General features: G+C 44.6%; 32 protein-coding genes and 1 riboswitch (1 of these 33 only partly in view). Of the genes, 26 read left to right on the top strand and 6 right to left on the bottom strand.

Features of this window, described 5'->3' with window-relative positions; translation table 11 throughout:
- Positions 1-858: 858 nt before the first annotated feature.
- Positions 859-2,190 (bottom strand): cation:proton antiporter, encoded by a 1,332-nt coding sequence (locus R7044_RS20740; protein ID WP_205391018.1) that lies wholly within the window; start codon positions 2,188-2,190, stop codon positions 859-861.
- 191 nt (positions 2,191-2,381) lie between these two features.
- Between R7044_RS20740 and metH the strand changes: the two genes are divergently transcribed.
- The gene (gene metH / locus R7044_RS20735) at positions 2,382-6,062 is read left to right on the top strand and encodes a methionine synthase (protein WP_005381253.1); all 3,681 of its coding nucleotides are present in this window, start codon (positions 2,382-2,384) and stop codon (positions 6,060-6,062) included.
- Between the two features lie 86 nt (positions 6,063-6,148).
- Here the strand turns inward: metH and lysC are convergent, their stop codons facing one another.
- Entirely contained in the window at positions 6,149-7,501 is a 1,353-nt protein-coding gene (gene lysC, locus R7044_RS20730; RefSeq protein WP_005381251.1) for a lysine-sensitive aspartokinase 3, read from the bottom strand.
- 101 nt (positions 7,502-7,602) lie between these two features.
- A riboswitch (Lysine riboswitch) is annotated at positions 7,603-7,781 on the bottom strand.
- A gap of 220 nt (positions 7,782-8,001) precedes the next feature.
- Here lysC and R7044_RS20725 point away from each other — a divergent pair.
- Positions 8,002-9,123: a pyridoxal-phosphate-dependent aminotransferase family protein gene (locus R7044_RS20725; protein WP_005381245.1), complete on the top strand. Its 1,122-nt coding sequence runs from the start codon at positions 8,002-8,004 to the stop codon at positions 9,121-9,123.
- Positions 9,124-9,182: 59 nt separating this feature from the next.
- Here R7044_RS20725 and R7044_RS20720 read toward each other — a convergent pair whose 3' ends face one another.
- The 4 genes from R7044_RS20720 to R7044_RS20705 form a co-directional block, all read right to left on the bottom strand.
- A complete protein-coding gene (locus R7044_RS20720; protein ID WP_031779063.1) occupies positions 9,183-10,964 on the bottom strand; it encodes a PglL family O-oligosaccharyltransferase in 1,782 nt (593 codons plus the stop codon).
- A gap of 67 nt (positions 10,965-11,031) precedes the next feature.
- On the bottom strand, positions 11,032-13,854 hold the full coding sequence (uvrA, locus tag R7044_RS20715; RefSeq protein WP_005381241.1) for an excinuclease ABC subunit UvrA: 2,823 nt from the start codon (positions 13,852-13,854) through the stop codon (positions 11,032-11,034).
- A 149-nt stretch (positions 13,855-14,003) separates the two neighbouring features.
- Positions 14,004-14,876 (bottom strand): UTP--glucose-1-phosphate uridylyltransferase GalU, encoded by an 873-nt coding sequence (gene galU, locus R7044_RS20710; protein ID WP_005381239.1) that lies wholly within the window; start codon positions 14,874-14,876, stop codon positions 14,004-14,006.
- Between the two features lie 159 nt (positions 14,877-15,035).
- A complete protein-coding gene (locus R7044_RS20705) occupies positions 15,036-15,680 on the bottom strand; it encodes a LuxR C-terminal-related transcriptional regulator (protein ID WP_033907423.1) in 645 nt (214 codons plus the stop codon).
- A 277-nt stretch (positions 15,681-15,957) separates the two neighbouring features.
- On the opposite strand from R7044_RS20705, the gene R7044_RS20700 reads away from it, so the two are divergent.
- The 24 genes from R7044_RS20700 to R7044_RS20585 all read left to right on the top strand — a co-directional run.
- Entirely contained in the window at positions 15,958-16,497 is a 540-nt protein-coding gene (locus R7044_RS20700; protein ID WP_005381235.1) for a single-stranded DNA-binding protein, read from the top strand.
- Between the two features lie 242 nt (positions 16,498-16,739).
- Entirely contained in the window at positions 16,740-18,749 is a 2,010-nt protein-coding gene (gene csrD, locus R7044_RS20695) for an RNase E specificity factor CsrD (RefSeq protein WP_171346111.1), read from the top strand.
- Between the two features lie 11 nt (positions 18,750-18,760).
- Entirely contained in the window at positions 18,761-20,206 is a 1,446-nt protein-coding gene (locus R7044_RS20690) for an MSHA biogenesis protein MshI (protein WP_225455791.1), read from the top strand.
- Entirely contained in the window at positions 20,203-20,853 is a 651-nt protein-coding gene (gspM, locus tag R7044_RS20685; protein WP_005381197.1) for a type II secretion system protein GspM, read from the top strand. Before R7044_RS20690 ends, gspM begins: the two co-directional genes overlap by 4 nt.
- Positions 20,846-21,178: a hypothetical protein gene (locus R7044_RS20680; RefSeq protein WP_033907421.1), complete on the top strand. Its 333-nt coding sequence runs from the start codon at positions 20,846-20,848 to the stop codon at positions 21,176-21,178. The genes gspM and R7044_RS20680 overlap by 8 nt, the downstream gene beginning before the upstream one ends.
- A gap of 20 nt (positions 21,179-21,198) precedes the next feature.
- Complete coding sequence (gene mshL / locus R7044_RS20675; RefSeq protein WP_033907420.1) at positions 21,199-22,839, top strand: pilus (MSHA type) biogenesis protein MshL; 1,641 nt, start codon at positions 21,199-21,201, stop codon at positions 22,837-22,839.
- A gap of 44 nt (positions 22,840-22,883) precedes the next feature.
- Positions 22,884-23,729, top strand: coding sequence for an ExeA family protein (locus R7044_RS20670; RefSeq protein ID WP_033907419.1), 846 nt, complete (start codon positions 22,884-22,886; stop codon positions 23,727-23,729).
- Positions 23,726-24,820, top strand: coding sequence for a tetratricopeptide repeat protein (locus R7044_RS20665; protein WP_225455790.1), 1,095 nt, complete (start codon positions 23,726-23,728; stop codon positions 24,818-24,820). Before R7044_RS20670 ends, R7044_RS20665 begins: the two co-directional genes overlap by 4 nt.
- On the top strand, positions 24,817-26,541 hold the full coding sequence (locus R7044_RS20660) for a GspE/PulE family protein (protein ID WP_005381188.1): 1,725 nt from the start codon (positions 24,817-24,819) through the stop codon (positions 26,539-26,541). Before R7044_RS20665 ends, R7044_RS20660 begins: the two co-directional genes overlap by 4 nt.
- 8 nt (positions 26,542-26,549) lie before the next feature.
- The gene (locus R7044_RS20655) at positions 26,550-27,773 is read left to right on the top strand and encodes a type II secretion system F family protein (RefSeq protein WP_005381186.1); all 1,224 of its coding nucleotides are present in this window, start codon (positions 26,550-26,552) and stop codon (positions 27,771-27,773) included.
- A 3-nt stretch (positions 27,774-27,776) separates the two neighbouring features.
- The gene (locus R7044_RS20650; protein ID WP_225455789.1) at positions 27,777-28,238 is read left to right on the top strand and encodes an MSHA biogenesis protein MshF; all 462 of its coding nucleotides are present in this window, start codon (positions 27,777-27,779) and stop codon (positions 28,236-28,238) included.
- 291 nt (positions 28,239-28,529) lie between these two features.
- Positions 28,530-29,024, top strand: coding sequence for a type II secretion system protein (locus R7044_RS20645; protein ID WP_104969843.1), 495 nt, complete (start codon positions 28,530-28,532; stop codon positions 29,022-29,024).
- Positions 29,025-29,097: 73 nt separating this feature from the next.
- On the top strand, positions 29,098-29,331 hold the full coding sequence (locus tag R7044_RS20640; RefSeq protein WP_171058470.1) for a Tfp pilus assembly protein FimT/FimU: 234 nt from the start codon (positions 29,098-29,100) through the stop codon (positions 29,329-29,331).
- Between the two features lie 115 nt (positions 29,332-29,446).
- Positions 29,447-29,986, top strand: a complete 540-nt coding sequence (locus tag R7044_RS20635; protein ID WP_213871924.1) for a type II secretion system protein — start codon at positions 29,447-29,449, stop codon at positions 29,984-29,986.
- Positions 29,983-30,558, top strand: a complete 576-nt coding sequence (locus R7044_RS20630; RefSeq protein ID WP_158156929.1) for a type II secretion system protein — start codon at positions 29,983-29,985, stop codon at positions 30,556-30,558. The genes R7044_RS20635 and R7044_RS20630 overlap by 4 nt, the downstream gene beginning before the upstream one ends.
- Positions 30,558-31,295, top strand: a complete 738-nt coding sequence (locus R7044_RS20625) for a PilW family protein (protein ID WP_213871925.1) — start codon at positions 30,558-30,560, stop codon at positions 31,293-31,295. Before R7044_RS20630 ends, R7044_RS20625 begins: the two co-directional genes overlap by 1 nt.
- Positions 31,285-31,719, top strand: a complete 435-nt coding sequence (locus tag R7044_RS20620; RefSeq protein WP_225455788.1) for an MSHA biogenesis protein MshP — start codon at positions 31,285-31,287, stop codon at positions 31,717-31,719. Before R7044_RS20625 ends, R7044_RS20620 begins: the two co-directional genes overlap by 11 nt.
- A 4-nt stretch (positions 31,720-31,723) precedes the next feature.
- Positions 31,724-35,872 (top strand): DUF6701 domain-containing protein, encoded by a 4,149-nt coding sequence (locus tag R7044_RS20615; RefSeq protein ID WP_225455787.1) that lies wholly within the window; start codon positions 31,724-31,726, stop codon positions 35,870-35,872.
- 151 nt (positions 35,873-36,023) lie between these two features.
- Positions 36,024-37,067 carry a rod shape-determining protein gene (locus tag R7044_RS20610; protein ID WP_005381144.1) on the top strand — a complete coding sequence of 348 codons (1,044 nt, stop codon included), beginning with the start codon at positions 36,024-36,026 and terminating at the stop codon, positions 37,065-37,067.
- 150 nt (positions 37,068-37,217) lie between these two features.
- Positions 37,218-38,114 carry a rod shape-determining protein MreC gene (gene mreC / locus R7044_RS20605; RefSeq protein WP_005381142.1) on the top strand — a complete coding sequence of 299 codons (897 nt, stop codon included), beginning with the start codon at positions 37,218-37,220 and terminating at the stop codon, positions 38,112-38,114.
- Positions 38,104-38,592, top strand: a complete 489-nt coding sequence (gene mreD / locus R7044_RS20600; RefSeq protein ID WP_005381141.1) for a rod shape-determining protein MreD — start codon at positions 38,104-38,106, stop codon at positions 38,590-38,592. The genes mreC and mreD overlap by 11 nt, the downstream gene beginning before the upstream one ends.
- 4 nt (positions 38,593-38,596) lie before the next feature.
- Entirely contained in the window at positions 38,597-39,166 is a 570-nt protein-coding gene (locus R7044_RS20595; protein ID WP_136977042.1) for a Maf family protein, read from the top strand.
- A gap of 18 nt (positions 39,167-39,184) precedes the next feature.
- Complete coding sequence (gene rng / locus R7044_RS20590) at positions 39,185-40,654, top strand: ribonuclease G (RefSeq protein ID WP_005381138.1); 1,470 nt, start codon at positions 39,185-39,187, stop codon at positions 40,652-40,654.
- Positions 40,655-40,666: 12 nt separating this feature from the next.
- Positions 40,667-42,254: the 5' portion of a YhdP family protein gene (locus tag R7044_RS20585; RefSeq protein ID WP_225455786.1), read on the top strand. 2,294 nt of this gene lie beyond the right edge of the window; the window shows 1,588 of its 3,882 coding nt (coding positions 1-1,588); its start codon is at positions 40,667-40,669; its stop codon lies beyond the right edge, outside the window.

Below are 42,254 nucleotides of genomic sequence, written 5' to 3'. Positions count from 1 at the left end.
GGTAGTTCAGTTGGTTAGAATACCGGCCTGTCACGCCGGGGGTCGCGGGTTCGAGTCCCGTCCACTCCGCCACTTATATTAAGCCTCAGTCGAAAGACTGAGGCTTTTTTCGTTTTGGTTCCCCGACTTACCTTAAACCCACTTTCATATTGAAACCTTGCATCGAGAGGCCGGCTTCCCTCTGGCGATGCTTTCTAAGCCCTGTATGAGTGAAGTGGAACGCAGTTTTGTGTGGTTTCTGCAGTCTCGAGCGCTAGTTTTGAGCCTCTTCATTCACCAAAGCTCCTTTTGTTCGATATTAGAAAATCTAGGTATGTGACAGAGTTTAATTGTTTGAGGTGTCACTTGTTCCAATTTTGAAAACAGGACGACTTTGAATACAAGTTTAGTCTCACTGAGATCAAGAGAGAGGGGGACTAAATTTCTGTTAAGGCTTTGATCTACCTGAATGCTAGCTCAGTTTTATCTTGGTGAGATTGCTAACCTGTTTGGGTTCTGAACGCAATCACCCTAAATGTATCTTTCTCATAAAAATACAAACTCGCTCATTGCTAAGTATTGTGGAAGTTTAGCTTTGATATTTGCGAGGAGCCTATATTGCCAAGAGAAGAGAAGAGAAGAGAAGAGAAGAGAAGAGAAGAGAAGAGAAGAGAAGTGATAAATGGGTAAATTAAAAGGCTCGTCTATGAATACTATCTATCGGCAATAGTTAGTATCTATGAAAATGTAGCGTAGCGATTCTTAGTATATTTGAAGGTATATCAAAGAATAAGGAGCATTCGTTCTTGAAGGGGAGTCTGAAAATTAGTTATGAAAAAAGCAGCTAGGTAGCTGCTTTTTTTATTAAGTTACGTGTCTTTAAGAGTCCACTGGCTCCGTATGTTCCGGAGTGGTTATTGCTTGGTTGTTCTCTTCCATCTTCTTCTCTTCTGCTTTTGCTTTTTCAATCATTGGAGTGATTGTTGAGCCTTGAATGAGGATAGAGAAAACAACGACGGAGTAGGTCATTACAAGAATAATCTCTTTTACATCGATTAACTTATCTTGAATCACCCAAATACCAGATGGAATGGAAAGTGCCATTGCCAATGCAAGGCCCCCGCGTAAGCCGCCCCACGTCAAAACACGCACTGACCATGGATTATATTTTCTGTAACGTTTAAAGCCAATGTAAGAAAGAAATACACTTAGATAGCGAGCTGCTAGTACAAGAGGGACTGAAATAGCCATCATGATCCAGTCTTCTTTGTGGAATTCAAATAGCAGCATCGACATGCCGATCAGTAGGAATAACACGCCATTCAAGAACTCATCAACAAGCTCCCAAAAATGGTCAAGGTGATCTTCACTCTCTTTTGAAAAGCCAATAAAGCGTGTCCAGTTGCCAATCATAATACCGGATACAACCATTGCGAGTGGGCCTGATACATGGATGTATTCAGCAAATGCGTAACCTGCCGTTGGGACACCAATGGTAAGTAACAATTCCATTGAGTGATCATCGGTGGCACTGATCAAGTAGTGGAATAGCAAACCGAGGACGAAACCATATGTGATACCACCGATAGCTTCTTGGATGAAGAGCAAGGTGACACTACCTACAGTTGGTGCCTCAGTGCCAAATGCAATCGTAAATAGAGTGACGAAGATAACCAAACCGAAGCCATCATTGAAGAGCGATTCTCCTTCAATCTGAGTGGAGATACGTTTAGGAGCATCTAGTTTTTTCACAATAGCCAATACAGCGATTGGGTCAGTTGGCGATATTAGAGCACCAAATAGTAAGCAGTAGACCAAATCAAATTGGATGCCAATTAACTGACAAAACCCATACAGCGCAAATCCAATAAAGAACGTAGAAAACAGTGTAGCTCCAAGGGCTAAAACAGTGATCTCCCACTTTTGATCTTTAAGGTTCGGGAGTTTGATGCCTAGTCCACCAGCAAATAGTAAGAAGCCAAGAATGCCTTTGAGCAAGAAATCTTCGAAGTTAATCCTTGTGACCGTCTCCGTCGCAATTTCGGTGAGATGGAACCAGTTGTTTTGACCCGCAATTAAGATTAGAAGTGAAAGCACCATTGAACCTGCGGTAATCGCAATGGTGGTTTGCATCTTTCCTATCTTGCTGTTTACAAAAGCAATTAGCATCGCAGCTGCGGATAGAAAACATAAAGTATGATAGACCGACATAGAGCTCTCTATTTGTAACATTTTATGAATGGAATTCTCGGCTGATGCTGCTTAAATAGCAAACATTTTTTCGTGATTATTTTGTAAGTTAAGAAGGAGATAAAATAATCATTAATTCCACGTTTAGACGTCTAGACTCCTGAAGTTTGTGTGATAGGATGGAAAGATAACTAAAGGAATGAGGCTGTACTGTGGGAAGTAACGTAAGACAACAGATTGAAGCTCAATTGAAGCAACGTATTCTTTTGATTGATGGTGGTATGGGAACCATGATTCAAGGGTACAAACTTGAAGAGCAAGACTATCGAGGAACGCGCTTTGCGGATTGGCATTGTGATCTAAAAGGTAACAACGACCTGTTGGTTCTAAGTCAGCCTCAACTTATCAAGGAAATTCACGCTGCATATTTAGAAGCGGGTGCAGATATTCTTGAGACCAACACTTTTAACGCAACAACCATTGCGATGGCTGACTACGAGATGGAAAGCCTAAGTGAAGAAATTAACTTTGCAGCTGCCAAGCTTGCACGTGAAGTTGCAGACGAATGGACCGCAAAAACACCCGATAAACCACGTTATGTCGCAGGGGTTTTAGGGCCGACAAACCGAACTTGTTCTATTTCTCCTGATGTAAATGACCCCGGATATCGAAATGTTTCTTTCGACGAGTTAGTTGAGGCTTACTCTGAATCGACTCGAGCGCTTATTAAAGGTGGTTCAGACCTTATTCTTATCGAGACCATCTTCGATACGCTTAACGCTAAGGCTTGTTCATTTGCTGTTGAAAGTGTGTTTGAAGAGATGAGTATTGAGTTACCTGTGATGATCTCGGGGACTATTACTGATGCTTCCGGTCGGACATTATCCGGTCAAACCACAGAAGCGTTTTACAACTCATTACGTCATGTTAAACCGATTTCGTTTGGTTTGAACTGTGCACTTGGTCCAGATGAGCTGCGTCCTTATGTTGAAGAGCTCTCTCGTATATCAGAATCTTTTGTTTCCGCTCACCCAAATGCTGGGCTTCCGAATGCATTCGGCGAATACGATTTGTCGCCAGAAGATATGGCTAAGCATGTTAAAGAGTGGGCTCAAAGTGGCTTTTTAAACTTGATTGGTGGGTGTTGTGGTACAACTCCTGAGCACATTCGCCAAATGGCACTCGCGGTTGAAAATATCGCCCCTCGTCAATTACCTGAACTTCCCGTTGCTTGTCGCTTGTCTGGCCTAGAGCCACTCGCTATTGATAAAGACTCTTTATTTATCAATGTCGGTGAGCGTACGAATGTAACCGGTTCTGCGCGTTTTAAGCGCTTAATTAAAGAAGAGCTGTACGATGAAGCGCTCGATGTGGCTCGTCAACAAGTTGAAAATGGCGCTCAAATTATCGATATCAACATGGATGAAGGCATGTTGGATGCACAAGCTTGTATGGTTCGCTTTTTAAACCTTTGTGCGTCAGAACCTGAAATCTCAAAAGTACCAATCATGGTTGACTCTTCCAAGTGGGAGGTTATTGAAGCCGGTCTTAAGTGCATCCAAGGCAAAGGCATTGTTAACTCGATCTCTCTCAAAGAAGGCAAAGAGAAATTCGTTGAACAAGCTAAGTTGATCCGCCGTTACGGTGCGGCTGTGATTGTGATGGCGTTTGATGAGATTGGGCAAGCAGATACACGTGAGCGCAAAGTAGAAATTTGTACCAACGCTTACCGAATTCTTGTTGATGAAGTGGGCTTTCCACCAGAAGACATCATTTTTGACCCAAACATTTTTGCCATTGCTACGGGGATCGAGGAGCATAATAACTACGCGGTGGATTTCATTGAAGCCGTTGGCGATATCAAACGTGATTTACCACATGCGATGATATCTGGTGGTGTTTCTAACGTCTCATTCTCTTTCCGTGGCAATAACTATGTACGTGAAGCGATTCACGCGGTGTTCCTCTACCACTGTTTTAAAAATGGTATGGATATGGGGATTGTGAATGCGGGTCAGTTAGAAATCTACGATAACGTGCCTGAAAAATTGCGTGAGGCTGTGGAAGATGTCGTTCTTAACCGTCGTGATGACGCCACTGAGAGATTGTTAGATATCGCGGCGGAATATGCAGGCAAAGGGGTAGGTAAAGAGGAGGATGCCTCTGCACTTGAGTGGAGAACTTGGCCTGTTGAAAAGCGTTTAGAGCACGCGTTAGTGAAAGGAATAACTGAGTTCATCGTTGATGATACCGAAGAGGCTCGTGTCAACGCTTCAAAGCCATTAGAGGTGATTGAAGGCCCACTAATGGATGGGATGAACGTCGTTGGAGACTTGTTTGGTGAAGGTAAAATGTTCCTTCCTCAGGTCGTAAAATCTGCACGAGTGATGAAGCAAGCAGTCGCGCATCTGGAGCCCTACATCAATGCAGAAAAGCAGGTGGGACAAACAAACGGTAAGATTTTGCTAGCGACGGTCAAAGGTGATGTACATGATATCGGGAAAAATATCGTTGGCGTTGTATTGCAGTGCAATAATTATGAAATTATCGATCTTGGTGTCATGGTTCCTTGCGAAAAGATCTTAAAAGTAGCGCAAGAAGAAAACGTCGATATTATTGGTTTATCAGGGTTGATCACGCCTTCATTAGACGAAATGGTGCATGTTGCAAAAGAGATGGAGCGTCTCGACTTTAACTTACCTCTTCTCATCGGTGGCGCAACAACGTCAAAAGCCCATACAGCAGTTAAGATTGAGCAAAATTACAAGCATCCAGTGGTTTACGTGAACAACGCCTCACGTGCAGTGGGCGTATGTACTTCTCTATTGTCAGATGAACGTCGCCCTGAATTTGTTGAAAAACTTGAAGCTGATTACGAACGAGTACGTGATCAACATAATCGAAAGAAACCGAGAACCAAACCAGTGACATTAGAAGCGGCTCGAGCGAATAAAGTTGCGATCGATTGGGAAGCTTATACTCCTCCAGTGCCTGTTAAGCCTGGCATTCATATCTTCGATGATTTTGATGTGGCTATGTTACGTCAATACATCGATTGGACACCATTCTTTATGACTTGGTCACTTGTAGGTAAGTATCCAACAATTTTCCAACATGAAGAAGTTGGTGAAGAAGCAAAACGTTTATTCGAAGATGCCAACGAGATACTTGATCGAGTTGAGCGAGAAGGCCTGTTAAAAGCGCGTGGAATGTGTGGCTTATTCCCTGCTGCGAGCGTGGGGGACGACATTGAAGTTTATGCTGATGAAACTCGTACCGACGTTTTGAAAGTATTACGTAACTTGCGACAACAGACCGAGAAACCAAAAGGATTCAACTATTGTTTATCCGACTACATCGCACCTAAAGAGTCGGGTAAACATGATTGGATAGGGGCATTTGCTGTCACTGGTGGTATTGGTGAACGAGAGCTTGCTGATGAATACAAAGCACAGGGAGATGATTACAACGCAATTATGATTCAAGCGGTGGCGGATCGCCTAGCCGAAGCGTTTGCTGAGTATTTGCATGAGCGTGTCCGTAAAGAAATTTGGGGTTATGCTGCGGATGAAGATTTATCTAACGATGATCTCATTCGTGAAAAATACCAAGGTATTCGCCCTGCACCAGGTTATCCAGCGTGCCCTGAGCATACTGAAAAAGGACCGCTTTGGGAGCTACTTAATGTGGAAGAGAATATTGGCATGACGCTAACCTCCAGCTATGCAATGTATCCGGGCGCGTCAGTCTCTGGTTGGTATTTCTCTCATCCTGACTCACGTTACTTTGCGATCGCACAGATCCAAGAAGATCAGTTAGAGAGTTACGCCGATCGTAAGGGGTGGGATAGGATCGAGGCTGAAAAATGGTTAGGGCCAAACATTAACGGTTAAATTGATGTTTACCTCGTCCAAATGTAACAACTAATGAAACGACAAAGGGCTGCAGATACGCAGCCCTTTGTTTTATTGAGTTGAACTTACTTCTCAAACAACTCAGTGTGGAGTTTTTGTATGGCTTGTTTCGATACCGATTCATGGAGCAAGAAGCATAAGTTGTGAGGGCTAGCGCCATAACAAATCATGCGTAGGTTAAAATCTTCTAGCGTGCCAAAAACCTGTTTCGCGTAGCCTTTACTCTCACTCATGTTGTTACCAATTAGGGCAACGAGGCATAGGTCATGTTCAACTTCTACCTTACATAACTCTTCTAACTCTTCTCGTACAGCTTGCGGCAGCTGCGGCGCGCCGCCGGATGTATCGGTTTGATCAAGTGTTAACGATACACTGATTTCAGATGTTGTGATCAAATCGACAGATATCTTATGCTTTGCAAGGATCTCAAAGACCTTTGCTAAGAAGCCGTATGCGTGGAACATATTGGCGCTGCGTAGCGTTACCATGGTTTGGTTACAACGCAAAGCTAGCGCACGGAATAACGGTGAGCTTTCGACTTGGTGGCGAATCCAAGTTCCCCCTTTTTCTGGCTCTTTCGATGACCCTACAAATACCGGAATGTCGTGGCGCAATGCGGGTACTAGCGTAGAAGGGTGAAGGATTTTAGCGCCAAAGTTAGCCATTTCTGAAGCTTCGCTAAAGCTGATCTCGGGAATTGGTGAGGCTTTTGGCGCAATTCGCGGGTCTGTTGTGTAGATGCCCGGAACATCAGTCCAGATTTCTAACCCTGCCGCTTTGACGCTCTCAGCAATTAAGGCGGCGCTGTAATCGCTGCCTCCTCGACCTAGTGTTGTTGTATTACCGGCTTCGTCAGATCCTATGAAGCCTTGAGTAACAACAACGGATTGTTGGCAAAGTGGTACGAGTTTATCTTGCGTAAGCGTCGAAATTGCTTCAATGTTTGGCTCCGCGCGACCAAAGTTGTCATCAGTACGCAGCACATCGCGGATATCAAAGCGCACTGCTTGAATGCCTCGCTCACACATTAACTGAGTTAGAATGTGCGTCGACATGAGTTCACCACATGCGACTAAATGATCGGTTAACTTCGCACTAGCTTGGATAGATGCAGCCTCGGCCAGGCTGGTTACGGTATCTAATATGCCATACACCTCGGCAGCAGTTTTCGTGCTGTCTTCGAGCTGAGTTAAAATGGCGTCATGAATGTTGGCCAGATTTTGCAGCAGCTCAGTACGGTGCGTTTGATCCTGAACACCGTTGGCGAGTTCTACCAATAGGTTGGTGACGCCAGAGCAAGCGCTGCTCACGACCAGGCGAGTATTTGGATTGTTTTCGATAATGGTGGCGCAACGACTCATTGCCTCAAAGTTGGCAACACTGGTTCCACCGAATTTAGCTACGTTAAATGCGCTCACTGCGTTCTCCCACGACTTCCTAAAAAATTGTACATCCAATGTTTAGTGAGAAAAGGAACAGAGCAAAAAGAGAGGTATTTAGAATGCTATTTGAAAAATTTACCCTCAGAAGCCCTTCATCAGACTGCGCTGATGACAGTTGATGGGATTCAGCCCAATTCAACCGACAAGTCAAATCCTGCAACTTTGACTTACCTCGGCACTACTCCCCCTCAATGATTGGTGTTGGAATTGCGGTTCCACAAATCATCTACCTGGGTAGCGCTCCTCTTCTACATAAAGCTCAAACATTGAACGGTTTTGAGGCCTTAATGTCAATCAATATTTCAACCTTTATGGTGTTTTTTATTAACGATTTTGTGACACTGGTTTGACCTCCATACTTACGGCTAATTGCTGATAGAGGAAAAATCTATTAGGGTGAAGAACCCTACACCTGAGCCATGTTATTGAATAGAACTTTTAGAATGCTCAGGATAAAAGATAATCAAGGAGCTGACATGTCGATCCAAAGCTTTATTCCGCCTCACCGTATTTTAATGGGACCTGGTCCTTCTGATATTTATCCTCAAGTGTTACAAGCACTAAGCCGTCCTACGGTAGGTCACCTTGATCCTCTGTTTATCGGTATGATGGATGAGCTCAAGCAGCTATTGAAGTATGCCTTTCAAACTGACAATGAGTTCACTATTGCGGTTTCAGCGCCTGGTAGCGCAGGGATGGAAACCTGCTTTGTAAACTTGATCGAGAAAGGCGACAAAGTGATCGTCTGCCGTAACGGTGTATTTGGTGAACGCATGCGCGAAAATGTCGTCCGTGCTGGTGGCGAAGTTGTTATCGTCGATGATGAATGGGGGACGCCTGTTTCCATTGATAAAGTCGAGCAAGCACTCGAACAGCACCCAGATACAAAAATTCTTGCTTTTGTGCATGCGGAAACCTCAACTGGTGCAGTCAGTGATGCTCAAGCATTGGGTAAGCTGGCGAAACAGCATAATGCATTATCTATTGTTGATGCGGTGACATCGCTTGGTGGTGTGCCGTTAAAAGTGGATGAATGGCAACTGGATGCGGTTTACTCTGGCAGTCAAAAATGTTTGTCATGTGTACCAGGGCTCTCACCAGTGACGTTTTCTACTGCCGCGATTGAAAAGATTCAAGCAAGAACAACACCAGTACAGAGTTGGTTCCTCGATCAGAGTTTAGTTTTGGGGTATTGGAGTGGAGAAGGCAAGCGTAGTTACCATCATACGGCGCCAGTTAATAGCTTGTATGCGCTTCATGAAGCTTTATTGATACTGAAAAATGAAGGATTAGAAAACGCTTGGGCTCGTCACCAACTGATGCATGAAAAACTCAAAAATGGCTTACAAAAGTTAGGCTTTGAATTTGTTGTGGACGAAGCCCATCGGTTGCCACAATTAAATGCGATTTACGTGCCTGAAGGAATTGATGAAGCAAAAGTTCGTGCTCACTTGCTAGAAACCTATAACCTAGAAATTGGTGCAGGCCTTGGGGCATTAGCTGGTAAAGCGTGGCGTATTGGCTTAATGGGTTACGGCGCTCGATCTGAAAACGTTGCGCTGTGCTTAAAAGCGTTAGAAGAGTCACTCACTGAATAAAATCATACAGTAATGAGATAAAGAAAAGCGAAGGTCATCCCTTCGCTTTTTGGTATTTATTACTCAGCTCCTGAAGTGGGGGCTGGTGAGGCAGAGATTGCTTGAGAAGGTGGTTGGTAATTGACGTCACTGAAATCAATCTTCGGGAACAAAAACTGCGCTTCAGCTCTAATTTGCTCCGCTTTACTTGAGTCATCTAAGCCTTGGTAGGCCAAAATCAAATTATTATAAAATGCAGGGCGAGGCTTATCTTTGATGATTTTTAGCGACCAATCGATATAAGGCTTGATCAAGGTTGCGTCTTGTTGGTACAGCCCAAGGTTTAAAAACGTGCTATAGACATCCCAATCAAATCTGTCTTTCCAAACTACAGGGTTACTGACTTGATTCAGAATATCAGGGTTAGTTGGTCTAGTGGTCTCAAACTTCGTCAATACATAGTTCGTATGTAATGCGCTTACCATGTAAAACGTAAACGCAACGGGAAGTACCAAACTAAAAACACGCAGCAAGCTTTTGGTTACATTACTAAAGCCGACTTGTCGATAACGAGAGACGCGCTGATCGACCCAGTACAGTAGGATAACGAAGATCAACCAATGCACGAGAGAGTGGTAGAAAGGGTATTCCAGTTGCGAGTGCAATACGATAGGTATAAACAAGGCCAGCAACGCAAGACGAGTTCCGCGTTTGGCTTGATAGATTCGATACAGTACCAGTGCCATCGCTAAGAAGATGCCGAGTATTGGCAGCAAGCCACCTTCTACTCCCCAGTAAAGTAGCTCATTATGCGGATGATCCATGGCTGGCAAACCAGCTGGGTAATTCTCATTTAGGGCATGTTGACGAGCCGTATACAGCATGTACTCAGATTCAAACTTGCCATATCCATAACCAGTAAAAGGCTTTTCAATCACCATGTCTAATGTTTGTGGAAAAGTATACGCTCGAGGAGACTCCATATTTACTTTTTCTGCGGCTAACCCACCTCCATCAGGAAAGGCAAGATGCATGACAACGACTGAGAGTAAGAGCCCACTTACAAGTGACACAACCCAGCGGATAAAGCGCCCTTTGGTTGCAAAGCGGTACATGTATGGAATGACCAACAACACGGCGATGACCGAGGCTAACCAACCAGTGCGTGAAGCCAACGCCACAATTAGTGGTAAAGTTAAAACTGGTACGGCATAGAGAAGGTAAACATCGCTTAACTTACGATCGTATTTGTAGGGCTGACGTGCAAGTAAATAGCTGGCAATCACCAACCCTGTCGCAAGAAAGCTGGCCATTACATTGGGCTGTTGGAAAATACCATAAGGACGATTGGCCACCGTGTCGTAACCAAACGGATTGCCTGGTTTGAGATACAGATATTGTGTCAAACCAAAAATGGCTTCGATAACAACCGCAAGGACAATGAACCATAATAGGCGTTGGCGATGTTTATTACTGAAATGAAATTGTTGTAAGACAATAAAGAACAGGACACCACACCACAGGCCAATGAGCTTATTGGCTGCCAAACTGCTATTCGCATTTGGGTACAGAATGGGCACCGTCATGATAAGAGTACTAATGAACAAGCCGATGGTTAGTTTTGAGTAACGTAGTACTCGATTATTCGCAAGTTGGTAACACCCAATGCCTAATGCAAAGCTAAAAGCAATCCAAGTTGTCGCATTGAACGAAAGCGAAAGCCCCGAACCGCCGGGGTTGGGCATGAAAAAGTGCATTGCCAACACAAATAGTGTTGCCAAGGCAATGAGAAACTTGCGATTGAGGGGAACCTGTACTTTTTCGGGAGAAAGCTTTGTTCCACTTACATGTATAGTAGCCATAGTTATTGCGTTGTTTTGAATGAAAAAAGACCAGCACTTGCTGGTCTCGATACTTTACCTGTTTTTTCTACTTCAACATAGGCTTGAGGAAGTGAGCTGTGTGCGAACCCTCGATTTGCGACACATCTTCCGGAGTGCCTTGAGCGATTATCTCGCCGCCACCCTGACCCCCTTCAGGACCAAGATCGATAATCCAGTCCGCAGTCTTAATGACGTCCAGGTTATGCTCGATCACCACGACAGTATTTCCGTGGTCGCGAAGTCTGTGCAGTACAGTGAGCAACTGCTGGATATCATGGAAGTGAAGGCCGGTTGTTGGTTCATCCAAAATGTACAAGGTTTTTCCTGTATCACGTTTGGATAGCTCTCGCGCCAGTTTCACACGCTGTGCTTCACCACCGGAGAGTGTTGTTGCCGCTTGACCCAATCGTATGTACGACAAACCCACATCCATCAGTGTTTGTAGTTTGCGAGCGATGGCAGGAACTGGATCGAAGAAGGTGCGTGCATCTTCGACCGTCATTTCTAGCACTTCATCAATAGTTTTACCTTTGTAACGTACTTCGAGCGTTTCACGGTTGTAGCGTTTACCTTTACACACATCACATGGCACATAAACATCTGGTAGGAAGTGCATTTCTACTTTGATAACACCGTCACCCTGACAGGCCTCACAACGACCACCGCGTACGTTAAAACTAAAACGGCCCGGTTTGTAACCGCGAGAACGCGACTCCTGTGTGCCTGCAAACAGTTCACGGATTGGTGTAAAGATCCCCGTATAGGTTGCAGGGTTAGAGCGAGGTGTACGGCCAATTGGGCTTTGATCGATATCGATGACTTTATCGAAGTGCTCTAGACCTTTAATCGATTTATAAGGTGAAGGCTGAGCCGTTGTCGCTCCGTTAAGTTGGGTATGCGCAATTTTAAAGAAAGTATCATTAATCAGCGTTGATTTACCTGAGCCAGATACTCCTGTAATACAGCTGAATAACCCAACAGGAATTGAAAGGTTAACGTTTTTAAGGTTATTACCTGTTGCGCCTAATAGCTCAACCGTTTTTTTCGGATCTCGCGGCGTGCGATCTTTCGGTACTGCGATTTCTTTAACACCACTTAAGTACTGACCTGTCAGAGAATTCGGATTCGCGACTATCTCTTCCATGGTGCCTTCCGCAACAACATTACCACCATGTACGCCAGCACCAGGACCAATATCTATGACATGATCTGCACAGCGAATCGCATCTTCATCGTGTTCTACCACAAGTACGGTATTACCTAAATCGCGCAAATGAGTCAGTGTTTTTAGGAGTCGTTCATTATCACGCTGGTGGAGGCCAATCGACGGTTCATCCAGAACATACATCACACCAACAAGACCTGCACCAATTTGGCTTGCTAAACGAATACGTTGAGCTTCACCGCCTGATAAGGTTTCCGCACTGCGTGATAAGTTTAGGTAGTTCAAACCGACATTAACTAAGAATTGCAGGCGGTCGTTGATTTCCTTCATCACTTTTTCAGCGATTTGGGCGCGTTGACCTTCCAGTTTCAAGGAATGGAAGAATTCCAATGCATCAGCAATGCTGAGTTCAACAATCTCAGGTAGTGTCGTATCAGCAATAAACACGTTACGTGCTTCAAGGCGTAGACGAGTACCGCCACAGCTTGAACAAGATTTAGTGGAGATGTATTTCGCAAGCTCTTCACGGACAGAGTTGGATTCTGTATCACGATAGCGACGTTCTAGGGTATTCAGAATACCTTCGAATGGATGACGCTTAACGCGAATATCGCCACGATCGTTGATGTATTTAAACTCAATCTCAGTACGACCTGAGCCCTTTAGAATGACATCTTGCGTTTTCTTTGGCAGAGAATTAAAAGGGGCATGGAGGTCAAAACCATAATGATCGGCCAATGAGGTGAGCATTTGGAAGTAGTAGTAGTTCTTTTGATCCCAACCGCGAATCGCACCTTGTGCCAAGCTTAATGAATCATCTTGAATGACTCGACTTGGATCGAAGTATTGTTGAACACCCAAACCATCACAAGTGCCACATGCACCAGCAGGGTTGTTGAATGAGAAAAGTCGCGGCTCTAACTCTTGCATGCTGTAACCACATTGTGGACAAGCGAAGTTGGCGGAGAAAATAATCTCTTCACCGTCGCCATCCATTGGCGCGACAACCGCAATTCCGCCTGATAATTCGAGTGTTGTCTCGAAAGATTCGGCCAAGCGCTGTTGTAAGTCTGGACGAACTTTAAAGCGGTCTACCACAACTTCAATGGTGTGCTTTTTATGTAGTTCAAGGGTTGGAGGATCGGAAAGATCGCAAGTTTCTCCATCAATACGCGCACGAATAAAGCCTTGAGCCGCTAAGTTCTCAAGCGTTTTAACATGCTCACCTTTACGTTCTTTGACAATAGGCGCCAATAGCATCATTTTGCTGCCTTCCGGCATCTCTAGGACTTTGTCCACCATTTGGCTGATGGTTTGCGCGGCAAGAGGGGCATGATGCGTTGGACAGCGGGGTTCGCCCACACGAGCATACAATAGACGTAAGTAGTCGTAGACTTCGGTAATTGTACCGACGGTTGAACGCGGGTTATGAGAAGTAGATTTCTGTTCAATAGAAATCGCAGGTGATAACCCTTCAATGTGGTCGACATCGGGTTTTTCCATCAGAGACAAAAACTGACGAGCGTAGGCAGAGAGAGACTCTACGTAGCGTCGTTGGCCTTCTGCATACAATGTATCGAAAGCGAGAGAGGATTTACCGGAGCCACTTAGTCCAGTAATGACAATCAGTTTATCGCGAGGGATTGTAAGATTAATGTCTTTAAGGTTATGGGTTCGGGCACCGCGAACTTCTATTTTATCCATCGTTTTTGCTCTATGTATAACCAAGTGGGGCAAGTATTACATAGTGTGAGAAATGTGCAAAGAAAATTACTGGATAAAAAAACAGTAAAGTAAAAAGCCCAGCGTTGTGCTGGGCTTTCGATACAGTAATTTCGTACTAAGACGATGCTTTATACTGCTTTTTGTGTTGCGTGCTTACCTAGCTCAGAGGTTTTTTCATCTTTTAGATACAGGTTTTCAAAACAATAGTTAGTTGCTTCGATGTAACCTTCAACGCTACCACAGTCAAAGCGTTTACCCTTGAATTTGTAAGCCAACACACAGCCCGCTTTTGCTTGCTTCAGCAGCGCGTCAGTGATTTGAATTTCACCACCTTTACCAGGTTCGGTGTTTTCGATCAGTTCAAAAATATCGGGAGTCAGGATGTAGCGGCCAATGATAGCAAGGTTGCTAGGCGCCGTGCCTTTCTCTGGTTTTTCTACCATGTCGTCTACGCGGTAGATGTCGTCTTTGATCATTTCACCAGAGATAACGCCGTATTTGTGTGTTTCTTCGGCTGGTACTTCTTGCACTGCAACGATAGAACAGCGGAACTGCTTAAATAGTGCCACCATCTGAGCCAGTACGCCCTCTTGCTCGTTCACACAAAGGTCATCAGCAAGAACAACAGCAAATGGCTCATCGCCTACCAATTCTCGTCCAGTTAGAATCGCGTGGCCCAAGCCTTTCATTTCGCGTTGACGTATATAAGTGAAGTTTGCAGATTCAATGATTTCACGGATATCTACCAACAGCTCTTCTTTGTTGGTACCGCTAATCTGATGTTCCAGTTCGTAGTTCTTATCAAAGTGGTCCATGATCGAGTGCTTGCCACGACCTGTCACAATACACATGCCGTTCATACCAGCTTGGATTGCTTCTTCGACACCGTATTCAATAAGCGGTTTGTTCACGACTGGCATCATCTCTTTTGGCATAGATTTCGTTGCCGGTAGGAAGCGTGTGCCATAGCCTGCAGCAGGGAACAGACATTTTTTTATCATTGGGGGAATATCCTATCTCGTTTTTATCAAGAATCTGCGCATAACTTTAACACGAGAGGTATCAATGAATCATGAATAAAGTAGGAAAAAATGTGAGACTCGGTGCGGAAAAAAGATGAGCGACTCGTCATTTCAGTTATCAGAGCCGCTAACATTGCATCACGACATTAAGTTTTGGTCTGCCCAGGCGATTGCCTGTACTCGGTTCTTTACGGATAGCTTTTTGAATATCTGATACAAGTGCGATTTGATGGTGAATTCACTGACGAATAACTCTTCGGCCATCTGACTGTTCGAGGCGCCAGCTTGTAGGCAACGCAGTACTTGTAGCTCACGAATGGTTAGGTCTACCGTAGCTGGTGCAGTATGAGTATTAATGACATTGCGGTAATAGTGTAAAAGTTGACTGGTTACATTACGCGGCAGCCAGTTTTGACCGTTAACAATGCCTTTTAACCCTTCTCCAATTTGCTCTAGCGTATCTTCAGAATAAAACACACCTTTTAATTGACCAAATGAAAGAAGTTCATCTGTGGTTAGTCTTTTAGGCACGTTGAAGACAACGGTTTCAAAGTTTTTCCATACAAGAGGCAAGTTTTTGATCGATTGAACAAGTGATTTATGTTCACTGAAGTCTATCAGTAGAATTTTATTACGGTGTTGTGGCTTGGCTTCCATGAGTGCTTCGGTTGAAATCACCGGGATGCTCATATCAATGTACTTTTCGAGTGCCGCCACTTTTTTTTGCGCATTATCTTCCATACTGATCAGAAATAGCTTTCTTGCGTAAGCCGACTTTCTCACGTGTTCCAATCTCCCTGGGTTCAATAGAAGCCATAAACTGGCATTAAAGAGAGGCCATAACCATCGCTTTACTGAATAAATGCGTTCGAATTCAAAGCTTCACGAAACGATGTCTGCAACGCGAATCAAAAATGCTACACACGTAAGTTGAAATACGATTTGGGTTCTAGAGGGTGACTCAATAGATCACAATGGTATTAGACTTTAATCAAAACATTAAAGCGTGCTATTCTAATGCGCTAAAATTTTATATATCCAGAGTGAAACGGAGCACATCATGGCCAGCCGTGGAATTAACAAAGTTATTTTGGTGGGGAATCTAGGTAACGACCCTGAAATTCGTTACATGCCGAATGGCGGTGCAGTAGCAAACATTACTATTGCGACTTCTGATTCATGGCGTGATAAAGCGACTGGCGAACAGCGCGAAAAAACGGAATGGCACCGTGTTGTGTTGTTCGGCAAACTTGCGGAAGTAGCAGGTGAGTACTTGCGTAAAGGCTCTCAAGTCTACATTGAAGGGCAACTGCAAACTCGCAAATGGCAAGATCAAAGTGGTCAAGATCGCTACTCAACTGAAGTCGTTGTTCAAGGCTTCAATGGTGTGATGCAAATGCTTGGCGGTCGTGCTCAAGGTGGCGGCGCACCTATGGGCGGTCAACAGCAGCAACAAGGTGGATGGGGTCAGCCTCAACAGCCAGCTCAGCAGCAGTACAATGCGCCTCAGCAACAGCAACCACAACAACAGGCTCCGCAGCAATCACAGCAGCAGTACAATGAGCCACCAATGGATTTTGACGACGATATCCCGTTCTAAATTCTGCTTATGCTTGAATCGAAAAGGCCGCGAATATCGCGGCCTTTTTTATTGTCGCAATCTAATGATCTCACAGGCTTATCTTGGCAAGGTTAGGCGTAACAATAAAACTTATCAATGAGTGTGATTTTCTTTATGCTCCAGCCTCTCACTATCAGACTAATCCGATTGTTTGATGAACTCTTATCAAGTATAAATATTTCAATAAGGTATATGATGAATAAAAAAGGAATTTGGTATTCATGAGGTATACCCCAACTCTTAAGTTAAGCACACGGCTGGTGGCCTTCGTCACCATGATCGTTATCTGCGCCATGTTTATCTTGTTTGTCGGTGGCACCCTCTCTTTTAAACGTCTTGGGCAGGAATATCTCACCCATTATTTAGAAGGGATCGTAGAGGTGGTCGACAAGGAGATGGAAGATCCTGACGCCGCTTATTCTATGCAGCGCTGGATGCCGAAAATGCTGCAGGCTTCCAATATTGTCGAAATGACGTTGTCGACCAACAACGCCGTTGTTTATCGCTTCAAAGATACTTCTCATCAAATGGAAGCGTCAGTCTTGTTTGAGGCTGAGTACCAGTTGACTCACAATCAAGATTACACGATTCACTTTAAAGCAATTCCCCCTTACTTAGGTTACAGCTACTCAATGCAGGCGCTTTGGTCGATCACGCTTGCCGTTATATTGATCATCTTCTGCTTAATGCGCGGCGTGGCATGGCTTAAGGAACAATTAGAAGGCTCCGAAATGCTCGAAGAGCGAGGCAGAATGATCCTGGCTGGTAGGGTGGAGCAGTATGCCAAAGGTGACAAAAAAGAATGGCCTTACACCGCCAGTGAAGCGCTCGATGTATTAATCGAAGAGTTACAAGATGCGCGTCAAGAGCGAAGCCGATTTGATACCTTTATTCGAACTCAAACCTTCCTTGATAAGCTAACCGGTACCGCTAACCGAGTGTTATTTGATAGCAAGTTGGAATCGGCGTTACTAGAAAGTGGGGCTCGCGGCGCCGTGTTGCTAGTTCGTATTCAAGACTGGAAACTGGTTGAAGAAGAGCAAGATAAGCAAATTACGGATGAGTTTATTGTTGAAGTTGGGAGTTTATTGTCCAATTTAGTTCAACGATACCCAGATGTTGTATTTTCCCGTTATTACGATGCTGATTTTGCGCTTTTTCTACCGCACCAAAGTGCGAAAGATGTGGCTAACCTCGCCTCGCAATGCATTCGCCAGTTAGAAAAGTTAATGCCGCCAGAGCCACTTGATCCAGACAACTGGTGCCATATTGGCATCACCACTTATAAAGAAGGTGAGCGACACAGCCAAATCATTGATGAAGCCGAGACTGCTTTGCGTAGTGCGCAACTACAAAATAACAATAATTGGAGTCGCTTCAAAAAATGGAACCACGATGAAGAAGCTCGCGGAAGTGTGAGATGGAGAACGTTATTTGACACAGCACTTACACCTGAAAGTGTGATACTCTACGCACAATCTGTGCATCCAATAAGTGACGCGACGCATAAAAAATCATTATATGAAGAGTTAACATGTCGGATTCGCGATCCTGAGAATGGGATTGTTAAAGCGTCTCGGTTCATTTCTGCGATCAGACAGGTTGGTTATGAAGCGCAAATGGATAAGTCAGTTATTAATAAATTCTTAAGAGAGTTTAAGGATAATTTTGATAACTCAAGATCGTATGCGCTCAATTTGAATGTAACGCCATTTTCTAACCGAGAGTACTTTAAATGGTTTCGTGATGAACTCTTACAGTTGTCACGTGAGCAGAGAAAGTGTCTCAGTTTTGAGTTTGTTGAAGCACAATTTGTAAGACACTTAGACTTTATGCGACCAGTCGCTAAAATGCTGGCCGGTTTGGGGTGCCACTTAATGGTTGGGCAGGCTGGGCGTACCATCGTCAGCACTCACTATTTAAAAGAAGTGGACATTCGTTACCTAAAACTTCATCGCAGTTTAGTAGCAAAAATCGACCAACGACATGAAAACCAGCTATTTGTCCGCAGTATGCTAGGTGCGGCGGCAAACAGTAAAACTAAAATTATAGCAGTGGGAATTGAGAATCAGAACGAGCTCAACACATTAGTTGAGCTCGGGGTTTATGGTGGGCAAGGGCGTTACTTTTCTGCGGAGCAGCAGTTTCTTCCTCGTCCCCAAGCGTTGCCGAATTCTCAATCAGAATCCCAAGTTAAATTGGGAAGACGAAATCGCTGGCGGAAAAAATAAAGATAATAATCATGGATTTCAAAGCACTATTCGACAAGCTTAAGCGATCATCTAGTGGTGGTCGCTCCTGCTTTTTGGTTATTCAGCCAGACGCCGTTTATTTATCATCTTCAATCAAAAGTAGTCGTCCATACCAATTTGATATTTCTGAGTCCAATTGGGAAAAAGCTGTTGAGCAAGCATTGAGCGTTGCAGCGAGTGCGTATGATTCATTAACGGTTGTTCTTTCTCATAACTATTACCAGATGTACCAAATCGACAAACCGGTCATGCCGCGTCAAGAATGGCCAGCCGCATTACCGTTTTTGTTGAAAGAACTGATCTCTGAGCGCGCCATCGACATTATTGCCGATGCGGTCGAGTTACCGAATTCAACCAAAGTGCAAGCATACGTCTTATCGCGAAAAATATTGGATAAGATTGTGTTACTGGCCAGCCGAGCCCAGTTACCATTAGAAGCCATTCTTCCTGAAGACGATATTTGGGGAGAGACTGCGGGTGAACTAGGAAACTTCCTATTATTACAACGCAGTGTGCGTGGTCATTTCCGTATAAGCGCTTTTGTTGAAAATACTATTGCGTTCCACCGCTCTATTCGCAGTGTGACGCCACCGTTAACGGGGGTTCCGTCTAGCGATTTACAGATGGACAGTCTGTCGTTAGAACTGCAACGTTCGATTGACTATCTTTCATCTCAGTTACGCCACGTGCAATTACATCAATTGAAAGTGTGCTGTGATGAAGAGGATGAGAGCGAGCTTGTTCAGGCTCTGAACTATCGTTTAAGTACTAAGGTTTCACCGTTATTACCACCAGAACATGAGCTATCAGGACATGTTTTGGCTGACACTGCGGCTACTTCAAATACTCGACGCGTCAACTTATATCCCGATTACTTAAAGCCGAAAAAAGAGCTCCTGACGCTAAAAAATATCGCGTTATCTTGGGGCGTTGCGGCGGCTGCAATTCTATTTTCTTACGGTTATGTCACTTGGCAGAGCAGCGGTTTGGAAGATGAGATTGCTATTGTAAAAAGTAAAGGCGATATCATGAAGTCAGAGCTTGAACGTTATCAAGTCAAGCTACGTAAACATCAACCTGACAATAATAAGCTGGCAGCTAAAGCCCGCTTAGAGCGTGAAGTCAAGGCGAAGCGAGACTCGCTTAAAGCTGTCGGGAAATACGATGACTCGCAACGCACGGGTTACTCTGGCGTGATGCAATCATTAGCGAAGCTAGGAAACCAAGAAATTTCTTTGTCCGAAATTCGAATCAATACCCATACCTTAGACCTGAAGGGGCTAGCGAAACAACCGAGCTCAGTGCCAAATTGGGTTAGCCAATTTAAAAACGAAATTAGCTTGGTTGGTCGAACGTTTGACGACGTCAAAATAGGTCGAAATGATAAGGATATTGTGACGTTTGAACTAAAAACGCGCGAGGATAAAGAGAAATGAACGAATTCTGGCTCTCATTAGAAGGGCGCTTTGGCGAAATGAGTACGCGTGAAAAAGTGCTCACCGCATTGTGCGGTTTAGTTGTCGTGATCATGTTGCTCTTTACGCTGGTATTGGAGCCAAAGCTTAACGAGATCATCAGTAATGAGAGGCAACTAAGTAATTTAAAGCAAGCAAATCAAAAGATTGAAATCGATACGCTACGTATTCAGGCGCAACTTAAGAAAGATCCAAATGCTGAGATTGATCGCGCGATATCTAATCTGTTAGCTGAGAGTCAGCATCTTTCGATGCAATTAGCGGAGATCATCGAGCATCTTATTACACCTTCGCAAATGGCTGAGCTGCTTGAAAATGTGTTGGAGCAGCAAAGTGGCATTCACCTTTTGTCTCTGCAAACCTTGCCATCTGAGCCAATAACGGAAGATAAAGAAGCATCGCAATACTCTGGTTACTACGTGCATCCTGTTCGTATGGAACTGACTGGTGACTATTTTTCTATTGCTAATTATCTGAATAAATTGGAGAGCCTTCCTGCGAGTTATTACTGGCGAAGCTTTAGTTATAAAGTCGAAGAGTACCCGAAAGCGAAGCTTGTGTTAGAAGTCTACACACTAGGATCTAGAGAGGAGTTTATTGGTGGTTAACAAACTCATCATCTCATTGCTTGTTATGGCAGCGGCAGGAACCGCTTGGGCAAACCAGGACCCAACGGCCCCACTTAGTTGGGAAAAGCCAGCGGTTGAAACGTCAGCGAAACCAAAAGTTAAACGGTATCGACTGCCTAAGCTCAACAGTATTGTGTGTAAGCCAAGTACTGATTGTATCGCGATTATGGATAACAAACTTGTCGAAAAAGGCGAGCTATTTAAGGGTTATCGCGTCGCGAGCATTAATAGTGAATTTGTAACTTTAAAGCGTGGTAACCGTCAGTGGGACCTAGAGCTTTTTGATTTAAACGTAAAACAATAATAACCAGAGCCCGATCAGATATGCGCAAATTAGTTGTAGGAATAACGATTGCTTCTTTAATGGGATGTTCAATGGGTCATCGGAATCCAGTGGAAGTTAAAGAAGCGCTCAATGAATCGATCAATCAAGCGAACAGCCGCACATTGGAAGAAATCCCTTCTTCTGTTGAGGCAGACTTGATGCCAAATTTAGACTCGAACGTTGCATCAGAGCAAGGCACCTCGAAGCGTTTTCGTATTCAAGCGAATGCGGTCGATGCAAGAAGCTTTTTCGCCTCGTTGGTGAAAGGCACAGAGTACAGCGTGGCGATTCATCCATCGGTACAAGGTAATATCACCGTCAACTTGTCAGATGTGACATTGGATGAAGTTCTGAATGTCGTACAGAATATGTATGGCTATGACGTGGTGAAGTCTGGCAAAGTTATTCAAATCTACCCAGCAGGTATGCGTACTGTGACCATTCCAGTCGATTACCTACAGTTCAAGCGTTCTGGTCGCTCGTTAACCAGCATTGTTACGGGCTCTGTAACCTCGGCTGGTACGTCTAATTCTGGTGGTAGCTCAGACAGTTCTGACTCGTCAGACTCTAACAATGGAAACAACAACGATAGCTCGACCACATCTACGGGCGGTACACGCATTGAAACCATCACTGAAAGTGATTTCTGGCCGATGCTGCAGCAAGCTGTTGCGAATCTAATTGGTTCAGGCAAAGGGCAAAGTGTGGTTGTAACGCCACAAGCGGGAGTTATTACGGTTCGAGCATTTCCAGATGATATTCGCGAAGTACGCGAGTTCTTAGGTGTATCGCAGGAGCGCATGCAGCGCCAGGTCATTCTTGAAGCTAAAATCCTAGAAGTGACGTTGAATGATGGCTACCAACAAGGCATCAACTGGTCAAACTTATCGGCGTCAATTGGTAACTCGGGTAGTATCGTAGTCAACCGCCCTGCATCGGCATTACCACCATTGGATGCGATTGGCACGCTATTGGGCGGTCAAACCAACGTGACTATCTCTGATGGTAACTTCAATGCTGTATTGAGCTTCATGTCTACGCAAGGTGACTTGAACGTCCTTTCGAGCCCTCGTATTACCGCTGCCAACAACCAAAAATCTGTCATCAAGGTCGGTACCGATGAGTACTTTGTTACAGAGCTATCGAGCAATGCAGGCAACGGTGAAAACTCAAATGCAGTTCCTGAAGTGGAACTGACGCCATTCTTCTCGGGTATTTCCCTCGATGTGACTCCGCAAATTGATAACAAAGGCAATGTGTTCCTGCATGTTCACCCCGCAGTTATTGAAGTCACGGAAGAAGTGAAGCAATTGAACTTGGGCGGAGATTTCCAAAACATCCAACTGCCATTAGCGAAAAGCTCTATTCGTGAATCAGACTCGGTTATTCGTGCTAAAGATGGCGATGTTGTGGTTATCGGCGGGTTGATGAAACAGCAAAATCGTGAGCTTGTTTCTAAAGTCCCATTTTTGGGCGATGTACCAGCACTGGGGCACTTGTTCCGCAACGTGAATAACGTAACTGAGAAAACAGAATTGGTCATCTTGCTAAAACCGACCGTAGTTGGCGTGAACTCTTGGCAGAAAGAGCTAGAGCGCTCTCGTGATCTGCTGCAAGAGTGGTTCCCAGATGCGCAATAAGCGCTGGGAAAGGTTCTGTTTTTCAATAGGTTTGTGATTCGAGTATGTACTTGTCACACTTTGGGTTCCGAGTTCAGCCTTTTTCGTTAACCCCAAATACCGAAATGTTCTTGGGGTTAGTCCCTCACTATGAGGCGATCCAAACCATCCTAGCTGCCGTGCAAATGGGAGAAGGGGTGATTAAGGTGACGGGAGAAGTCGGCACTGGAAAAACCATGGTATGCCGTAAGCTGATCGAGCAGATTGAATCTGAAGTTGAGCTTATTTACTTACCCAATCCAGTGTTGAATGGGGAACAGTTGCAGTTTGCTGTCGCCAGAGAGTTGGGTATTGAGAACGATGATCCGCTGCGCATCGTTTCCCTCATTCAAGAGCACTTGATTCAAGTACATGCCTTGGGAAAGAAAACCGTCTTGATCGTTGATGAAGCGCAAGCTCTTTCCCCACAAGCTTTAGAAACATTGCGTCTATTTGGCAACCTAGAAACGGAACAAGATAAGCTCATTCAATTGGTGTTATTCGGACAACCTGAGTTGGATGAAAGATTAGCTAACCATGAGCTAAGGCAATTTCGTCAACGCATTACGTTTAGTTGCCAGTTACGTCCTCTCTCTATCGATGAAGGCGTGGCTTACATCAATAATCGTTTAGATAAAGCAGGCAATGGGGCGCACATTTTTTCTATTGAACAGAAAAAAGCGATTTGGCGTTCATCCATGGGGATTCCGCGCTTGATAAACCAAATTAGCCACAAGTCGTTGCTTGCTGCATTTAATGAGCGTTGCACACTATTGAAAAATCATCACGTTTACGCCGCTATGCACGATACGTTTGATGCCCGTAAACCTAAGTTTAAAACACCCGTATTTTGGGGATGGAGTCAACCTTGAGTGCCATCAATAAAGCATTATCAGAACTTGCTGAAAAAACATCGCCGTCAGAGCTTACTCGTGCGGAGATTCCAAGTGTCTCACGCAGTAAACCTTGGCTTTGGCTTGTGGCCGGTTTTTCGTTAAGCCTTGCGGTCGGAAGCTGGGCGGTTTCTCGCGGTCCTGTCCCTTCAGGCGAGCTATCACAATTTCAAACCGATGCTATGCCATTGTCGTCTGTGAATGTCTCACCAATTGTTTCATCGGAGCGCACTCACTCGCCAACGAGTAAAATGACGCCCGATACAACTCAAGTGGTTTACACTAAACCAGCCACACAGCCGGTCGCGCAACAGCCTCACATGCAAGAGACTGATAGGTTCACGCCAAAATCTGAGATAAATATCGCCTCTGAAGATGAAGTTTTACTCGCGCAGTTAGCAACGATGCCGAGCGAGGAGCAATACGATCACGTAACCCGCACGACATCAGAAAACAGCTCAATGCGTATTGAGCAGGTTGAGCTTACACATCGTCAGCTTTCCCTTAAGGCTGTTAGTCGAGCGGAAAAGGCACTCGATGCTAACGATATGCAAACAGCGTTATCGGCTTATGCCGAGGCGTTGCGTTATGAGCCAATGAATGCAGACACGCGTCAAAAGTTATCAGCGTTGTACTTTGGTAAAGGTGACACGCGTAAAGCATATGAGATTATTCAAGAAGGCATCAACCTAGATACGAACAACCAAGTACTCCGCTTGGCCTTGTCTAAGTTGTTAGTGAAAGCTAATCAACCTGAAGTGGCGCTGAGCCCGCTTGTTCACTTGCCTCCAGTACCAAGTCGAGATTACTTGGCGATGCGTGCGGCATTGGCACAAAAACACAAGCAAAATGACATTGCGCTTGAGAGCTATCAACTCCTAACTCAGCGTGAGCCGGAAAACGCGCGCTGGTGGTTAGGTTTGGCTATTCAACAAGATCGCGCCCTGGCTTTTACTGCCGCGATTCACTCTTACAACCAAGCTCTGGGTAAAGTTGGCATTTCGAATCAATCGCAAGCATTTATCCGTGACCGTTTGAGCATCTTGAAAGAGTTGGAGAGCGCACAATGAAAATTCAGTTGAGAAAACGCTTGGGCGATCTTCTGGTAGAGGAAGGTATCGTCTCTGAAGAACAAATCCAGCAAGCACTAAACGCACAACGCAGTACCGGGCAGAAGCTAGGGGATGCGTTAATTGACCTTGGTTTTATTACCGAAAAGCAGATGTTGGACTTCTTGTCTCAGCAGCTTGGCTTGCCACTGATCGATCTTGGTCGTGCGCCTGTGGATGCCGAAGCCGTGCAGATTCTACCTGAGGTACACGCACGTCGCTTACGTGCGATGGTCGTTGCTCGAAATGGGGACACACTGCGCGTTGCTATGAGTGACCCTGCGGACTTGTTCATCCAAGAATCATTGATGAACTTGTTGGGCCAATACAACCTTGAGTTCATTGTGGCTTCAGAGCGTCAGCTCATTTCAAGCTTTGACCGCTATTACCGCCGTACTAAAGAAATAGCCTCCTTTGCTGAGCAGCTGCATGAGGAGCATAAAGATGTACAAAGCTTTGATTACGGTATTGATGAAGCCGATAGTGAAGAGGTTACCGTTGTAAAGCTGGTTAATTCCATGTTTGAAGATGCGGTACAGGTTGGAGCTTCGGATATTCATATTGAGCCAGACGATCAAGTATTGCGTTTGCGCCAGCGTATTGATGGCGTATTGCATGAAACGCTCTTAAATGAAGTGAACATTGCATCGGCTTTGGTTCTTCGACTGAAGTTGATGGCACACCTAGATATTTCTGAAAAGCGCTTGCCACAAGATGGCCGATTCAATATCAAAGTTCGTGGCCAATCAATTGATATTCGTATGTCGACGTTACCAACGCAGTACGGAGAATCTGTGGTAATGCGTCTGCTTAACCAGTCCGCTGGTTTGCGTCCGTTAGAAGAGTCGGGCTTGCCGCCAGACTTGCTTGCTCGCTTACGTCGACAGTTGGCGCGTCCGCACGGCATGATTTTGGTTACCGGGCCGACAGGTTCAGGTAAAACCACCACGCTTTACGGCGCATTGAGTGAGCTCAACGAACCTGGGAAAAAGATCATTACAGCAGAGGACCCGGTTGAATATCGTCTGCCTCGCATCACTCAGGTACAGGTTAACAGTAAGATCGATCTAACTTTCTCGCGTGTTCTTAGAACCTTTTTACGTCAAGACCCAGACATAATTCTTGTTGGTGAGATGCGTGATCAAGAGACGGTAGAAATTGGTCTGCGAGCTGCACTAACGGGGCATTTAGTATTGAGCACTCTCCACACCAACGATGCTGTCGACAGTGCGTTACGAATGATCGATATGGGGGCGCCGGGTTACTTGGTTGCTAGTGCGGTCAGAGCCGTGGTGGCGCAGCGTCTTGTGCGCCGAGTTTGCCCAGATTGTAAAACAGAAGACCACTTAGATGAGTCTCGCCAGCAGTGGTTAGCTGGGCGTTTCCCAAATCAAGTTAGCACCATTTTTTATAAAGGCGCAGGTTGCCAAAACTGTAACTTGACTGGTTATCGAGGCCGAATCGGTGTGTTTGAAATGCTCGAACTTGAGCAAGAGATGATGGATAAATTGCGCGCTAATGATGCGGTTGGCTTTGCGCAAGCCGCGCGCCGCTCAGAAAACTATAAGCCACTGCTTGCTTCTGCAATGGAACTGGCGCTACAAGGCACCGTCAGTTTGGACGAAGTGATGACCCTAGGTGAGGGCGATGCTTCTGGTAAGACTGATCCCATTTTCATATAGGTAAGTGAATGCCAACTTTTCGTTATCAAGGCCGCACGCTAGACGGCTCATCCACTAACGGCAAAATCGAAGCAGTGAACTCTGAAGCTGCAGCGGAAGCATTGATGAATAAAGGGGTCATCCCGCTCAATGTACGTTTAGAGAAAGAGTCGGCAAAAAGCCAAGTGAGCTTATCTAAGCTGTTTGTGCCTGCTATTCCGTTGGAAGTAATTATTCTTTTCTCTCGCCAGTTGTTTAGTTTGACTAAAGCTGGCGTACCTTTGCTGCGCTCTATGCGTGGCTTGTTGCAAAATTGCGAAAACAAACAGCTCAAAGAGGCGCTAGAAGATGTCGTTTCTGAACTGAGTAATGGCCGAGGTTTGTCTTCTGCGATGCAGCAACACAGTAAAGTATTCAGCCCTCTGTTCGTTTCTATGATCAACGTCGGTGAGAATACGGGTCGGCTTGACCAAGCGCTATTGCAACTGGCGAATTACTACGAACAGGAACTTGAGACTCGCAAACGCATTAAAGCGGCGATGCGTTATCCGACGTTTGTCATTATCTTTATCACCATTGCCATGTTTGTATTGAATATCTTGGTGATCCCTGAGTTTGCATCGATGTTCACGCGCTTTGGGGTTGAGCTACCACTGCCGACGCGTATTTTGATCGCGACTTCTAATTTCTTTGTTAATTATTGGGTGTTGCTGGTTGTGGCAATGATTGGTGCGTTTACGGTGTTCAGAGCGTGGGTGGCGACGGCTGATGGTCGGGAGAAGTTCGATAAGTTTCGGCTTCGGCTGCCAATTGTAGGCGATATCGTTAATCGTGCGCAGCTTTCTCGTTTTGCCAGAACCTTTTCGTTGATGCTGAAATCAGGGGTGCCACTTAACCAGTCTTTGGCTTTGGCCGGGGAAGCCTTAGGGAACCGTTTTTTAGAAAATCGAATTCTTGAAATGAAGTCCGCAATTGAAGCGGGTAGCACCATTTCAGTGACGGCCATCAACAGTAAAATATTCACCCCATTGGTGATTCAGATGATTGCAGTAGGTGAAGAAACTGGTCGTATTGATGAGCTGCTGCTGGAAGTGTCGGATTTTTACGATCGAGAAGTTGATTACGATCTAAAAACACTGACCGCAAGAATAGAACCATTACTTTTGGTGATTGTAGCAGGTATGGTCATGGTGCTGGCATTGGGTATCTTCCTACCAATGTGGGGAATGCTCGACATCATCAAAGGCGGCTAATAGGTGGTTGAAAATCAAAGCCGAGCAACGCTTATTGTATTTGGGGTTATTGCTACGATTATGGCGGTGGGTTTGGTGGTCAAATTACGTCCTGTGACCGAGCAAGCACAAGTAACTGGAGCGAAGTTAGCGAGAGTTTGGATGCAAGACAGTGTTCAGCGTTATCGTCAAGCTTGGCTAGTACAAGGCGAGCCAGAACATATGCTGATGGATGGCTTAAACCTTACTATGACTGAGGGCGGGTTAGTGTCTCCCTTTACTCAGCAAGGTGTATTAGATTGTGGTTATTGGCTAGCGGTGCATTACCCCCAACGTAAAATAATGACCAACAAGTTAATAGATATCAGTGGAGCCATCAAAACTGATCGTTATGTCTGTCAATACACTTATGAAAATGGTCAGTCGATTGTAGTTATCTCAACTGCTAATCAACTGAAAATATACGTCGAAATGTCGGCGGAGTGAATTTTTTGACACCTAAGCACTATAATTGGTAATGAAAGTCGGTATAATGCAATCATTACCATAAGTAACAGGCTGTAATAGTGGGTAAACAATAATGTGTTTTTCTCATTTCAGCATGAACTGAATAATGGCGAATCGTCATTCTGCTCAAGCGGTAGATACAGTATCCACTTCACGGTCAGTTTTAGTGAACGTTGCTGCCCCAAACCGTTTTGACAATATCCAAAATGGTCGCGTGACCTAAACAAAACTTTGCAGTTGTACTGCATGCTTACATAGAGAGAGTAAACAATGAAAAGACAAGGTGGTTTCACCCTTATCGAATTGGTAGTGGTAATTGTAATCCTAGGTATTCTAGCGGTCACTGCAGCACCACGTTTCCTTAACCTGCAATCTGATGCTCGTCAGTCTTCATTACAAGGCTTGAAAGGAGCAATGACTGGAGCTTCTGGTATTGCGTATGGTAAGGCGGCTATAGAAGGAGTTGAAACTGAAAAATATGATTCTACCACTAATAAATACCCTACTCTCGACGACGGCACTGAAATTCATGTCGGATACCCTGCTCCAAATGCTGACGGGATTATCGCCTTGGTTGATGGCTTAGAAACTGGAACTGAAGGTGATTGGTCCGTGTATGTTGATGAGGCAAACAGCACAGTATTTGCTACTTTCCAAACAGGTGAAGATTTAACAGCAGCTCCTTCTAAATGCTATGTTAGTTATGCTCTAGATAAGTCAGACGCTGATGCAGTTCCTGTTTATAAAGTAAACAAAGATTGTTAAGTCTAGTTATCGTACAGAGGCCAGCTAGTCTGGCCTTTATCTCTTTATTTTGATGAATATCGGAATAGTTCATATGCGTAAAACATCGGGTCTTAGTGCGATAGAGTTTGTCGTTGTGCTGATTATCTTAGGTGTGATCGGTTATGTGGTATTACCAAGATTTATCAGCTTTGAGCCAGAAACTTACGAAGCGAAGTGGGAGAAAACTAAGCAGACCGCAGAGCATGTTTCTGAGACGCTGAGCAACAAAGAAACTTACGATCGAATAGAAGAAGAGATTGGCCGTTCAAAAGGGCAAAATAACTAGATATTGGTTATTTGTTCGTCTGTTCACATTTCGAATCGAAAAATTATAAACCTATCATTAATCTCATAATTTCATCGTATACTTATTTCGCTTGTTCTAAGCCTAAGGTTGGGTTATGAAAATTCGCAGCTCTACATTAGGGTTTACCTTGATGGAATTGATCTTAGTGATCGTTCTCTTATCTATTCTTTCCCTTTTTGCTGCCAGCCGTTTTATGGGCTCTGGCAGTTTTTCTGCATTTGCACTTCAGGAACAAGTCATCTCAGTCATTCGTCAGGTACAAGTTAATCGAATGCAGTCGAATATTGATATACCTGATAAGCCTTACCCAGAACGATGCTTTCCAAGTAGCTATAAATCAGAAGAAGATCCAAGCTATACCAATTTTTGCTTATCAATAACTAGTGCTTGTATTGGTTCAACAGCAGCATGTTCATTGACGGGTAATGCACAAGATGCTCGCAGTGATGTGGTTATCGATAAGTCGGCTAAGTTTTCAATCATCAATGGTGCAACTAGCCCAATCGAGTTTAACCTGTTAGGTAACCCTGTAAGCGGTGCAGTAAACATCTTAATTGAAGACCAAAATGGCCAAAGCCGCTGTGCAGTAAACATCAATAGTCAAGGCTATGTTTCCAAAGGATCATGCTTATGAGAAAAGTTCGCGGCATGACCTTAATTGAAATGATCATCGCGATTGTCTTAATGGGCATAGCGATGGTGGCATTCACCTCTTTTCTTGTCCCTCAGGTTAGAGATTCTGCCAATCCTCATTATCAAACCCGCGCCTCTGCTCTAGCTCAAAGCTTTATGTCACAAATTCTTGCGCGTGGTTTTGACGACAACAGTAACTTTGATGGAGGGCTGGTTCGTTGTGGTGAGAACTCCGTCAATTGCACTTCGTCTGAAGATCTTGGCGCTGAAACAGGGGAGTCACTTCCTACAGATTTTAATGATGTTGATGATTTTATCGGTTGCTGGAGCACGCCTAATACGCTCGCTCAATGTAAGAGCGTGTCTCGAGGAAATATTACCGATGTGTTGGCGAATGTCGGAGAAGATAGTGCAGAACAATATAAAAATTTTAGGGTAGAAGTCCAAGTTGCCTATGATGATTTAGGTGGTTCGGAGACAAGTTCTCAACCTAAGTATAAAAAAGTTACATTGACTATCTTTGCGGGCACGGCTCAACCCCTGACTTTAACGGCTTTAAAAGGGAACTACTAATGAAAGAACGTGGTTTCACTTTAATTGAGATGGTCGTTACGATAGTTATCGGTAGTATCATCATGTTGGGTATTGCCGGTTATATTAAACTAGGGATAAAAGGGTACGCAGACAGCATAGGCCGTCAGCGAGTACAGACAGAAGCACAGTTTGTGATCGAGAAAATGTCCCGTGAAATTCGCCATGCCGTGCCAAATAGTTTTCATGAGCCAACTGGGACAAGCAATTGTTTGGAGTTTGTACCCATTGAATATTCGGGCTTTTATGCTTTTAGTGGTAGTACTCTGGAGTTTCTTATTGGCAACGATACTAAGCTAAAACGTATTCCTAATGAGCGATGGTTGGTGATAAATCCTAGTCGGTATGAAGATCTTTTCCCTAAAAATCCAGATAACCCAGAATCATCTCAACGAATTGAATTAAAAGAGATATCAAGAGATAAAGTTGATGAGCCTTTTATTGTTTCTGTAGGTGAAAGCAGCATCAGCTCTAGCTCTATTTCTAGCCGTCATTACATTTACCAAGATAAATCTCAAGTCCGTTATTGCTTCGATAGCGGTCAAGTACTTCGTAATAATGTCATTGTCACGGATAGTATTGATACATCAGCGAGTTACATGCGTTATGTTGAGCCAACTCTACAACGTGGTGGGCTAGTACATATTAACTTAGAGTTTTTACAGGATGGGGAGCGTAGTGTGTATCAGCAAGACGTGCAGGTGCTCAATGTTCCGTAAACGAAATCAGCAAGGTAATGTTCTCATCGTGGTGCTTTTTGTCATTATTGCGATGGGTTATTTAGCCGCCTCTCTTATGAGAATAAGTTGGTCAAATCAAAGTGGACTAACCCGGGAGTTCTTAGGCACAAAAGCTTGGTTTGTTGCTCAATCTGCCAACGAATGGGCACTGACACAGTTGTACCCGCTTAACGATGATGACCCTGATATCGCAGATATTTGTTTGAATGAGGTCAGTGGTGCAACCCCTAATGTTATACAGAATACGGCATGTAGGATTAATAAGATGAGTTGTTTAAAGTTGGGGGTTCTGAATGAGGGAACCTCAGAGGCACAGTCTTTGTTTAGAGTGCAAGCAACCGCCATTTGTGGTTCAGGGCTGTCTCAAGTGCAGCGTCAGCAAGAAGTTTGGGTTAGGGAGTAGAATAATGAAGAAAATAATAATACTCAGTGCATTAGCCTGTTCTTTATTTTTTGTGCAGGGAATTGCAGCAGCAACAACTTATGATTTAACGCCTAGACGGGTTTGGGTGTTGGAACAAGGTAGTTGGAAACGCGTGTGGATTGCTACTAACAGCCCATGTTCATTTGATGGATATTACACCAGGGGTTTATCTGAATATGTATGCCCAAGTCAAGTAAATCTTCGTTCCGGTGAGAGTATTGTTACTGGGGGCAGTACCTCTCAACTAGTTTTAAGACGGTATGCCTATTTCTGGGGGGGGAATAATATTGGTACTCAAAGCCGTCCTTTATCATTAGATCTTAATGGAAATTCATTTTCTGCTTCTGGCTTGGACCTTAATGGCCATATTGATAACGGTAACGATATAGCTCTTTATTACTCGACTGTGTCCGGTACGATAAATAGCACCAAAGGTTATATTAAGCTATTTGACGTAGATGCTAAACAGGATGTTTTAGCTAAAGACTATGTGGATATCCAGAACTCGCAAGTACAGGGTGCTGTGTCTAGCTCGCATAATAGTGGGAAGATAAAGAATTCAAAGATTAAAGGCAGTGTTCAGGTCAAGAATAATCTAGATGTTGTTAGTAACTCATACATCTGTGGTGTTGCATCAAGTGAAAATGCTCAAGGTCATAACAGTGAATCCTCTATCATTGATTCCTATATTGGTAATGATGTCTCTGTTAAAAAAGACCTATATGTAGAGAACTCAACTGTGTTTGGGACAGTGAGTACTTTTAATCGAGGCATGAATTTATCTAAAGCTAAAATCCTAGCGGACAGAATAGCGTTAGAGTTTCCACAAAATAAGCCCACTGTTATCTCTAGTGACACTACCCTTTGTGGTACTGCGAATTCTTCATATTCCTATGGTAGAAATCTTGTTGCGTATTGTGGGTTAAATGATCCAAGCTGTAGTGCACAACAATCGAAGGGGAAATGTCCTGTCGATTTAGTGAGTAGTTCAGAATACAGAGATTTTTATGATTACTGTGGCATTACTCCACCAGAGCCAGAACCAGAGCCACTTCCCGATCCAAAACAATGTATTGATGTTGAGGCCTTTGATCAAGAATATGACCTTGAGCAAAAATGGGCAACTATGGGTTACTTTAGCGGTGATTATTATGGACAGGATGGTGCAGAGCCTAAACCATTTATTCACAAGAATCGGTTGAGAATAACCAACAATGTACAGGGCCAAGCTGCGGTTGGCGCATACAACTATATATTTCCATCAAGCAACAACATTGTTGAAGTTGAATTTGACCATTTTGCGTACGATGGTAACCGTAACAACACTGGTGCAGACGGGGTTGCGATTGTTTTTTCGGATGCAAGTGTTCTACCATCTACTGGTGCATTTGGTGGGCCGTTAGGGTATGGAGTGAAACCTGACGACGGCGGTATCGAAGGATTTGCTGGAGGGTGGATTGCTTTTGGTATTGATGAATATGGTAATTTCTCTAACGAAGGCAGCTATTATCAAGATAAAAATCCGCTTGATAGCAGTCCGGGACAGAATGACCATTCAATAACAATACGAGGCTCGGGTGAGAAAAAAGGCCCTGGCGAATATATTGATACGAGCAACCATCGTATAGGTACGTTCCCTGAAGGATGGTTCGGTGGATATCGCTTTATTAAAAAGAACAGTAAGGTTGGCAAGCTCGATGATGAGTCAAAGGACGAAATTCACCGTTATCGGATGACGATTGATTCACGGGCTATCGATGGTAGAGATGTCGGGGTTTATGTCTCTATCAAAAGAGCCAGCTACCAAGGTAACCTCAAAGTTGATGTTGATGATAGAGGGAAACTAAAAAGCGATAACCTAAATTGGGAGGACATTATTGATTCTTTCAATATCATGCAAGGTTTTGCTCAATCGACTGCTCCAAGTGAATTTCGAGTGTCTGTAGCGGGCTCTACTGGGTTAGTAAAAAATGTGCATGAAATTGATAACTTTCAAATATGTGCTGATGAGTTCCAACCACTAACAGAAGGTATACATCATTTTGAGTTTGATTATTCTGGAGTTGGCAGCACATGTCAGCCGTCTGATGTAATTCTACGAGCATGTATGGATAAAGACTGTGATACGCTTTATCCTGGTTCAATAGCCGATGCCGAAGATTTGCAAGTGACCCTTTCTCCTAGTGCGGGCCATGAGGTTGCTAATTGGGTACAAAGTTCACCGATTAGCTTTAAGGGGTCAACTCACCTTCAGCTGCAAGGCGCAAAAGCGGGTTTCGTGACCATCGGCATTGCAAATACCCATGGTGTTCACCAGTTCGGTTTTGAGGATACACGTTGTCGAATTAATGGCGATGAGCTTTCGGCTGAAAAATGTAAGATTGAATTCCATCGTAATACGTTATCTATTGTTGCTGAAGATGTTATTGCTAACAAGGAGTCTTCAGATAGCAACTATTTTGAATTTTGTTCATCTAGTTCAGCAACAAACACTACTCGTGATATTAAGTTGAGCATGACGTATGACGGTGATCCTAAAGAGCAACCAAGTGTTACGCTAAATTATAAAAAGAGCGACGGGAATAGTACGCCTGTTTGGAGCTCTGACCAAACTATTTCAGGCCCAGAGGATGATCCCGCCTATCTTAGAGATGTTTACTTTGATAATAATGGTCGAGCTAAGTTTAAGTTTACCTATCCTGAAGTAGGTAAAGTTTCGTTTAATGCATCTGTTGAAGGAATCGAAGACTCCAAAGGAGTTGGCACATTTGTAAGCTATCCACATCGCCTCCAAGCAACGGCAAGTGGGCGGTGCGGTAGTAAATCTGGGTGTGATAGAGGGTTTATCGCCGCTGGTGAGGAATTTACTATAAGCATCACTGCTTTGCAGTATAGTGAAGATGGTAAAGGTGGTATGCCAGCTAAAAATTACAAAGAAGAACAAATGGTTGTGTCAAATGAAGTAGTATATCCTGCTATAAGCGCCGGCGGGAAAAAAGCAGAACTTCTCACAGATACATATCAACATATCGCCTCTGATGATGCCAAAACGTCATTTTCTCAAACTGTGTCTGAGGTAGGTGCGTTCAAATTTTCAATAAGTGCTCCTGAAGGTAATGTTGAAAATACGTCTCTCTACCTTAGTAAGAGCTCATTCTTGATTCAACCAGCGACCATTACTCTCGGGCGTTTCTATCCGAAGTTCTACAAGTTGCGTGGGCAACATTGGGACTATGCAGGAAGTCAAAGCTTTAACTATATGAATCAAAACTTTGATTCTATGTGGTACGAAGTAGAGGTATTGACTGGTGGGGATGCTCCAAAATCAGTAGAAAATTATAAATACTTCAACAAAGAACATGTAGCATCTTTTGAGTTGAGTGATTCGTTGAATCGGTTTAATGCTCAGGGTAATTTAACACCTTCTTGGGTAGACGCTTTGGGAAGTATTCAACGCTTCACACTGACTCCCCCATTAAGTGGTAAATGTAATGCGATAGAAGGCTTATGTTGGATGAAAAAAATCGCTGCTGTAGGTTACGAAGATGGACCATATAATCTATATGGTAGCAGAACAATGGCGAGTGATATCAAAGTTGGTGTAGCGATAGAGCCGGACCCAATAGCGGTATATGGTGATCCAGTTCTTTCTGAGCAACCCGACATACGTTTCGGTCGCGTTGACCTAGATGATATCGGTGGTAATCAGGGTACGACTCTATATATCCCACTACGTGTCGAGTATTGGGATAATAATCGTAAGCGCTTTGTGCAAAATATAGATGATGACGGAACGGTTATTTATTCAGTGCTTGATGGAAATCCAGAGACAATTTGGCCTGATGACAAAAGCGATTGTTCGATTTTGCTAGAAGGAAATGACACGGTTACAGATGGTGCGACGCGAGAGCTATCGGCTCGGCAAGATCCGAATACATGTAACCCTGTGGGACGTCAACAATCTCGACTTTGGTTGCAGCTTGAAGGCGGTTCTAACAACCTCCCTTGGCTCAAATATGATTGGGACAATGATGGCTCCGAAGAAAACCCATCATCCGTAGTAACCTTCGGTATTCACCGTGGTAATGACCGTGTGATTTACCGTGGTGAGCCAGGGTTAACCGGACAGTAACAACTTAGGTTTTTGCCCTTAAGTTAGGAAACTGCAAGAAATTGAGGCTTTCTGCTCATGTTTGTGTACCAATACCTTGCTGTGACAGCGAGGCATTGGTACATTTAGAGCAATTTTTGTCTTCTATATTTTTGCAGGATGAGCGAAGAGTATGTTTAAGAAACTTCGTGGCATGTTTTCTAACGATCTATCTATCGATTTAGGTACAGCCAACACTCTAATTTACGTAAAAGGGCAAGGAATTGTCCTTGATGAACCTTCTGTAGTTGCTATTCGTCAAGATCGTGTAGGTTCTGCAAAAAGCGTTGCTGCAGTCGGTCACGCAGCAAAACAGATGCTTGGTCGTACACCTGGCAACATTTCCGCTATTCGCCCAATGAAAGACGGCGTAATCGCTGACTTCTACGTAACCGAAAAAATGCTTCAGCACTTTATCAAGCAAGTGCACGATAACAGCATCCTAAAGCCAAGCCCACGTGTTCTTGTTTGTGTTCCTTGTGGTTCTACCCAAGTTGAGCGTCGCGCAATTCGTGAATCAGCACTTGGTGCTGGTGCGCGTGAAGTTTACCTAATCGACGAGCCAATGGCGGCGGCAATTGGTGCTGGTTTACGCGTATCTGAGCCGACAGGTTCAATGGTGGTCGATATCGGTGGCGGTACAACTGAAGTTGCCGTTATCTCTCTAAACGGTGTGGTTTACTCATCGTCTGTACGTATCGGTGGTGACCGCTTTGATGAAGCTGTGATCAACTACGTACGTCGTAACTACGGCAGCTTGATTGGTGAAGCAACGGCTGAAAAGATCAAACACGAAATCGGTTCTGCTTACCCTGGCGATGAAGTTCAAGAGATTGAAGTTCGCGGTCGTAACCTTGCAGAGGGTGTGCCACGCAGCTTTAGCTTGAACTCAAACGAGATCCTAGAAGCGCTTCAAGAGCCGCTATCTGGCATCGTCTCAGCAGTCATGGTTGCACTAGAGCAGTGTCCACCAGAGCTTGCTTCAGACATTTCTGAAAACGGTATGGTACTAACCGGTGGTGGTGCACTACTTAAAGACCTAGACCGTCTACTAATGGAAGAAACTGGTATTCCTGTTGTTATCGCGGAAGATCCACTAACGTGTGTTGCGCGTGGTGGCGGTAAAGCTCTAGAAATGATCGACATGCACGGTGGCGATCTGTTCTCTGAAGAATAAAGGTTTAGGTGAAGCTCATGTCGGGCTTCACCTTCATTTCTGCTCTCTCTGTAATTCAAACATGCTCCATACCTAAAAGTATTTAGTTAAGTATTTTTAGGTTGCCAAGTAAGGCTCAATAATCATGGAAGCAATCAGGTCAAAAACAAGATGAAACCGATTTTCGGCAGAGGTCCGTCTCTGCAATTACGTCTGTTTTTTGCTGTCATCGTGTCGGCGAGCTTAATGCTGGCCGATAGTCGTCTAGATACGTTTTCCAACGTTCGATACCTACTAAACAGTATGGTTGCACCGATTCAGTACGCAGCGAATTTGCCTCGTAGTATGTTCGATGGCGTATTTGAACGTTTTAATTCTCATCAGGCATTAGTTGAAGGCAATCGCAGCTTAAAGCGAGAAGTGTTACGCCTGAAAAGCGAGCTTATCTTGCTCGACCAATATAAAGAAGAAAACCAACGCCTACGTAAGTTGTTAGGATCTTCATTTGTCCGTGATGAAAAGAAAGTCGTGACAGAAGTAATGGCGGTTGATACTTCACCTTATCGTCATCAAGTGGTGATCGATAAAGGCCGTATTGATGGTGTTTACGTTGGTCAGCCTGTTATCAACGAGAAAGGCATCGTTGGTCAGGTTACGTTTGTCGCAGCGCACAACGCACGTGTTCTGCTGCTAACGGACGCGAAAAATGCAATTCCTGTCCAGGTGATCCGCAATGATATCCGAGTGATCGCATCGGGCAATGGTGAAATGGATGAAATCCAACTGGAGCACATTCCAACCAGCACAGATATTCAGGTTGGTGATTTATTGGTGACATCCGGTTTAGGTGGTATTTACCCTGAGGGATACCCAGTCGCGACGGTTACCAATGTGGATCACGATACGCGTCAAGAGTTCGCTTCAATCAAGGCTGAGCCGGTTGTGGAGTTTGATCGCTTACGCTACCTACTGCTGATTTGGCCGAATGAAGACCGTCAACACAAAGTACTGCGGTCCAATGTAGATGAAGGGTTAGAGCAAGAACAAGAGGTAACCGATGGCCAATAATGTATTGAGTAGCCGAATGGTGATTGGCGTCAGTTTCTTCGTTGCGCTGGTACTGCAAACCATTCCATGGCCAGGTGTGTTAGATGTGTTACGTCCGTCATGGTTGTTCCTTGTCACGTGTTATTGGGTGTTGGCACTACCGCACCGAGTGAACGTCGGAACTGCGCTAGTGTTGGGCTTATTGTGGGATATCTTGATCGGCTCAACGCTTGGAATTCGTGGCATGATGATGTCGATCGTTATCTACCTTGTGGCGCTGAATTTCCTGTTGATTCGCAACATGGCATTGTGGCAACAGTCGATTTTAATTGCCTTTTTTACTGCGTTATTGGAAGTTTTGATATTCTGTGGGGAATATTTGAACCAGGACGTAGTATTTAATCCATTATCTCTGTGGACGGCGGCAATAAACTGTATACTTTGGCCATGGATGTTTTTATTAATGCGACGAGTTCGTCGTGCATGGCACGTAAGGTAAAGCGGTGAAGAAAAGCTTATCTCTCGTTCTCGCATCGGGTTCTCCGAGAAGAAAAGAGCTGCTTGCTCAACTGGGTTATGATTTTGAGATCGTATTGCCTGATATTGAGGAAGCCAAACAGGCTCATGAGCAAGCACGAGATTACGTGTTGCGTCTTTCTTTGGAAAAAGCTCAGGCAGGCTTAGCGTTGGCTAAGCCTGATTCCGTTGTATTGGGCTCTGATACGGTCGTCGTATGCGATGACTGTGTGCTAGAAAAACCAAAAAGTTTTGAAGATTCAAAGCGTATGCTTACTGGCTTATCGGGTCGTCGTCATCAAGTGATGACTGCGGTGAGCGTTGTATCATCGGAACAACAACATTCAGTGGTCGTTACCACTGACGTGTGGTTCAAACCACTGACTCACGAAGAAATCGAACAATATTGGCAGTCAGGAGAGCCATGCGATAAAGCTGGAAGTTATGGTATTCAGGGACTCGGAGGGCGATTTGTCACCCGGATCGAAGGCAGTTATCACGCTGTAGTAGGCTTACCTTTGTTCGAAACCGATCAGCTAATTCAAGAATTTTTATAATTGTTTTGAGGTGTGCACATGAGTGCAGAATTGCTGCTTAACGTGACCCCGAGTGAAACTCGTGTGGCCATGATTGAAGGTGGAGTACTACAAGAAATACATATCGAGCGCGAATCGCGTCGCGGTATTGTGGGCAATATATACAAAGGCAAAGTAAGCCGAGTGTTACCAGGTATGCAGGCGGCTTTCGTCGACATTGGTTTAGATAAAGCGGCGTTTTTACATGCGTCAGATATTGTTCCTCATACCGAATGTGTGGCAGAAAACGAAAAACAGCAGTTTCAAGTCCGTGATATCTCTGAACTGGTACGCCAGGGACAAGACATTGTTGTACAAGTGGTCAAAGATCCGCTCGGCACGAAAGGTGCGCGTTTAACGACGGATATCACCTTACCTTCGCGTTATCTTGTTTTTATGCCGGGGGCCAGCCATGTCGGTGTTTCGCAGCGTATTGAAAGTGAGAAAGAGCGTGAGCGTTTGAAAAAGGTGGTGAACCATTACTGCGATGAGCACGGTGGTTTTATCATTCGTACCGCGGCAGAAGGCGCTGATGAAAAAGAGCTCTCTCAAGATGCGGCATTTCTAAAGCGTTTGTGGCTAAAAGTCATGGAGCGTCGCTCAAAATACAAAACGCGTTCAACACTTTACGGTGAACTCGGCTTAGCTCAACGCATTCTGCGTGACTTTGTTGGCACAGAGCTCGATAAGATCATGGTCGACTCCCGCCTTGAATACGAGAACCTGAAAGAATTCACTTCTGAGTATGTACCGGAGTTAACAGATAAGCTTGAGCTTTACGAAGGTGACAAGCCAATCTTTGACATGTACGACACCGAAAACGAAATTCAGCGTTCTTTAGAGCGCAAGGTCGAGCTAAAATCGGGCGGCTATTTGATCATCGATCAAACCGAAGCCATGACCACCATCGACATCAACACGGGTGCATTTGTTGGTCGTCGTAATCTCGAAGAGACTATCTTCAATACCAATATAGAGGCAACGCAAGCTATTGCGCGTCAGCTACGTTTACGTAACCTCGGCGGTATCATCATTATTGATTTTATCGATATGGCATCCGAAGAGCATCGTCAGCGAGTGCTTACCTCACTGGAAACGGCGCTGGCGAAAGACCGAGTAAAAACCAACATCAACGGCTTTACCCAGCTTGGCTTAGTTGAAATGACGCGTAAGCGCACACGAGAAAGTATTGAACATATCTTGTGTTCTGGCTGTCCTACTTGTGAAGGCCGTGGCAGCGTGAAAACGGTCGAAACCGTATGCTTTGAGATATTACGCGAGATTACTCGTGTGAACCGTGCTTACGACGCCGATAATTTTGTCGTGTACGCATCGCCGTTTGTTGCTGAAGCACTATTGGGCGATGAGTCTCATGCGCTGGCTGAGCTCGAAGTATTTATTGGCAAGCAAGTGCGAGTTCAGGCTGAACCCCTGTACATTCAGGAACAGTTTGACGTCGTAATGATGTAATTTGGAACATTTGTGAATTCTGGTGTTAACCGTTTTGGGCGTTTTTGTGCGTGGAGTTTAGTTACTGTATTGGTGTTATTAGCCATATTAGTAACCACGCTTCGCGTCACACTGCCGCAACTTAACCATTTCCAAGATGAGATCAAAACCTGGGTCAAACAAGGCACAGGTTTTGACGTTTCTATTGCCAATGTCGCAGGGACGTGGCGCAATAATCATCCCTCAATTGCGTTACTGGGTTTAGAGGCAAATCTACCAAACGTGCAAGATGCACGCTTCGCTGTTGAAGAAGTCCAAATTGAGTTCGATCTTATTCAATCTCTTTTTCAACTTAAACCTGTAGTTGCAGACCTTACCATTCATAACCTCGCTTTAGACATTCACACGGTAGACATTCTGCCGACTTCTCATCGTCAAGATCCGAAGCCTGAAGTGGATAAGAGCGAAGTGAAACTCATTGACCAACTCGACTCACTTCTTTTACGTCAGTTCGAAGACTTCACTATTAGCGATTCACGGATTTGGTATAAGTCGGTGTCTGGTGAAACTCGCCGTTTAGATATTGAGCAGCTTCGTTGGAGCAATCAAGGGAAACGTCACGTAGCCGAAGGCACGGTTAGCATTGCCGATGTTCGCCTGAACTCATTGTTAGTAAGCGCTAACTTTAAAGATCATGGCTCGTTGCGCGATGTATCTGGTGAGTTTTACGTGAGTGCTCAAGATGTCTCGGTCACACCTTGGCTGACCACTTACATGCAAGAAGAGTCAGGAGCAGAGTCGGGTAAAGTCAGCTTAAATACTTGGCTGACGCTCAAACACAGCCAACCGCATGATGCTTATGTTGAATTGCTGCCTTCCGAGTTGGTGTGGAATGAAGATGGACATCATGAGCTGTTTATTGAGTCTGGAATTTTCAATCTTCGACCAGATAAACAAGGCTGGAAAGTAAATGGCCACTCACTTCAGATCAGAACCGATAACACCCCTTGGCCAGAGTTAGACGTCGCGTTTGATTGGCAACCAAACGGCTGGATGCTTAATCTCTCTCAACTCGACATCGAAGCACTCATTCCGCTCATCAAGTTGGCTCCAGAGTCAGAGTCGACCAGTGACCTTATTAACAAACTAGCACCGAAAGGTCGGGTCGAAGATGTCCGATTGTCAATGAATGGTGGTTTAGACACCTTACGCTACTCGGCTGAACTGGATGAACTCGCGATGACACAATGGGAGCTCCTACCCGGGTTTCATCACGTACAGGGCAGCGTATCGGGGGATGTGAATCAAGCTAAAGCAAAAGTCACCGTCATTGATGATGTCTTTCCGTACGGCGATGTATTCCAAGCTCCGCTGAATATCAAACAAGGTGAAGTCGATATTATCTGGCAGCAAGATGATGCGGGTTGGCGCTTGTGGGCGGATAAAGTGACGGCAGCAACGCCTGATCTTCAAGTCTTGGGGGCATTCCGTCTTGATTTTCCAAAAGAACAAAGCCCATTTTTATCGTTCTATGCCGAAGCGGATCTCTACAACGCGGGTGAGACATGGCGCTATCTACCGACTCTGGCACTTGGACAAGACTTGACCGACTATCTTTCGA

The sequence above is a fragment of the Vibrio sp. 1402 genome (genome assembly GCF_033340275.1).
Note: the sequence above shows the minus strand (reverse complement) of the source record. Positions and strands in the feature narration are given on the sequence as shown.

Excerpts from the sequence above, each read along its gene's own strand:
- R7044_RS20740 (WP_205391018.1), bottom strand. The coding sequence starts at position 2,190 with ATGTCGGTCTATCATACTTTATGTTTTCTATCCGCAGCTGCGATGCTA.
- R7044_RS20725 (WP_005381245.1), top strand. The coding sequence starts at position 8,002 with ATGTCGATCCAAAGCTTTATTCCGCCTCACCGTATTTTAATGGGACCT.
- R7044_RS20720 (WP_031779063.1), bottom strand. The coding sequence starts at position 10,964 with ATGGCTACTATACATGTAAGTGGAACAAAGCTTTCTCCCGAAAAAGTA.
- uvrA (WP_005381241.1), bottom strand. The coding sequence starts at position 13,854 with ATGGATAAAATAGAAGTTCGCGGTGCCCGAACCCATAACCTTAAAGAC.
- galU (WP_005381239.1), bottom strand. The coding sequence starts at position 14,876 with ATGATAAAAAAATGTCTGTTCCCTGCTGCAGGCTATGGCACACGCTTC.
- R7044_RS20700 (WP_005381235.1), top strand. The coding sequence starts at position 15,958 with ATGGCCAGCCGTGGAATTAACAAAGTTATTTTGGTGGGGAATCTAGGT.
- csrD (WP_171346111.1), top strand. The coding sequence starts at position 16,740 with ATGAGGTATACCCCAACTCTTAAGTTAAGCACACGGCTGGTGGCCTTC.
- R7044_RS20690 (WP_225455791.1), top strand. The coding sequence starts at position 18,761 with ATGGATTTCAAAGCACTATTCGACAAGCTTAAGCGATCATCTAGTGGT.
- gspM (WP_005381197.1), top strand. The coding sequence starts at position 20,203 with ATGAACGAATTCTGGCTCTCATTAGAAGGGCGCTTTGGCGAAATGAGT.
- mshL (WP_033907420.1), top strand. The coding sequence starts at position 21,199 with ATGCGCAAATTAGTTGTAGGAATAACGATTGCTTCTTTAATGGGATGT.
- R7044_RS20670 (WP_033907419.1), top strand. The coding sequence starts at position 22,884 with ATGTACTTGTCACACTTTGGGTTCCGAGTTCAGCCTTTTTCGTTAACC.
- R7044_RS20660 (WP_005381188.1), top strand. The coding sequence starts at position 24,817 with ATGAAAATTCAGTTGAGAAAACGCTTGGGCGATCTTCTGGTAGAGGAA.
- R7044_RS20655 (WP_005381186.1), top strand. The coding sequence starts at position 26,550 with ATGCCAACTTTTCGTTATCAAGGCCGCACGCTAGACGGCTCATCCACT.
- R7044_RS20645 (WP_104969843.1), top strand. The coding sequence starts at position 28,530 with ATGAAAAGACAAGGTGGTTTCACCCTTATCGAATTGGTAGTGGTAATT.
- R7044_RS20640 (WP_171058470.1), top strand. The coding sequence starts at position 29,098 with ATGCGTAAAACATCGGGTCTTAGTGCGATAGAGTTTGTCGTTGTGCTG.
- R7044_RS20635 (WP_213871924.1), top strand. The coding sequence starts at position 29,447 with ATGAAAATTCGCAGCTCTACATTAGGGTTTACCTTGATGGAATTGATC.
- R7044_RS20630 (WP_158156929.1), top strand. The coding sequence starts at position 29,983 with ATGAGAAAAGTTCGCGGCATGACCTTAATTGAAATGATCATCGCGATT.
- R7044_RS20625 (WP_213871925.1), top strand. The coding sequence starts at position 30,558 with ATGAAAGAACGTGGTTTCACTTTAATTGAGATGGTCGTTACGATAGTT.
- R7044_RS20620 (WP_225455788.1), top strand. The coding sequence starts at position 31,285 with ATGTTCCGTAAACGAAATCAGCAAGGTAATGTTCTCATCGTGGTGCTT.
- R7044_RS20615 (WP_225455787.1), top strand. The coding sequence starts at position 31,724 with ATGAAGAAAATAATAATACTCAGTGCATTAGCCTGTTCTTTATTTTTT.
- R7044_RS20610 (WP_005381144.1), top strand. The coding sequence starts at position 36,024 with ATGTTTAAGAAACTTCGTGGCATGTTTTCTAACGATCTATCTATCGAT.
- mreC (WP_005381142.1), top strand. The coding sequence starts at position 37,218 with ATGAAACCGATTTTCGGCAGAGGTCCGTCTCTGCAATTACGTCTGTTT.
- mreD (WP_005381141.1), top strand. The coding sequence starts at position 38,104 with ATGGCCAATAATGTATTGAGTAGCCGAATGGTGATTGGCGTCAGTTTC.
- rng (WP_005381138.1), top strand. The coding sequence starts at position 39,185 with ATGAGTGCAGAATTGCTGCTTAACGTGACCCCGAGTGAAACTCGTGTG.